This is a genomic window from Acinetobacter sp. YH12129 (assembly GCF_013418685.1).
GTDB classification, from domain to species: Bacteria; Pseudomonadota; Gammaproteobacteria; order Pseudomonadales; family Moraxellaceae; genus Acinetobacter; species Acinetobacter amyesii.
This window is the reverse complement of record NZ_VPBP01000009.1, coordinates 1-57671: the sequence shown is the minus strand read 5'-3', so window position 1 is coordinate 57671 and position 57671 is coordinate 1. Positions and strand designations below refer to the sequence as shown.

59 protein-coding genes, 1 tRNA gene and 2 pseudogenes (1 of these 62 running past the window's edge) are annotated in these 57671 nt (G+C 39.8%); 28 read left to right on the top strand and 34 right to left on the bottom strand.

What is annotated here, in order from left to right; all coding sequences use genetic code 11:
* The 8 genes from FTU65_RS06840 to FTU65_RS06815 form a co-directional block, all read left to right on the top strand.
* Positions 1-1626, top strand: the 3' portion of a protein-coding gene (locus tag FTU65_RS06840) for an esterase/lipase family protein (RefSeq protein WP_373683043.1). Its footprint begins 342 nt before the window's first position; the window shows 1626 of its 1968 coding nt (coding positions 343-1968); the start codon falls outside the window, past its left edge; it ends in the stop codon at positions 1624-1626.
* 250 nt (positions 1627-1876) lie between these two features.
* Positions 1877-2089: a hypothetical protein gene (locus FTU65_RS16285; protein WP_257222565.1), complete on the top strand. Its 213-nt coding sequence runs from the start codon at positions 1877-1879 to the stop codon at positions 2087-2089.
* A 117-nt stretch (positions 2090-2206) separates the two neighbouring features.
* A complete protein-coding gene (locus FTU65_RS16280) occupies positions 2207-2359 on the top strand; it encodes a hypothetical protein (protein WP_257222962.1) in 153 nt (50 codons plus the stop codon).
* A gap of 189 nt (positions 2360-2548) precedes the next feature.
* Positions 2549-2647, top strand: coding sequence for a hypothetical protein (locus FTU65_RS16275; protein ID WP_257222568.1), 99 nt, complete (start codon positions 2549-2551; stop codon positions 2645-2647).
* Between the two features lie 518 nt (positions 2648-3165).
* Positions 3166-5796, top strand: a complete 2631-nt coding sequence (mutS, locus tag FTU65_RS06830; RefSeq protein WP_180010141.1) for a DNA mismatch repair protein MutS — start codon at positions 3166-3168, stop codon at positions 5794-5796.
* 385 nt (positions 5797-6181) lie between these two features.
* On the top strand, positions 6182-6505 hold the full coding sequence (gene fdxA / locus FTU65_RS06825; RefSeq protein WP_004651686.1) for a ferredoxin FdxA: 324 nt from the start codon (positions 6182-6184) through the stop codon (positions 6503-6505).
* Between the two features lie 138 nt (positions 6506-6643).
* Positions 6644-7366, top strand: coding sequence for a D-Ala-D-Ala carboxypeptidase family metallohydrolase (locus FTU65_RS06820; protein ID WP_078188751.1), 723 nt, complete (start codon positions 6644-6646; stop codon positions 7364-7366).
* 131 nt (positions 7367-7497) lie between these two features.
* A complete protein-coding gene (locus FTU65_RS06815; RefSeq protein ID WP_078193558.1) occupies positions 7498-8163 on the top strand; it encodes an O-methyltransferase in 666 nt (221 codons plus the stop codon).
* Positions 8164-8374: 211 nt separating this feature from the next.
* Here FTU65_RS06815 and FTU65_RS06810 read toward each other — a convergent pair whose 3' ends face one another.
* From FTU65_RS06810 to FTU65_RS06760, 11 genes are all read right to left on the bottom strand, one after another.
* Positions 8375-9217, bottom strand: coding sequence for a universal stress protein (locus FTU65_RS06810; RefSeq protein ID WP_078193559.1), 843 nt, complete (start codon positions 9215-9217; stop codon positions 8375-8377).
* Between the two features lie 130 nt (positions 9218-9347).
* Positions 9348-9965, bottom strand: coding sequence for a DapH/DapD/GlmU-related protein (locus FTU65_RS06805; RefSeq protein WP_180003851.1), 618 nt, complete (start codon positions 9963-9965; stop codon positions 9348-9350).
* Positions 9958-10557, bottom strand: coding sequence for a YigZ family protein (locus FTU65_RS06800; RefSeq protein ID WP_180003849.1), 600 nt, complete (start codon positions 10555-10557; stop codon positions 9958-9960). The genes FTU65_RS06805 and FTU65_RS06800 overlap by 8 nt, the downstream gene beginning before the upstream one ends.
* Positions 10558-10659: 102 nt before the next feature.
* The gene (locus FTU65_RS06795) at positions 10660-11850 is read right to left on the bottom strand and encodes an HlyD family type I secretion periplasmic adaptor subunit (RefSeq protein ID WP_180003848.1); all 1191 of its coding nucleotides are present in this window, start codon (positions 11848-11850) and stop codon (positions 10660-10662) included.
* 3 nt (positions 11851-11853) lie between these two features.
* Positions 11854-13980, bottom strand: a complete 2127-nt coding sequence (locus FTU65_RS06790) for a type I secretion system permease/ATPase (RefSeq protein WP_180003846.1) — start codon at positions 13978-13980, stop codon at positions 11854-11856.
* Positions 13977-15500 carry a TolC family protein gene (locus tag FTU65_RS06785; RefSeq protein ID WP_180003893.1) on the bottom strand — a complete coding sequence of 508 codons (1524 nt, stop codon included), beginning with the start codon at positions 15498-15500 and terminating at the stop codon, positions 13977-13979. The genes FTU65_RS06790 and FTU65_RS06785 overlap by 4 nt, the downstream gene beginning before the upstream one ends.
* A gap of 166 nt (positions 15501-15666) precedes the next feature.
* Positions 15667-16410, bottom strand: coding sequence for an LPS export ABC transporter ATP-binding protein (gene lptB, locus FTU65_RS06780; protein WP_078188759.1), 744 nt, complete (start codon positions 16408-16410; stop codon positions 15667-15669).
* A complete protein-coding gene (gene lptA, locus FTU65_RS06775) occupies positions 16410-16976 on the bottom strand; it encodes a lipopolysaccharide transport periplasmic protein LptA (protein ID WP_180003844.1) in 567 nt (188 codons plus the stop codon). Before lptA ends, lptB begins: the two co-directional genes overlap by 1 nt.
* Entirely contained in the window at positions 16966-17508 is a 543-nt protein-coding gene (lptC, locus tag FTU65_RS06770) for an LPS export ABC transporter periplasmic protein LptC (protein ID WP_078188761.1), read from the bottom strand. Before lptC ends, lptA begins: the two co-directional genes overlap by 11 nt.
* Positions 17509-17543: 35 nt before the next feature.
* On the bottom strand, positions 17544-18083 hold the full coding sequence (locus FTU65_RS06765) for an HAD family hydrolase (protein WP_078188762.1): 540 nt from the start codon (positions 18081-18083) through the stop codon (positions 17544-17546).
* 4 nt (positions 18084-18087) lie between these two features.
* Positions 18088-19065, bottom strand: coding sequence for an SIS domain-containing protein (locus tag FTU65_RS06760; protein ID WP_168377848.1), 978 nt, complete (start codon positions 19063-19065; stop codon positions 18088-18090).
* A gap of 355 nt (positions 19066-19420) precedes the next feature.
* On the opposite strand from FTU65_RS06760, the gene cysS reads away from it, so the two are divergent.
* From cysS to FTU65_RS06745, 3 genes are all read left to right on the top strand, one after another.
* Positions 19421-20842: a cysteine--tRNA ligase gene (gene cysS, locus FTU65_RS06755; RefSeq protein ID WP_180010145.1), complete on the top strand. Its 1422-nt coding sequence runs from the start codon at positions 19421-19423 to the stop codon at positions 20840-20842.
* Between the two features lie 62 nt (positions 20843-20904).
* Positions 20905-20980: transfer RNA gene (locus FTU65_RS06750), tRNA-Gly, on the top strand.
* 587 nt (positions 20981-21567) lie between these two features.
* Positions 21568-23667, top strand: coding sequence for a TonB-dependent siderophore receptor (locus FTU65_RS06745; RefSeq protein WP_180065055.1), 2100 nt, complete (start codon positions 21568-21570; stop codon positions 23665-23667).
* A gap of 86 nt (positions 23668-23753) precedes the next feature.
* On the opposite strand, the gene FTU65_RS06740 is transcribed toward FTU65_RS06745, so the two are convergent.
* Complete coding sequence (locus FTU65_RS06740; RefSeq protein WP_078193570.1) at positions 23754-24029, bottom strand: hypothetical protein; 276 nt, start codon at positions 24027-24029, stop codon at positions 23754-23756.
* Positions 24030-24457: 428 nt separating this feature from the next.
* Here FTU65_RS06740 and FTU65_RS06735 point away from each other — a divergent pair, with 428 nt between their 5' ends.
* Positions 24458-25165: a glutamine amidotransferase gene (locus FTU65_RS06735; RefSeq protein ID WP_180010147.1), complete on the top strand. Its 708-nt coding sequence runs from the start codon at positions 24458-24460 to the stop codon at positions 25163-25165.
* A 66-nt stretch (positions 25166-25231) separates the two neighbouring features.
* The gene (locus tag FTU65_RS06730) at positions 25232-25861 is read left to right on the top strand and encodes a LysE family transporter (RefSeq protein WP_180010148.1); all 630 of its coding nucleotides are present in this window, start codon (positions 25232-25234) and stop codon (positions 25859-25861) included.
* 81 nt (positions 25862-25942) lie between these two features.
* Here the strand turns inward: FTU65_RS06730 and FTU65_RS06725 are convergent, their stop codons facing one another.
* Positions 25943-26539 carry a YceI family protein gene (locus FTU65_RS06725; protein WP_078188771.1) on the bottom strand — a complete coding sequence of 199 codons (597 nt, stop codon included), beginning with the start codon at positions 26537-26539 and terminating at the stop codon, positions 25943-25945.
* Between the two features lie 294 nt (positions 26540-26833).
* Between FTU65_RS06725 and FTU65_RS16270 the strand changes: the two genes are divergently transcribed.
* Positions 26834-27349, top strand: a complete 516-nt coding sequence (locus FTU65_RS16270; RefSeq protein ID WP_257222614.1) for a nuclear transport factor 2 family protein — start codon at positions 26834-26836, stop codon at positions 27347-27349.
* Positions 27350-27415: 66 nt separating this feature from the next.
* Here the strand turns inward: FTU65_RS16270 and FTU65_RS06715 are convergent, their stop codons facing one another.
* The 5 genes and pseudogenes from FTU65_RS06715 to FTU65_RS16540 all read right to left on the bottom strand — a co-directional run.
* On the bottom strand, positions 27416-27868 hold the full coding sequence (locus FTU65_RS06715; RefSeq protein ID WP_180010162.1) for an N-acetyltransferase: 453 nt from the start codon (positions 27866-27868) through the stop codon (positions 27416-27418).
* A gap of 178 nt (positions 27869-28046) precedes the next feature.
* On the bottom strand, positions 28047-28262 hold the full coding sequence (locus FTU65_RS06710; RefSeq protein WP_180010149.1) for a hypothetical protein: 216 nt from the start codon (positions 28260-28262) through the stop codon (positions 28047-28049).
* A gap of 182 nt (positions 28263-28444) precedes the next feature.
* The gene (gene tkt, locus FTU65_RS06705; protein ID WP_180010150.1) at positions 28445-30433 is read right to left on the bottom strand and encodes a transketolase; all 1989 of its coding nucleotides are present in this window, start codon (positions 30431-30433) and stop codon (positions 28445-28447) included.
* A gap of 459 nt (positions 30434-30892) precedes the next feature.
* Positions 30893-31207 carry a pilin gene (locus FTU65_RS16265; protein ID WP_257235079.1) on the bottom strand — a complete coding sequence of 105 codons (315 nt, stop codon included), beginning with the start codon at positions 31205-31207 and terminating at the stop codon, positions 30893-30895.
* A 14-nt stretch (positions 31208-31221) separates the two neighbouring features.
* Positions 31222-31318, bottom strand: a pseudogene (locus FTU65_RS16540) (prepilin-type N-terminal cleavage/methylation domain-containing protein); the annotation flags it as partial.
* 445 nt (positions 31319-31763) lie between these two features.
* Between FTU65_RS16540 and metK the strand changes: the two are divergent.
* From metK to FTU65_RS06675, 5 genes are all read left to right on the top strand, one after another.
* Positions 31764-32930, top strand: coding sequence for a methionine adenosyltransferase (gene metK, locus FTU65_RS06695; RefSeq protein WP_078188779.1), 1167 nt, complete (start codon positions 31764-31766; stop codon positions 32928-32930).
* A gap of 169 nt (positions 32931-33099) precedes the next feature.
* The gene (locus FTU65_RS06690) at positions 33100-33540 is read left to right on the top strand and encodes an SMI1/KNR4 family protein (protein ID WP_180010152.1); all 441 of its coding nucleotides are present in this window, start codon (positions 33100-33102) and stop codon (positions 33538-33540) included.
* Positions 33541-33691: 151 nt separating this feature from the next.
* Positions 33692-34003, top strand: a complete 312-nt coding sequence (locus tag FTU65_RS06685) for a hypothetical protein (protein ID WP_180010153.1) — start codon at positions 33692-33694, stop codon at positions 34001-34003.
* 146 nt (positions 34004-34149) lie between these two features.
* On the top strand, positions 34150-34851 hold the full coding sequence (locus FTU65_RS06680; RefSeq protein WP_180010154.1) for a VIT family protein: 702 nt from the start codon (positions 34150-34152) through the stop codon (positions 34849-34851).
* Between the two features lie 135 nt (positions 34852-34986).
* Entirely contained in the window at positions 34987-36198 is a 1212-nt protein-coding gene (locus FTU65_RS06675; protein ID WP_180010155.1) for a YeeE/YedE family protein, read from the top strand.
* A gap of 39 nt (positions 36199-36237) precedes the next feature.
* On the opposite strand, the gene FTU65_RS06670 is transcribed toward FTU65_RS06675, so the two are convergent.
* From FTU65_RS06670 to FTU65_RS06660, 3 genes are all read right to left on the bottom strand, one after another.
* On the bottom strand, positions 36238-36759 hold the full coding sequence (locus FTU65_RS06670; protein WP_180066527.1) for a hypothetical protein: 522 nt from the start codon (positions 36757-36759) through the stop codon (positions 36238-36240).
* Between the two features lie 65 nt (positions 36760-36824).
* Positions 36825-37604, bottom strand: coding sequence for a TIGR03915 family putative DNA repair protein (locus tag FTU65_RS06665; RefSeq protein ID WP_180065054.1), 780 nt, complete (start codon positions 37602-37604; stop codon positions 36825-36827).
* Between the two features lie 9 nt (positions 37605-37613).
* Positions 37614-38873 (bottom strand): putative DNA modification/repair radical SAM protein, encoded by a 1260-nt coding sequence (locus FTU65_RS06660; RefSeq protein WP_180065053.1) that lies wholly within the window; start codon positions 38871-38873, stop codon positions 37614-37616.
* Between the two features lie 214 nt (positions 38874-39087).
* Between FTU65_RS06660 and FTU65_RS06655 the strand changes: the two genes are divergently transcribed.
* Positions 39088-40131 carry a nitronate monooxygenase family protein gene (locus tag FTU65_RS06655; protein ID WP_180065052.1) on the top strand — a complete coding sequence of 348 codons (1044 nt, stop codon included), beginning with the start codon at positions 39088-39090 and terminating at the stop codon, positions 40129-40131.
* 218 nt (positions 40132-40349) lie between these two features.
* On the opposite strand, the gene dusB is transcribed toward FTU65_RS06655, so the two are convergent.
* Positions 40350-41396 (bottom strand): tRNA dihydrouridine synthase DusB, encoded by a 1047-nt coding sequence (gene dusB, locus FTU65_RS06650; protein WP_180065051.1) that lies wholly within the window; start codon positions 41394-41396, stop codon positions 40350-40352.
* Between the two features lie 101 nt (positions 41397-41497).
* Between dusB and FTU65_RS16255 the strand changes: the two are divergent.
* Positions 41498-41853, top strand: a pseudogene (locus tag FTU65_RS16255) (site-specific integrase); the annotation flags it as partial.
* A gap of 16 nt (positions 41854-41869) precedes the next feature.
* On the opposite strand, the gene FTU65_RS06645 reads toward FTU65_RS16255, so the two are convergent.
* A complete protein-coding gene (locus FTU65_RS06645) occupies positions 41870-42217 on the bottom strand; it encodes a hypothetical protein (RefSeq protein WP_168377460.1) in 348 nt (115 codons plus the stop codon).
* A gap of 564 nt (positions 42218-42781) precedes the next feature.
* Here FTU65_RS06645 and FTU65_RS06640 point away from each other — a divergent pair.
* Together FTU65_RS06640 and FTU65_RS06635 are read left to right on the top strand one after the other, a co-directional pair.
* Complete coding sequence (locus FTU65_RS06640; protein WP_180054490.1) at positions 42782-43156, top strand: hypothetical protein; 375 nt, start codon at positions 42782-42784, stop codon at positions 43154-43156.
* 309 nt (positions 43157-43465) lie between these two features.
* Positions 43466-43636: a hypothetical protein gene (locus FTU65_RS06635; protein WP_180054363.1), complete on the top strand. Its 171-nt coding sequence runs from the start codon at positions 43466-43468 to the stop codon at positions 43634-43636.
* Between the two features lie 92 nt (positions 43637-43728).
* On the opposite strand, the gene FTU65_RS06630 is transcribed toward FTU65_RS06635, so the two are convergent.
* Both FTU65_RS06630 and FTU65_RS06625 read right to left on the bottom strand, forming a co-directional pair.
* Positions 43729-43896, bottom strand: coding sequence for an acyl-CoA thioesterase (locus FTU65_RS06630; RefSeq protein ID WP_373683444.1), 168 nt, complete (start codon positions 43894-43896; stop codon positions 43729-43731).
* Between the two features lie 161 nt (positions 43897-44057).
* Positions 44058-44240 (bottom strand): hypothetical protein, encoded by a 183-nt coding sequence (locus tag FTU65_RS06625; protein WP_168377709.1) that lies wholly within the window; start codon positions 44238-44240, stop codon positions 44058-44060.
* 278 nt (positions 44241-44518) lie between these two features.
* Here FTU65_RS06625 and FTU65_RS06620 point away from each other — a divergent pair, with 278 nt between their 5' ends.
* The 3 genes from FTU65_RS06620 (at position 44519) to FTU65_RS06610 (ending at position 46700) form a co-directional block, all read left to right on the top strand.
* The gene (locus tag FTU65_RS06620; protein WP_180003816.1) at positions 44519-45724 is read left to right on the top strand and encodes a DUF1615 domain-containing protein; all 1206 of its coding nucleotides are present in this window, start codon (positions 44519-44521) and stop codon (positions 45722-45724) included.
* The gene (locus FTU65_RS06615; protein WP_180034749.1) at positions 45691-46320 is read left to right on the top strand and encodes an HAD-IB family hydrolase; all 630 of its coding nucleotides are present in this window, start codon (positions 45691-45693) and stop codon (positions 46318-46320) included. The genes FTU65_RS06620 and FTU65_RS06615 overlap by 34 nt, the downstream gene beginning before the upstream one ends.
* Before the next feature lie 176 nt (positions 46321-46496).
* On the top strand, positions 46497-46700 hold the full coding sequence (locus tag FTU65_RS06610) for a hypothetical protein (protein WP_180003812.1): 204 nt from the start codon (positions 46497-46499) through the stop codon (positions 46698-46700).
* 82 nt (positions 46701-46782) lie between these two features.
* On the opposite strand, the gene FTU65_RS06605 is transcribed toward FTU65_RS06610, so the two are convergent.
* Positions 46783-47877: an acyl-CoA desaturase gene (locus FTU65_RS06605; RefSeq protein ID WP_078193588.1), complete on the bottom strand. Its 1095-nt coding sequence runs from the start codon at positions 47875-47877 to the stop codon at positions 46783-46785.
* 12 nt (positions 47878-47889) lie between these two features.
* The gene (locus tag FTU65_RS06600; protein ID WP_180065050.1) at positions 47890-48957 is read right to left on the bottom strand and encodes a flavin reductase family protein; all 1068 of its coding nucleotides are present in this window, start codon (positions 48955-48957) and stop codon (positions 47890-47892) included.
* A 168-nt stretch (positions 48958-49125) separates the two neighbouring features.
* Between FTU65_RS06600 and fabR the strand changes: the two genes are divergently transcribed.
* Entirely contained in the window at positions 49126-49800 is a 675-nt protein-coding gene (fabR, locus tag FTU65_RS06595) for an HTH-type transcriptional repressor FabR (protein WP_372491111.1), read from the top strand.
* A gap of 62 nt (positions 49801-49862) precedes the next feature.
* On the opposite strand, the gene FTU65_RS06590 is transcribed toward fabR, so the two are convergent.
* Entirely contained in the window at positions 49863-50660 is a 798-nt protein-coding gene (locus tag FTU65_RS06590; protein WP_180065049.1) for an alpha/beta fold hydrolase, read from the bottom strand.
* 106 nt (positions 50661-50766) lie between these two features.
* Complete coding sequence (locus tag FTU65_RS06585; protein ID WP_168377714.1) at positions 50767-51030, bottom strand: PAAR domain-containing protein; 264 nt, start codon at positions 51028-51030, stop codon at positions 50767-50769.
* Positions 51031-51542: 512 nt separating this feature from the next.
* On the opposite strand from FTU65_RS06585, the gene FTU65_RS06580 reads away from it, so the two are divergent.
* The gene (locus FTU65_RS06580; protein WP_180065048.1) at positions 51543-51980 is read left to right on the top strand and encodes a hypothetical protein; all 438 of its coding nucleotides are present in this window, start codon (positions 51543-51545) and stop codon (positions 51978-51980) included.
* A 112-nt stretch (positions 51981-52092) separates the two neighbouring features.
* Here FTU65_RS06580 and rapA read toward each other — a convergent pair whose 3' ends face one another.
* The 5 genes from rapA to FTU65_RS06555 form a co-directional block, all read right to left on the bottom strand.
* The gene (gene rapA, locus FTU65_RS06575) at positions 52093-54930 is read right to left on the bottom strand and encodes an RNA polymerase-associated protein RapA (protein ID WP_180012337.1); all 2838 of its coding nucleotides are present in this window, start codon (positions 54928-54930) and stop codon (positions 52093-52095) included.
* A gap of 141 nt (positions 54931-55071) precedes the next feature.
* The gene (locus tag FTU65_RS06570; RefSeq protein WP_180003800.1) at positions 55072-55716 is read right to left on the bottom strand and encodes an RluA family pseudouridine synthase; all 645 of its coding nucleotides are present in this window, start codon (positions 55714-55716) and stop codon (positions 55072-55074) included.
* A 133-nt stretch (positions 55717-55849) separates the two neighbouring features.
* Positions 55850-56554 carry a phosphopantetheine-binding protein gene (locus FTU65_RS06565; RefSeq protein ID WP_180012335.1) on the bottom strand — a complete coding sequence of 235 codons (705 nt, stop codon included), beginning with the start codon at positions 56552-56554 and terminating at the stop codon, positions 55850-55852.
* 161 nt (positions 56555-56715) lie between these two features.
* Positions 56716-57048 (bottom strand): hypothetical protein, encoded by a 333-nt coding sequence (locus FTU65_RS06560; protein ID WP_180012333.1) that lies wholly within the window; start codon positions 57046-57048, stop codon positions 56716-56718.
* 127 nt (positions 57049-57175) lie between these two features.
* Positions 57176-57424: an Imm41 family immunity protein gene (locus FTU65_RS06555; RefSeq protein ID WP_180012332.1), complete on the bottom strand. Its 249-nt coding sequence runs from the start codon at positions 57422-57424 to the stop codon at positions 57176-57178.
* Positions 57425-57671: the final 247 nt, after the last annotated feature.

Sequence of the window (57671 nt, the reverse complement as noted above, 5' to 3'; positions counted from 1 at the left end):
CAAGACACTTATAACAAATGTTTAGATCAACAGCTGACGCTACTGGATAAAAGTATTCGCTATAGCTATGCCTATATGTTTAAAACCAAACGTGCGCCTGCTGACCGTATTTTTGATAACCGCCAAGTTCAAATCCGAGATTTCTATAATCAAGGGATTGCTAAACTGGTTAGCAGCTATGCACTACGTTATAAACCGCAAGAAGTCACCCAACAGATCAAAGTCGGACAAACCACCTATCATATTGACTTCAGCCATTACCCAGAACTCAAAAATCGTAAAATTGAACAATTGATGTCAACCTATAACCTCAACTTCTCAGGTTTACGTTCAATTACCCGCCGAGATGGTTTTGGTTCCGAATTCCTTGTGGTTTTACCCGAAGAACATACAGTTGAAACAGGCAAAGCCAAATACATTATCAACCCAATAGATTTTAAATATCCGTCTGGTTCAAACCCTAATATCCATCAAGCGCGCTATTTAGCTGCAACCTTAACAGCGGAACCTGTAAGCACCACAACTTCAGTTGATCAAATTTTAAATCAGCATGAGTTTCAAATTAAGGCTTACGACCCGTACAAATATGAACAGGTCAATATTGCCAATAAAAACTATGCCCTTGCAGCCAATTTTTCTGCACCTTATGGTCTTTGGTTAGCACAAAACAACTTGGGCAAGGCAGCGTATTTATCCCTGATTGACCGTGATGAAAAACTCACGATGCCACATTTATACATGCTTGAACCATATAATCCTGACAAAAAAGTCATCGTTTTGGTACATGGTCTTGCTAGTAGCCCTGAAGCATGGATTCGTCTCACCAACGATATTATGGGCGATTCAGTGCTACGTGAGCACTATCAAGTGTGGCAAGTGTTCTACTCAACCAACATGCCGATTATTGAAAGCCGCTTCCAAATTTATTCCATATTGACTCAAACTTTTAATAAAGTCGACGCCAATGCTGCAGCTAAAAAAGATGCGGTTTTAGTTGGTCATAGTATGGGCGGAATTATTGCACGACTACTGGTTAGCCAAGCCGATACCACACAATCTGCTTTGAAAATGATGAACTCACGTCAATTAAATCAGTACCGCAATATTCCAGTCGTGAAGCAGCGTATGGTAATTGACGATATTCCAAATTTCAGCCGTGCGATTTTCTTGGCTGCACCGCATCGTGGTACTGAATACGCAGATCGTTGGTTTACCAAAGCTGCTCGAAAAATCATTAAACTTCCGGGCGCTTTCTTATCAGCCATGGGTGATGTGTTAACTCAGGAAGAAGACCTGAAAGATTTATTCCGTGAAATCGACCACGGCTTAATCCAAAATGGACCAAGTGACTTAAGCCACCAATCCAAATTTATTGCGCTCACTGAAGATATTCAGCCACGTAAAGGTTTGAAGTTTCATTCAATTATGGGAAATAACACCAATAGCCAAGATAAAAATGTAATCTCGGATGATGTCGTGCCATACACCAGTGCGCATTTAGAGGGTGCTGTTTCAGAAAAGATCATTAAAGGTGGTCATTCGATTCAAGAAACCCCAGAAGCTGTACTTGAACTGCGCCGTATACTACGACTGCATTTGATTGAACTTGGCCTCTATAAACCATAATGCAATACAACATTTAATTCGATCTACATATTTTAAAACCGATCTCAGGATCGGTTTTTTTCATTTCTGCATTTACTTGAATATGCCATTATTCACATAATTATTATATAAGCCTTTATTTTTTAATCATTTTAAAACTCAAAATCACTTGTTAAATTTTATACAAATCTTATATTAGAGATAAATACGGGTTAAATATAGACAAAAAAGTTGTGCACATATCCTAAATTTTTTATGAGCATATCGAATTATGAAATTAAAAGGCTCAAAGTTACTTCATCGGGATGAAATAGAGAGTTTAATCAAAAATAGATTAAATAAAGTTTATTTTACGCCAAATTTAGAATCCATTTATCAGCCGCTCTACCGTGATGAAGCGGCGAAAGAATTTCGTTTTCGCGGGATCATTATTTTTCTCCTGTATGCCCTGTTATGTTCGGGGATTTATCAAGTGATTCCATAACGCAGTTTTGTAGATTCCTTTGTATATTTGGGTAGTGTTTATCATTCTGATTGCATGGGATTTTTCTTTTTTTCCGCATTAACCCCTTATTTTAATGTTTATACTTGTCTAGGCTCGATGTGCGCTGTTGCAATCATATTTATCATCTTTACTGTGATTGGTAATGATCACAATGATGCGCTATTACATGCAGCCATGAAGTATGCCTTGGTCATCATCTATGCCTTTGTTGGTATGCGTTTATATATTGCCATGGTTGCGGGTTGGTAGAACATGACCACTGACTGGGCTAGCAAACCGTTGTCCGTTATAAGGAGCTTTAGAACAGCTATGGCATTATGCCCTACGCCATCAACAGCCTTTAAGCATCATAGTGATCGATATCGAATTTTTGAAAATTAAAATGATCATTTAGGTCATCAGGCGGGTGACATCTGCCTGACCCAAATTGCAGAGGTTTTGTCTCAAATCACTAATCGAAATGGTGAGTTAGCTGCACACTATGGCAGCGAAGAGTTTTTACTCCTCTTTAGGGTGTTAACTGAAGCTGAAAATTGAACCTTTGGCAGCCGATTTATTACGCAGAATTTAATCACTCGAACTTCCACATCCAGCCAGCCATATGTCTAAATTTGTGAAGATTAGCATCGGTACGGAAACGATCATTCCATCCAAATCTTATCAAATTCAGAAATTTATATAGGCTGCCGATCGTGCACTTTACCTTGCAAAAGGTAGCTGTCGCAACCAATATCGATTAGCTCAGGCTGAAGCGCAGCTTGATGTTTGAGTCAGTTTATCGCTTTGTAAATGTATCCATTATTGAATTTACACACAGACTTTTTAGCGTTTATAAATAATATTTTGACTGCTTTTTTTACATGCAGACAAACCTTTTCTGGCATTTTCCTACCACTTTTTTTGCTAGAATCAGCAACACGATTTGTTAACGTACACCTGTGGTTTTGAATGAAGAGACAAAATAAATATAAGGACTTTTTCTAAATCCAATTTTCATCAAAACAGTGTTTTTCGTTTAGCAGCGCACAAATTTTTATTTTAAGGTATTTCGTTTCATGCAAGCTGATAATTCCAAAGTTGACCTTTCAACCCTGACCCCGATGATGCAACAGTACATGTCAGTCAAAATGCAAAATCCGCATTCACTGATGTTTTATCGGATGGGTGATTTTTATGAGCTCTTTTTTGAAGATGCGCATAAAGCAGCAAAACTCTTAGGAATTACACTGACACATCGTGGTAAAGCCAATGGTGAGCCTATTCCAATGGCAGGTGTCCCATACCATGCTGCTGAAGGCTATTTAGCCCGCCTTGTAAAAAAAGGTGAAACAGTGGTGATCTGCGAGCAAATTGGTGAGGTGACAGGCAAAGGGCCGGTTGAGCGCGGTATTGTCCGTATCATTACCCCAGGGACATTAACGGATGATGCACTGATTGCCTCTCATCAAAGTTCTAATTTAGTCGCAATCTGCTTACAACAAAATCAAATCGGGATTGCTTTACTGGACCTCAGTGCAGGTATTTTCAAAGTTCAGCAAATGGACTATCAACTGGAACAATTGGCAATCGAACTTTCTCGCTTAATGCCGAGCGAAATTTTGATTGATGAAGATCTTATTGACCCGAATATTGTTGAGCAAATTAAACGTCAATTAGACTGCCCTGTTACCAAGCGTCCAAACGTCGACTTCAATTTAAATAATGCGCAAAAAACCCTATGTGATCAATTTGCCGTAGCCACACTTTCAGGTTTTGGTATTGACCATTTGCCTTTGGCGAAAGCTGCCGCGGCGGCTTTGATTCACTATGCAAAAGTCACTCAAAAAACCGCTTTACCCCATATTCGCAGCATTCAACTCGAACAAAGTAGTGATTTCGTGGCGCTCGATCCCGTCACTCGTCGTAACTTAGAACTGATTGATCCTTTATTTGAACATGGCACTTCCCTGTTCCAACTGATCAATGATTGCCAAACTGCGATGGGTGGCCGTCTATTAAGTCGTACCTTAATGCAGCCTTTACGAGATACCGCTTTATTGGATGCACGTTTAGATGCATCACAAGCGATGCTGCAAGGCTATCATGAGTCTCCGATCCGCTTAGTTCTCAAAGAAATTGGTGATATTGAACGTGTGCTATCTCGTGTAGCTCTCGGCAGTGCTCGTCCACGAGACCTAGTTCAGTTACGTCAAACTTGTGCACAAATTCCCTATCTTCGACATGCACTTGAACCGATCATTCAGTCACACCAATCTAAGCTCATTGCTCAGTTAAATGATGAAATGGGTGATTTTCACGGCTTACATGAGCGTCTCATGTCTGCCATCGTAGAAAACCCGCCAGTGCTTTTACGTGATGGTAATGTGATTGCCGAGGGTTTCGACACTGAACTCGATGAACTGCGTAAAATTCGTGACCATGCAGGACAATTCCTCATCGATCTCGAAATCAAAGAGCGTGAACAAACCGGAATTTCAACCTTAAAAATTGGCTATAACCGTGTCAGTGGCTACTATATTGAACTCACTCGAGCGCAGGCTGAGCAAGCACCTGATCATTATATTCGCCGCCAAACCCTAAAAAATGCGGAACGCTACATTACCCCTGAGCTGAAATCTTTTGAAGATAAGGTGCTTTCGAGTGAGTCACGTGCATTAGCGCGCGAAAAAATGCTCTTTGAGCTATTACTTGATGAGTTACGTGCAGATATTGGCAACTTACAAATGATGAGCGCCGCTATAGCGCAAATAGATTTATTGGCCAATTTTGCCCATCAAGCTCGATTACGCAATTGGTCACGTCCTGAATATAGCCCTGAAGTTGGGATCAAAATCAAAGCCGGACGTCACCCTGTTGTGGAATCTCTGAGCAAATCGGCATTTACCCCAAATGATACCAGTTTGGACTTTAATCACCGTATGGCGATTATCACAGGGCCAAATATGGGCGGTAAATCGACCTTTATGCGCCAAACTGCCTTAATCAGCTTATTAGCCTACTGTGGTAGCTTTGTCCCTGCCCAATCTGCCGTATTAGGGCCGATCGATCGGATATTTACCCGTATCGGATCTGCAGACGACTTGTCTACTGGTAAATCAACCTTCATGGTGGAAATGACTGAAACCTCACAGATTCTACATCATGCGACCAATCAATCATTGGTACTGATGGATGAAGTCGGACGTGGTACGAGTACCTATGATGGCTTATCTTTGGCGTGGGCATGTGTGCTCGATCTCACCCGTCGCATTAAATGTTTATGCCTATTTGCAACGCATTATTTTGAGCTCACCGAGTTAGGCAAAGACGCCAATATAGATAACTATCATGTGACTGCTCGTGAGCTAAATGGCAACCTGATCTTACTGCATAAAGTTCAACAAGGCCCAGCGAGTCAAAGTCATGGTCTACAGGTGGCAAAGCTTGCAGGTATTCCTGCAGCTGTGATCAAAGAAGCGCAAAATCGCCTTCATATATTAGAAACTCAGCAAAAACAGCAACTCAATACGGCTGTACAAACCGATCTATTCTCGGCACTCGCAGAGCCTGAAGTCATTGAACGCGTAGTTGAAGTTGAAAAAACATCGCCCGTACTTGATGCCTTAGCAGATATTGATATCGATAACTTAAGTCCACGTGAAGCATTACAACAGCTTTACGCTTTAAAGGATTTACTTAAGATCTAAATTGAGCAGAAGCGATAGATGAGATATGCAAAGAACACCAATGAAGGTGTTCTTTGCATTGACACCATTCAAACGCGTAAATTAGTGAATGTTTGCTATCTACTACTGCGGCTATTCAGCAATAAATTGATAAAAAATTAATGTTCTAAAATGTTTCATGCTTAAAATGCACATAAAAATATTGTTCGATAAACAGATGTAATTTAATTAGTTTTTGAGTATGATTCTCATTCATTGTGAAATTTACATAAATTGTTCAGTTTTTAGTGATTTTAACAGCACTGCATATAATAATTATCAATAAAAGGAATTGTTAGTTACCCTATTTTTTGCCTAAAATACACCATTAGTTTATTAGAACCATATTTTTTAGGTAGCTGTCGCCATGACCTTTGTTGTCACTGAAAACTGTATTAAATGTAAATATCAAGACTGCGTAGAAGTTTGCCCTGTTGACTGTTTCTATGAAGGTCCAAACTTCCTTGTTATTAATCCAGATGAATGTATCGACTGTGCGCTATGTGAACCTGAGTGTCCAGCTAACGCGATTTTCTCTGAAGATGAGTTACCTGAAGGTCAAGAAGTATTTATCGAACTTAATACTGAACTTTCTCAAAAATGGCCGAACATCACTCAAATTGGTGATCAACCTGCCGACCGTGAAGAATGGAACGGTAAAGCTGATAAATTACAATATCTTGAAAAGTAATTTTACGCTTTCATGAAAAGATCAGCACATGCTGATCTTTTTTTATACTTAAAGCACACATTTCATTGCAAATTATTCAAATTTTCTCAATCAAATTGGATTAAAATAGAACGAGTTTATAAATAATTGATTTCTATAATGAAGCATTTACTCAAGGGATTATTGTCCGTTGCAATATTCCCTCTTGTTTTCATTGGTTGTACAACTACACCACAAAAACAAGGTCACACTATTACAACTCCCGACGGTAAACGTATTTACATACCTCAAGAAAAAGTGACGACCATCAGACAAGCCCCGCCTAAAGTGGTGCCTTATGCCTACAATTCGTGGGTCGCGTCTGTCGATAATTTACGTCGCGTTCGAGACTATGAAGTCTTTTTAGAGAAAAATGGTGTAGGCAATATCATTCCATCATTTGAGTTGATGCGTACTGCACGTGACTGGCAAAAATGTGGTCGCTCAGAATATATGGTACCTAACCGTGAATTATGGCAAAACCAAATTGCAACCTTACGTGTCTTTAAATATTTAGTAGCTGCCAATATCTTAACGGACTTTGAAGTGACATCGGTTTATCGTGATTTGCCTTTGAACCAGTGTGCCGGTGGTGCAAGTTCATCTCGTCACTTATACAACTCTGCGATTGATTTCCGTATTGGACCTGCGTACCCGCAGCCCGAAGACTATAGTTATATTGAAAACACCAAGTTCCGTTTATGCCAGTTTTGGTCACAACATGGGCAAAGTCTCAATATGGGTCTTGGTTTATATGCCAGCGGACAAATTCATATTGATACTCAAGGCTACCGTACTTGGGGGCCTGATCACTCAAGCCGCTCATCAATGTGTAATTACTAAAACATTACATCGTCATATCAAGACCTCTTCGGAGGTCTTTTTTGTGCATAAAATATGCAAATACAGAACAATAAATTGCGATGTTAGTGGAAAGGTTTAAAATGCTTGCATCAATCACGAGGTGCGACAACATGCAACAAATGTGGACAGACATTGATGCTTACATCGATTCACATTTAATTCCTGAAGATCCAATACTGACCCAAACACTTCAACATACAGATGAACGTGGCTTTCCTGATCATCTTGCTGTAGCGGCTAATCAAGGCATGCTGCTTCAAATGTTAATCCAAATGAACAAGTGTAAACGCGTTTTAGAACTTGGAACTTTTGCAGCCTATAGCACCATGTGGTTAGCACGTGCCTTACCTGAAGATGGTTACATTCTGACCATTGAAGGTCGTGATACACATGCTGCCCTCGGTCAAGAAAATATTGATAATGCAAAGCTTGCACAAACGATAGAACTGAAATGTGGTCGTGCGGCAGATATTTTACGTGCCCTTCCTGAAGATACCGAACCTTTTGACTTTATTTTTGTCGATGCAGACAAACAGAGCTACCCTGAATATTTAGAATTAAGCTTAAATTTATCTCATTCAGGTACAGTGATTGTTTTAGACAATGTGATTCGTGCAGGTGAGATTCTGAATGCTGAAAACCATAAACCAAGCATTGAAGGTATCCGAGATATGTTCAAAGCTATGCAAAATCATCCGAAAATTTTATCCTGCACGGCACTTCAAACTGTAGGTTGTAAAGGTCATGATGGTTTTGCGATTGCAATCGTTAAATAATCTAAATCGAGGTGTTTTTTAGCCACGTCGAATAAAGGTATAAAAAATAATCAATACAATATTTTATTTTAAAAACAATTACCTACAAATACTACACACAGAGTTATCCACAATTTTTGAGGATAACTCTGATTATTTTTAAATCAACAACTTATTATTTATTTACTCGTAATTGTCCGTCTATTAAATCAACTCTGTTCGTTTGCTCAACTTATTTTACAACCAACAATGGAACACTCGAATTTCTGAAAATACTGGTGGTGATACTGCCCAAGAAGAACTGATGGATTTTACTGTGGCTAAAAGCGCCAAGTACGATTAACTGAATGCCATGCTCTTGTTGATAGTCCAGAATATTTTCCGAAACATCGCCATAACGGTATTCCGTCACCACATCTAGACCGGCATTGGTTAAATAATTTTTTGGATCATCCAAGATTTGTGGGTGATCTCCAACATAAACCAAATGACATTGTAAGAGTTTGAGTAGATCACTTTGTGCCACACGCTTCATTAACTCAACGCATTTAGGCGAATATTCATAGGCAAAAATAAAGCGAGTCGGTGGTTTAAACGTTGGTCCTACGGTCATAACTGTACAACTTGCACCACGAATAAAGTTTTCAACATTACTACCCAGCGGCTTATTACGCTCTGCTGAACGTTCACCAACGCGACCAATTAAAACAATATCGTCATCTTGCAAAATATTAAAACTTTGCTCTAAGAAGTCACCCTTTTCCTGAATATGGGTGGTTTGAATCCCATGCTTATCTTGGATCATTTCAGAAATGTGTTTGAGCAAGTTATTACTATAATCTAACGCTAAATCACTTTGTTTTTGTTCTAACTCCGCGAGTTCTTTTAAGAGCATGGCATTACTTTCAAACCCAATCACGCCACTGATTTCACCTAAGTGATAACTTGCCGGATAGTAATCAAGTATTTGCAGTAAAACCAACTCGCGGTGAGTTTGTTTAGCAACCCAAGCAGCAGCATCAGCTAGTGCATTAATGCATGGAGAAGAGTCGATACAGGCGATAACTCGTTTCATGATTAGCCCTCGTTTTATTATTGCTTGGCTATAAAATGTTGTTTGTTATTTTTAACTTATCACAACTCTGTTTCACTGTGCATGCATTTGTGTAAGCATAAAAACGATTTATGACCTATTTGGCGATTATTTATTCGCGATATCGAATGAATTTTGCAGGATTTCCCGCAATTATTGCGCGCGCTTCAACATTTTTCGTCACCATACTGTTCATGCCGACTACAGCCTGCTCAGCAATGTGAATGCCATCCTTGATTCCAACATGCGCACCTAGCCAAACATCACGCTCTATCTCAATCCCTTGTGATCGTACAGCCTGCTGATAGATCGGTTGATTGACATCCATTCCATGATCAAAAGCGTATAAATGGCAATATGCCGCCATACGAACCTGATCGTGAATTTTGATGCCCACTCGCCCACCATCTAAAATACAGTGATGATTGATCGCCACTTCATTGCCTATTTCTATTGGGCCATGCAAAGTGCAATCCGCCGCAATAAAGCTGTTATCTCCAATAACAATCTTACGTCCTGGTTCGGCAAAAATATGAGCCAATGGCGATATAAAACAGTTTTCACCAATTTCAACGGTTTCCATCGATTTGAGATAGTCTTGATATTCCTGTTGCCAAGCTTCAGCCCAACCACGATTTTTCGGTTTGAGTGACCAATACAACCAAGGCATATAATTCAGACGATGCTTATGTTGCTCTCGATATTTCAATAATGGATCTATTTCATTCATCTTCAGCAGCCTCGACGATATGCAGTTGTTCGCGTCCGCGAGTTACATCTTGAATCTTTAACTGTAGCGGTTGGATTTGATGAATTTGTAATGATGCAAGTACATTTACGCCCTGCGCTGTATAGTCTTCCTGAAATTCAATTTGCTGCTGATTGAGTTCATATTGGAAAATTGCCCATTCATTAAACTGACAACTAAATTGCACTTTTTTCTTCTCAATAAGTTCAATTTTTTCAGCCTGCAACAGGCATTGACCTGCACAGCCACCATAGGCACGTACCAAGCCCCCAGTCCCGAGCTTAATTCCACCATACCAGCGATTAACCAAGACCAACACGTTGGTTAGGTCATTCCCTTCTATGGTTGCTAGAATGGGCCGACCTGCTGTGCCTGAAGGCTCACCATCATCATTAAAACGTACGGTATGTCCAATTTTCCATGCCCAACACTGATGTGTTGTTGAAATATCTTTATTGGCTTCGAGAAATTCTTTAACGGCTTGTTCATTTTCCACAGAAACTGCGATGGCTTGAAAACGACTTTTTTTTATGTCTTCTTCATATTCAAACTGTGCGGCAAGTGTAAATGGCATAACGTCTTTAGATCCTCTATCAGCGGATATTATAGCGTTTTTTGAAAGACTTACATCCACAAAAAAGCCCCCAATACTGGAGGCTTGCTTGGCACTGCGTTATTAACGTTCGCGAAGTGCTTCTTTTGCTTTATTGAATGGCTTAATTAAGTATTCAAGTACAGTTTTCGAGCCTGTGCGGATATCGACCGTTGCCACCATACCCGGTGTGATACTAAAACTTTTACCTTCTTTATTGCTTAATTTATCGCTATCTGTACGGATATAAACACGATAATAGAACTGATCTTGTTTCACTTCATCACGTAGCGTATCTGGTGAAATGACGGTCACTTTACCTTTTAACCCGCCATAGATCGAATAATCATAAGCCGTAATTTTAACTAAGGCTTCTTGACCCGGACGAATAAAAGCAATATCTCGCGGTGAAATACGTGCTTCAACCAAAAGTTGTTCATCCAAAGGTACAATGGTCATCAATTTACCATTTTGCGGAATCACACCGCCCAATGTCATCACATCAATTTCTTTGACCACACCACGAACTGGAGATTTAAACACGGTGCGACTCAGCGTATCCGATTTGCCTTTCACCACTTGTTGCTGTGATTCAATATCAGTATTGGCTTTCGACAATTCTTCCCGTGATTTCACCAAATATTGGTTACGGACATCATTTAACTGATTTTGTAAGTCATTTGCTGAACGTTTTAATCGAAGCACTTCAACTTCACTCGCTGCACCTTTGGCAACGAGCGGCTCAGTCATGGCCAATTCTTGTTGAACCAATACCAAAGCTTGTTTTAAGCCTGCAACGGATTCTTCCAAGTTTGCACGACGTGAACGATATAAAGCAGTCTCTTCATTCACTAAGGCAGGAATTTTTTGAACATCTTCAGGGAAGCTTAATGGCGTACCGTTTACTTCTGCACGTAAACGCGCTGCTGTTGCACGAGATGCCACAAGTAAAGACTCAGTTTCACCAACATTTGATGCGAAACGTGTTGGATCTAGTTGCGCAAGAACTTGTCCTTGTTCAACAATTTGACCTTCCTTCACATTCAACTTAGTTAAAATCCCCCCTTCAAGCGACTGAACAATTTGTTCTTTCGAAGATGGAATCACTTTACCTGTACCTGTAGAGACTTCCTCTAATTTGAATAACCAAGCCCAAACTAAAAGGATTGCCAAACCAATCGTAATAATCCAAATGATTAAACTCGATTTCGGTAATGGTGGCTCTTTAAAGCTAACTTTGGTCGAGCGTTGTATTTCTTGTTTATTTTCACTCATGATTTAAGCCCCAGCTACTTTTTTCTGAGCATTCTGATTCAGAATTTGATCACGTGGCCCATCCATGACAATTTTACCTTCGTTCACCACAATAATGCGGTCAACCAACTCAAGTACCGCACGACGGTGTGTTGCCACCACCATAGTTCGATTTTGTAAATAACCTTTTAAATGATCGATCAACTGCTTCTCAGATACGTCATCAATGGCCGCTGTAGGTTCATCAAGTAATAGAATATTTGGTTGACGAATCAATAAACGTGCAAGCAGCAAGGCTTGGCGTTGACCGCCAGAGAAGCCTACACCACCTTCTAAAATGATATGGTCTAGCCCTTCTTTTTTCTCTTGAACAAAGTGAATTGCACCCGTAATTTTCAGTACTTCAATCAATTGTTCATCCGTCGCCAACGGAGCACCCAAGGTCAAGTTTTCACGAATCGTACCGTAGAATAACTGTGCATTTTGGTTCAATAGCCCCATATCACGACGTACATCTGCAGGGTCTATTAAAGACAGTTCGATTCCATCTAATTTAACTTTTCCTTGTACAGGCGTTTGCATACCTGATAACAACTGAAGAAGCGTCGATTTACCAGCACCATTACGGCCTAAAATTGCGATCTTTTCTCCAGCCTTAATTTCCAGTTTTGGAATTAAAAGACTTGGACGTGGATCATCTTCACCATACTTAAATAAGACTCCATTGAGTTCATAATGACCGTTGATTGATGGTCGATGAATGAGGTGAGAATAATCCGGTTGATCGACAGGTTTCTTCATGAGTTCATCAAGACCTGCTTTCGCCACTTTAGCCTGTTGTAAACGACCTAATACCCCTGCCAGTGCAGAAATCGGTGCCAACATTCGAGAGGATAAAATCGAACAAGCCACCAATGCACCTGTGGTCATTTCACCTTTCATCACAGCAAAACAGCCGACGAGTACAACGATTGCAAATGTTAGACCCTGAATTTTTTGTGTCCATGCCGACATTAAGCCCACGATTTTACGTTGACGCATACTGACATCAGCAGACACTTCATTCATGTGGTTCCATTGGTTTTGGAAGCGTGATTCCGCACGAAGTAATTTGATATCTTCCATGCCTTGCACAGATTCAACCAATAAGGCATTACGAATCGAAGACTCGCGCATACCCATTTGTGCAAGTTTAGCCAATGGTTTTTGCGCCAAAATCCCTGGAATAATCATCAAAGGAACAACCAACAGCATGACCCAAAATAGATTGCCACCAATTAACCAGAAGATGAACAAGAATAGGAAGAAAAACGGTAAATCGGCAATCGCGGTAACAGTCGTCGAGGTGACCATCTCGCGCACACCTTCTAATTCACGAATCTGTGAAATAAAAGTACCTGTTGATTTTGAACGTTCACTATTTTTAATTCTTAATGCATGACCAAATACACGATCGGAAATTTTCAAATCAGCACGTTTACCAATAATATCCGATAAATAAATTCGTGAAACACGTAGTGCAAACTCAAATATCGCTGCAATTAACACCCCACCGGCAAGTACCCATAAAGTCGGTACAGATTGAGATGGAATGACGCGGTCGTACACGTTCATTGAGAACAAAATAGTGGCTAGGGCCAAAATATTCGCCATTAATGAAGCAAACATAATGTCGATGTAGCGTTTCCAGTCTTTTAAAACAATCGACCAGAACCAATTTTTTTCAAACGGCTTGATGTATTCATCAACACGTGCATCGGGTACAGATGACTCTGGACGCAGAATATAAATATTGCGAACGCCATGGCTCAATCGTTCAATAGAGAAGACTTGAGATAGGCCTTCATCTCCGCTCAATTGGACACTGGCATTACCGTCTACGTCGATGCGTTCTACCACACCCACTTCACCACTAATAAACTCAACCAATACCGGTAAGCGCCATGGATTAAGCAGATTTATGTCATATTTATTTTTTCGAACACTTAATCCAATTTGGCGTGCCATGACTGCAACCAGTTCATCGGCATTTTTGTGTTGATCCCAATCCAACTGCAACCGTATACGTTCTTCAGAGGGTTCAATTCGATAATGCTTTGCAATATTCAGAACCGCTTGTAGCCACGGTTGATAATTTATTGTATTACTCATGGCTGAACTTCAAACCCCTGAATAGATATATTATTAAGTTCATAAATATTTCGTGAACGTCCTGTCACTTGGATGTACTGCGCAAGTGCTGAGTAGATATCATATTGTGATGTCACAATTTCTTGTGCGGCACTATGTATGGCTTGCTCTGCATTCAGTAGATCGACAACCGTTCGAGTTCCTAATTTATATTGTTCTTGATACAGTTCTTTGGTTCTTACCGTTGTTTCACGACGCTGCACCAATATCGACATTTGACGCTTTTTATTTTCGATTTGTTCTCGAATCATTCGGACTTGATCAATCACATCCAAATATACTGTATTCACTTGTGCTTTAGCTGCTTCTTCAGCATAGCTTGCGGCACGTGTTTGCGCTGCAATTGCACCACCTTGGTAAAAATTACTGGTAGCTTCCAACATGATTGAATTATATAAACCATCATCTTCATCATTATTTGGATTACGGCCATTCACCGCCTGACTCAGACTGCCTTTGACATTTATTGTTGGATAAGCACTTAATTTTGACTGTTGCTTTTGCAATTTGGCAATTTCAACCCCAGCCTGTGCTTGCATCATGCTCGGAATCATCTTGAAGTCCGGATCCTCGTATAAAGCCGCTGCAGTTAAGATCCGATCGGGTATCACCCAATTGATCTGACTTACATCAAAACCTAACAAGGTACGAAGTCGCTGTTGGTACTGTCGAAGCTGAGTTTCTTGCACGATTAAATTTGATTCCGCAGCTTCTAAATTTGACTTGGCTTGAATAGGGTCTGCTTGACTACTGATCCCTGCGGTTGCACGTAGGTTGGCAATTTCAGCAATCCGACTCACACCGGCAATTTGTTGCTGCGCAATTTTAGCAACTTCTTGATATCGTTTAATGTTGATAATGGCATTTGCAACATCAAAAGAAACTTCATCTAAATTTACAAGCACATTGGCCTGCTCTTGTAACATTTTTGCTTCTTCTATACCGACAGCACTTTTGGTTTTACCAAAGTCATATAACATCTGCGTCGCATTTAAAGATACCAACTGACGTCCACGCTCGCCTTTAGTCAGATCTGCAGTGCTCAATCCACCTGAAATTTGGGGATAATATGCAGCATTCGCTAGGTCAATATTAGCGTTTTGCGATGCGACTGTAGCAATACTTTGTGTGATTTCTGGACGTCTTTGGACGGCGATATGTATCGCATCAATAAAACTTAGATTCTTCGCTACTGTGTTTGGATTATAGTTGCCTTGTTGCGTTCGACCATAAGCAACGGCGGGCATTTCTTGGACACGTGAGGTATCTAAATTATATTTACTGAGTTCGGTGATGTTAATTTTTTCGGCAGAAGGTTTAGGCTTATTAGGTAAAAAAATCTTATCTAATGTCTTTTGAATGGTACTTTGTGCAGTGCTAGTATCTGCTGCATACACTGAACCAATGGAAAAGGGTAATAATAATATACAAAAGAAATTGCACTTATTTTTACGCGGACGCCCAACTTTTGGACCATTCATCTTTCGTAATCGCATGATTTTTGCAGGTCGTATTTTTAGTTTAAAATATACTGAATTCTTGTTAATTTTTTAGATTAATCGCTCAGTTTTTGTCATTTCAGACAATAACATAAACCCGCTGAATGAAACTAGCGCCACTCAACGGGAAATTTCTTATTTTATTCAATTAAACAGTAAAATCATCACCAAGATAAACTTTACGTACCGTCTCATCTGCAAGGACTTCTTCTGGAGTACCTTCTGCAATCACTGAGCCTTCGCTCACGATATAGGCATGCTCACAAATCGCAAGGGTTTCTCGCACATTATGGTCGGTAATTAATACACCAATACCACGATCTTTCAATGTTCGGATAATGTCTTTGATATCACCCACTGAAATAGGATCGACCCCTGCAAAAGGTTCATCTAGCAACATAAATTTAGGGTCTGCAGCTAACGCGCGCGCGATTTCCGCACGGCGTCGCTCACCACCCGACACACTCATACCAAGAGAATCTTTGATGTGTGTGATTTTAAAGTCAGCAAGCAATTCCGTTAAACGTTGCTGACGTTGTTGCTTATTTAGATCTTTACGGGTTTCTAAAATCGACATGATATTTTCAGAAATGGTTAATTTTCTAAAAATAGATGCTTCTTGAGGTAGATAACCAATACCTTTACGTGCGCGCTCATGCATTGCCAAGTCAGACAAATCAAGATCATCTAAATGAATCTCACCTTTATCCATACGAACTAAGCCAACAACCATATAGAAGCTTGTGGTTTTACCTGCACCATTTGGACCAAGTAAACCCACAATTTGACCACTTTGCATGCTAAAGGACACATCCTTTACCACCCAACGCTTACTGTAGTTTTTGGCTAAATGCTTAATACATAAAGTTTGAACTTGCGAGGTCTGCTCCATTAATCACGTGCTCCTGGGAAGGACTTAGTGCTTGACGGCGGAATCACGATTTGTACACGACCTGAAGAAGATCCAGATTTATTTGGTGTACCTTCAGCAACGATATCGCCTTTATTCATACTGTATTTCAGGCTATTACCCCGAATACTTGCACCATCTTGTTGCAACAAAGCACCACCCGTCATGGTGATAATACCTGTTTCAGCATTGTAGACAATCTTCTGTGCTTGGCCTTTTGCATAGCCTTTGGTAGGATCAGTTTTTTGTTGGAAATGTGCTGGCCCACCCGTTGCTGTAATCGTACTGATCTCTTTTTTGCTGTTTAAATTCGCAACGATTGAGTTTGCCTGAAGCTTCATCGAACCCTGTTCAATGATGACATTACCGGTATACGTCGTAATCCCAGTTTTTTCATTAAATGTTGCACGATCGGCAACCAATGAAATCGGTTGATTACGATCTGAAGGCAAAGCAAAAGCTGCAACCGAACATATCGCCAGTGAACCGAGTAGCACTGTACGTTTTAGGAAAGTTTTTGCAGTTTTTCGATTAAAATTATGGTTCATACTTTCCTCGAATATTAAAAAATTCGTATTGACCGTCGTTTAAATTTGCTTTTAAACCTTGGCTGACAAATTCGGCTTGTGGTGAAATCACCGTTACAGTCTTGTCCGTTTCTATTTCACGCTGTTTTGGAAAAGCAGTTAGTTCCTCAGTACGAAACTCCATTTGCCCTTCACGCATCAATTTTGTTGCAACCACATTGTCACTCAGCACGACTTTTTGGTTATCGTCCATACCATTGGCTTGTTTGGCAAAAAACGTGGCATCGACAGCACCATCTTGATAGGTCGATGCTTTCAGATTGACCAAATGAGACGTTTGCTTTTGCAAATCCTGCTCAAGTCGATCGACTTGCGCACGAATATGCAATTTTCCCTGCTCATCAGTCTGCGTCAGGTTAATGTTTTCAGCTGAGTAAGTCATACTTTTCGAAGAGTCCGCCTGAAGCTTATTACCCTTTCCACCGAAATAATAAAAACCACCGCTTACTGCAGCAATGACCACAGCTGTCACGTATAAAACTTTAGTATCCATAAGCGGAGATTCAATCCAATGACTGCATCAATTTATTAATAAGGTGCACTTGCATATTTTTCAAGTAGTTCCTGGTATACACCTTTAGAAACTAAAAGCATATCGCAGATTTCACGAACAGCACCACGTCCACCCATCGCCTGCGTAACAAGATCTGCACGGCGACGTACTTCTAAATGTCCATTTGGTACGGTCACTTTCATCCCCGCAATAGCAAAGGCTGAAAGATCGGGCCAATCATCACCCATATATAGGCAATCTGAAGGATCAATACCAAACTGTGCACAGGCTTCAGTCAAGGCAACACCTTTGTCTTCACGTCCTTGAAAGACCAAATCGACACCTAAGTCAGACATGCGTTTTTCAACAATATTACTTTTACGGCCAGTAATAATGATGACTTTGATACCCGCTTTTTGCACCAACTTCATGCCCAAGCCATCTCGAATATCAAAGGATTTGATTTCATCGCCGCTATTGGTCAACGTTACAAATCCATCACTTAAAATTCCATCTACATCCAGTACTAGTGCTTCTATGTGACGCGCTTGTTCTAGCAATACATACGATGCCATTTTCTTAATTTACCCCAGCCTGAATCAAATCATGCATGCTGATAATCCCAATCACTTTATTGGCATCATCAACAACTACAAATTGTGTAATTTTCTTTTCGTTCATACGTTCTAAAGCATGTACCGCACGTTCTTCTTGTGAAATCGTCAAAGGATTTTTAATCATCACTTCTGAGACTTTCATATTCACATCAAAGCCTTGCTGTTTATCAATCAAACGACGTAAATCACCATCGGTAAAAATGCCCAATAAGGTATCGTTTTCATCGACGATCGTGGTGAGACCCAAACGTTTATTTGAAATTTCGTACAGGACTTTATTCATTGGTGTCTCTGGCGACACTTTGGGTAAGTCTTCACCTGTATGCATAAGATGTTTTACATGCAATAACAAACGCTTACCCAACGCTCCAGCAGGATGAGAACGTGCGAAATCATCTGAGGTAAAGCCACGTGCATCCAATAATGCAACTGCAAGGGCATCACCTAAGGCTAATGTTGCAGTGGTACTTGAAGTCGGCGCTAGACCCAAAGGGCATGCTTCTTGAATATTACCCAAGGTCAATGCGACATCAGCATTTTGTGGCATTGGGCCTTTATTGTCGCCACTCATGGTAATTAGAGGAATGCCCAAATGTTTGATCAATGGCATGAGCATCATAATTTCATCACTCTTACCTGAGTTTGAAATTGCAATGAGCACATCACCTTTTACCAACATGCCCAAATCACCATGTCCAGCTTCACCCGGATGCATGAAGAAAGATGGTGTACCTGTCGAGGCAAACGTAGCGGCCATTTTACGACCGATATGACCCGATTTGCCCATACCAGTAATCACTAAACGCCCTTTGCACTGTAAAATGATTTCGCAGGCTTGGCTAAAACGATCATCTATTTGCGTCGCTAATACTTGTAAAGCATGCTCTTCAATACGCAAAGTTTCTAATGCGACTTTCTGAAAATCGACTTGATTCGGCATATTTGGTGGATTCAAAGTTGTTATACCTTAAGCCGTGAGAGGTGCGCTCTCACTTTCAAAATAAAAAATTTTCACAATTTTATCATATCTATGCAAATAGCACGTTTCCAAATGTATAAGAATTCATGAATTATGCAGAAAAGATGCATTTCTTCATTTTTATCTTCCGGACAGATAAATTGAATTCAGCACTCGAATGAGATTCAGACTGAATCCAATTAACCTTCTACGCTATTTTTAGCAACGCAAAGACATCAAGCATTAAAAAATATCTGCTTTTTTGGGTTTTAACTTTATGAAAAAAAATGCTTAGGTTAAGATGAGCCATCTTTTGGTAGAAACAATTTGAAGACCTATGCAACCTTTTGTTCTATATAACTCAGAGCAACGTAAAAAAGTAGAATTCGTACCTCGCAAAGAAGGACATATCGATATGTATGTCTGTGGAATGACCGTGTATGACTACTGTCATATTGGTCATGCTCGAGTTATGGTTGCATTCGACTACATTATCCGTTTCCTGCGCAGTCAGGGCTGGAACGTTAAATACGTTCGCAACATTACCGATATTGACGACAAAATCATTGCCCGTGCCAATGAAAATGGCGAAAGCATTACTGCTTTAACCGATCGCTTTATCAAGGCCATGAACGAAGATGCTGCCAATTTAGGTTGTGCAGCACCTGATGAAGCACCACGTGCAACAGACTATATCGATCAAATGCAGAATATGATTGGTAACTTAGTCAACAAAGGTACAGCATATCCATCTGCAAATGGCGATGTTTATTTTGAAGTTGAAAAGTTTGCCAAATATGGTCGTCTTTCGGGTCGTAAACTTGACGATATGCAGGCTGGTGCTTCTGAACGCGTTGATGTAGAAGTAGAAAAGAAACATCCTTTTGACTTCGTGCTTTGGAAACATGCCAAAGAAAATGAACCTTCTTGGGCTTCGCCTTGGGGCAATGGCCGTCCGGGCTGGCATATTGAATGTTCAGCGATGTCGACCTGCTGCTTAGGCAACCATTTTGATATTCATGGTGGCGGTTCAGACTTAACTTTCCCGCATCATGAAAATGAAATTGCGCAATCTGAGGCATCTACTGGCGAACAGTATGTTAATTACTGGATGCACGTCGGCTTTATTAATGTCGATGGCGAAAAAATGTCGAAGTCTTTAGGTAACTTCTTCACTATTCGTGATGTGATGGATAAATTCCACCCTGAAGTGATTCGCTTCTTTATTGTGTCATCACATTACCGTAGCCCAGTAAACTTCTCTGACACTGCTTTAAAAGAAGCGAAAAATACCCTTTCCCGTTTCTATCATTCATTTAAAGCTTATCAGCAAGTCTATGGTGAAAAAACCGTAGAAACTTTGGATGATGATTTAGTTGAGAGCTTTAATGCCGCTATGCGTGATGATTTCAACACCGCAGAAGCAATTGCGGTATTGTTTGAAGTCAACAAAGAATTGAACCGTGCCGTAAAAGATGAAAATGCTGAACAAGCGGCTGTGTATTATTCGACATTGCGTCACTTAACCAATATTTTAGGTTTGGTTCAGCATAATGTTGATGAATTCTTAAAATCAGATATTGGTCAGGAAGCTCTAGGTCTCTCTGAAGAGCAAATTGAAGATTTAATTCAACAACGTAAAGATGCGAAAAAAGCCAAAGAATTTGCCAAAGCAGATGAAATTCGTCAATCTTTATTAGATCAAGGTGTTGTCCTTGAAGATACTCGTCAAGGTACTATTTGGCGCCGTGCTGATTAATTAAGCAAACAGAAGCATAGAGAGTTGACAGTTGTGTGAAATTCTCTATAATTCACCTCATTGCGGGAATAGCTCAGTTGGTAGAGCATAACCTTGCCAAGGTTGGGGTCGGGAGTTCGAGTCTCCTTTCCCGCTCCAGAATACGAAAAACCCTCATCGAAAGATGAGGGTTTTTTTATGTCTCAATTTTTCTTCAACGGCTTATTTTTAGATTTATTTACTCATGTTATGCACATAAAAGTAATTTCGCATTTAGGGATTGAATAAAGAGATTAGCCTTCGGCTGGAGGTACTCTTACGAAACGTTGTTTTTCATTCGGCAAAATGAGATGCGAAGCTTCGCAAGGAAACCATCTTGCGGTGCAATGCACCTCACCAACAAAACTCGTTCACTACCGTCAAATTATTCAACGTATCGCAAAAACATTTTTGATTAGAAGTCGTCCTGTCTCAAACAATTGCGCATGACATTACCGCGTATCTTTATTATTTGAAGCAAAGTACGCTTCTGATGTTACTGCGTCACCTCAGTTATTTATTATATTGTAGCGACGTTAATAGGCCTTAATTTTCCCCAACGAATAAGGCTTCCCCTATTGCCACACGACCTTTCACCTACCTGTTAAAAAATAATCTGATGAAATGCTCATCTCGCCAATTTTCCTCAATTTTTCTCCATAATTTTCCGTTATTCTTTGCCAAAATTACATTTGGACAACCAAATAATGCACGGCGCGCACACTACACTCAAACTGACCAGCTTAAGTTACGCATTACTTACGATCTCAACATCAATTTGGGCCGCAGATACTGTTCAAAATCCGCAAGAATCTGTAGCAGTTCAGCAAATGGAAGCTTTAACATTTGAAGTTCCGACAGCAAGCACTAAGCCCAAAGACCCAGATATCAGTGCTGTCGCAAAAACTATTATAAGCCGTGATGAAATGTTGAAATTTGGCGATCAGTCAATCAATGATGCGCTGCGTCGTGCTGCAGGATTTCAACTCCCTGGTGCTGGCGGTGGTCCACGTGGTGGTGCAGGTGCTGGCGGCATGCGTTTCCGTGGTGGTGGTGCACCCGTGTTCTTAATCAATGGTGAACCTGTACAAGGTGGTCCTCGTGGTGGCATGTCAGTTGTTGATAGCATTACGCCCGAAATGATCGAACGCCTTGAAATCACCAAACAACCGAGCGTCGCTCAAGGCTCGGTTGCTTCATCTGCAGTCATCAACATTATTTTAAAAGAACCATTGAATGGCACGCGTTTGAGTGGATCTGTACGTGCTGGTTATGGCCTAACCAAGTCAAATACACGTGAAGAAGAACGCACCAATTTAAACTTTCAAATGGATGGTCGTTCAGACCCTTGGATCTATAGTTTATCTGGGAGCCAAATGTGGAATGACTCAGATACGCTCACCCGTACACAAGATGCAACAGGAACGAAAACTCAAAAACGCATCACCAATCGTACGTCGCAAATGCTGACCCCACGTGTTGAATATCAACTTGATGATCAACAAAAATTGGTCGCTGAAATGTTTTATCGCAGCAATGAAAGCGAAGGCACAAGTGGCTCCCAAGTCCAAAAAGATAAAAATGACAGCATTCGACTCAACACACGATATGAGCGTAAAGACCAAGGAAATTCAGACAAAATTCGCTTATCAATCGAGCAGCAAAATGAAACGGAATTTACAGAGTATAGAGATTCCCAATCATATATTGATGAACAAATTAATGAATATGGTTTAGGCTACGACGGTGTCCGTAAGTTTGACTCAAAACGCCAAATAAAATTTGGTACTGATCTACGTAGCAATGAACTTGAAAGCAATATTGCAGAGACCTTAGATGAACAATTGTATGCTGCCTATGTTGAAGGAAGTTGGAAATATACGCCGCGCCAAACCTTAACTTTAGGTGTACGCCAAGAGTGGATTGATCGTTCAGGTTTAGTGGATTATCAAGAGCAGCATTTGAGTCCTGTATTAGCACACCGTTTAGACTTTAATGACCAATGGTCACTTCAAACCAATTTGAGTCAGGCTTTTAAAAACCCACGTAGCAATCAATTGATGCCGACTGTTTCAGTTTCTACAGATAGTGATGCAGGGACACTAAACAACCCTAACCGTGGGGGTAATCCTGACTTACGACCTGAAACCATCAATGCTTACGAAACAACCATAGGCTATAACACCCCTGCTGGCGGCGTAAATATCACTGCTTATTATCGAAAAATTAATAACTATATCGAAAAATCGATCCTGTTAGAAAATGCTACAGGCGGTCGTTGCGAAACAGGAAATACCGATTGCCGTTTTGTCGAACGCCCATATAACCAAGACAGTGCAACTACTTATGGTGTAGAAATTGCTGGACGTTATGCACTGAAGCAAACGGAGAATGGCCATTCATTTATGTTGAATGCTCAGCTTTCAACTGTACGTGCAAAGATTGAAGAAGCTGACGGCTCTGATCGTTTGGCGAGCGATGTTGCACCTTATACCGCTAGTGCAGGTTTATCTTATAACTATCAACCGTGGCGTATTGCAACAAGTGTGAACCTCAATTACACCCCTGAATATACACGTGCGCTGAGTAATGAACCGTACAATCGCACCAGCAATGAACGTGTTAACATGGATGTGAGTTTTACTAAACGCTTTGATCAAAATTGGTCTGCATCAGTCAATGCACGTAATATTCTCAGCTCAGATTATAAAGAAGTGTTAAAAGAACAAAGTTCTGGCGCGCTATACCAATCTCGTATCAATGAATCAATTCCAAGCTTTATGTTTACCTTAGAAAAGAAATTCTAAACCGTTTCTAAGAGACTTCTAAGAGATTTAAAATAAAAAACCGATACGGACAACGAATCGGTTTTTTATGCGTACACGACCGCAAACTAGCGCTCAATTGCCTTCAACATTTTCGCAATTTTGAGGGTATGTTCCTTCTGCCCTTTTTTCTCTAAGACCTTTTGCTCAACCCACCATAAATATTCAAAAATTTCTGATTCACTTGAATCCTCTTGAATTAATTTAAAAATATTGGGCAAATAATCATCATATTCATCACGCAAAGCAGGAATACGGCGAATCCCTAACGGGTCCCATTCCTTTAATAAAATTTTATGTATCGCATGCAAGAGACTGGCATCTCGATTATGTTTTGACTGCATACAAGTTCCCTGGCTTATATTTTTTTACTTTTAAAATCAGTTATCTAATTATGTGATGATATTAAAAGAAAAATGAACTGTTGTTTGTCGAAGATTTCATCATACGCATCTCTAAACGCTTTTCCATTGGTTTTTCATCTTTTTTTTATATTAAACCAAAGCTTTATCTAAATTTCATGCACTTTTTCTCATAAATTTTGCCAATAAACCCTTTCGAGAATCCCTTACTTCACAGTACAAAGGTTTTAAATGCTAAGTTCAACGATCGAACCTAATCACTCAAAGAAAAAACAATACGCTTCAGCCAATTTCTATATTTATCTCTATTTATCTCTTTTCGATTTTGTGAAAAATTTACAGTTTTCCTTTTTATTCTCCGAAAATTCAAGCTACATTCTATTTTGAAATCTTAATCCTGAAAAATTCCTATGAGTACTGCATTAAACGAAACCATCTACGTCATTCAACACCTTGCATTTGAAGATTTGGGTTCATTGGAAGATGTATTTTACCAACTGGGTTATCGGGTGAGATACTTCGAAGCTGGAGTCGATGACCTGAGTAAAGCTATTCAACATACAGGGCTTACCATCATTTTGGGTGGCCCGATCGGAGTCTATGAAACTGATGACTACCCATTCCTACAAAAAGAAATAGACTTACTTAAAGTACGTTTAGAGAGTAACTTACCGACTTTAGGCATTTGCTTAGGTGCTCAGCTTATTGCGTATGCATTGGGCGCTAAAGTTTATGCAGGTCATAGCAAAGAAATCGGTTGGAGTTCCCTAGCGCTTGAAGCCATTACTCACAATATTTTAGCGCCATTAGATCAAGTACCGGTACTGCATTGGCATGGCGATACCTTTGATTTACCTGCAAATGCACAGCTACTCGCCAGCTCGGCAATTTATCCAAATCAAGCGTTTAGCTATGGGCCCAATATTTTAGCCCTACAGTTTCATATTGAAGCAGAAGCACAGGCCATGGAAAAATGGCTGATTGGGCATACATGTGAATTACATAAAGCACAAATTAACATTCCAAATTTGCGCATGCAAAGCCAACAACAAGCACCTCATTTAGAACGTGTTGCTCCCCTTATTTTGCAACAATTTTTACAACAGCTTGAGCTTTAAAACAGCTATTAATTTAATGCTAAATGGCTTATAACGGTTGCACTTCAAAACGTATAAGCCATTAGAATGACTCCCTTACTCAGCATTGCGCTCATCCACTTTTTTGCTCTCATCAGCCCAGGCCCAGACTTCTTTTTTGTCACTCAAAGTGCTATTCGACAATCCAGATCACATGCATTATTTGCCGCATTAGGTATATCACTCAGTATTCTAGTTTGGTCAATTTGTGCAATAAGTGGCTTACATTTTCTATTTCAAAAAATGGCTTGGTTACAACAATGCCTCATGATTTTGGGTGGCCTATATCTTTTATATTTAGGCACTCAGTTATTAAAGTCTGCGTGGAGTAAAGACCTCGGCACAATAACAAAACCAACCGAGCAAGCTGTACAGAAAAAATCGCCTTTGACGCTATTATTCCAAGGTTTCTTGACCAATATGGCCAATCCTAAAGCATTGGTTTATTTCAGTAGTGTATTTTCCATTGGAATCAGTGCAAAGGTCAGTATTTTTGATCAAAGCTCTTTATTAGCTTTAGTCTTTATTGAAAGTTTGATTTGGTTTGCATTGGTTGCAGTCTTATTCTCAGCACCTAAAATGACGCATTACTATCAAAAATTTAGTAAAAAAATTGACGCAATTACCGGTGGAATCTTCATCAGTTTTGGCTGCCTATTACTGCTCAATCGCGATTAATCAAGCACCAATTAAATATCTGCCAAACATAAAAAAGCACCCAAATGGGTGCTTTCCTAACTTAGCTGAGGGAGCTAAATCTTATTTCGCTGCTGCCTTTGCTGTAGACACAGCCGCTTCAGTCGTAATATTTACCGTAATTTTGTCGCCTACATTCGGTACATATGCACCTACACCAAATGCTGAACGATCAAAAGAAGTCGTTGCATTGAAACCAATCGTTTCCGCCTTAGTCATTGGGTGAACGGCTTGCTTGTTCAATACAGCGTCCAATACCACTGGTTTAGTCACATTTTTAACTGTTAAATCACCCGTGATTTTGTATTTAGTTTTGCTGATCGCTTGAACTTTTGTGCTTTTAAACGTGATATTTGGATATTTTTCAGCATCAAAGAAATCAGCAGTTTTTAAATGATCATCTAATGCTTTGACATTGGTATTTAAGCTTGATAATGGAATCGTCACATTCACAGACGAATTTGCAGGTTTTGCATTATCGACATTAATTGTCCCTTGAATGTCACTAAAATTTGCAGAAGGCGTTGAGAAACCAAAATGATTCCAAGTAAATACTGTTGCTGTATGAGTAGGATCAATTTGATAGGCAACAGGTTTTGCCATAGAAATTGTTGTAACTGATGCTACCGCCAAACCGATTGTTAATGCTTTAAAGTTCATGTTTTTATCTCACTTTCGAATACCATTAAGTCTATAGATTTTTAGCCGTATTACAGCTTTAAAGATAAAACGTTTTGTTGCATGTTTAGAACGATAGTTTTGTAAAATCTGTAGCAGCATCTACAACCACTCTCAATTATTAAATTTTCCATATATTTCAAATAATTATTCTTTTCAAGCTACTCCCCGACGATTTATCCTAAATTTAGGAAACATTAACCTATCTGAGTCGTAGGTTTTCAAAACAAATCCACTTAAGATTTTTAGACATCATAAAAATCTGAGTACCCAAAAATGACAGAACAATCGCTGGCTATTGAAAAAGCCTTAAACACTAAAACTCCCAAAGATGTCGTTTTGGCATTTCTTATGAATACTTCAAAAGAACTCGTCGAAAATGCAACTCAGCTGCTGGTTGCAGAAGACGCGGCGTATGTTTCCTTAAACTTCAGCAACCCAGAACTTAAACAAATTGAGCCGTGGGCTGGGTCTGGCACAGGCAGAGCCATCTATATTTATACCTTTGCCAACGTCGGCACCTACTGGAACATCGACGACTTTCAAATCACCGATATGATCGCTGAAGATGAAACTGTAGCTGTATTTGGTCAATTCACCTACACCTCAGTCTATGCAAAAAATACTTTCACCTCGCCTTTTTCAATCAAAGCCAAAGTTCAAAACGGTTTAATCAGCTTTTTCCAATTTATGGAAGATACCTATGCCTCAGCATCATCGTTCCGCGTAGGTGGCGAATGGATCATTCAGCAAGAAGCAGACTCAGCTAAAAACTTTAAAGTTTCAGCTTAAATGCTCAGGCCCAGCAGCTCTTCACGCAAAAGCTACTGTTGATTTGGAATGGCCTTTTACATTGAGTTAATGACAGCGGTATTGGATAAATCCGGTTTTTCTCGCGATTTGATCATACAGCTTTTGTGCAGTTTCATTGTCCTGATGCGTGAGCCAATACACACGGTCACACTGCCGCTGATCACAATATTCTTTCACTTTGGCGATCAGCGCTTTGCCAATGCCCTGCCCGCGATAATCCTCAAGGGTATATAAGTCCTGCAAATAGGCATAAGGCTGCAATGTCCAGCAGCTCTCATGTTCAATGACATGCACGATCCCAACCACTTGATGATCAATCACAGCTGCAAAGCCATACATATGTTCGCAGTCAGCAGCATGTAACCTGTGCCACGTTCGCTTGGTCACTGCATCCGCCACCTGACTTTTATAAAATTCTAAATACAGCTCCCAAAGCGGCAGCCATTGGTTTTTTGATATTTCTGTTAAATTTTTAATCTGTATTTGCACGTTCGATATCTTTTTAAATGAGCACTGGATTTTTATAACTGAAATAAAGCTTTTTGTGTTGAAAACACTGTATTTAATGCGCTCTTTTTTAGTCTTGATAAGTCTTGGATGGACTTTTTCTTATCCGTTTTATAAATACGATAGGCAAATAAAAAGCCCGAACAATCGGACTTTTTAACCATTTAGCTTATAGCTTCTCAACCAAAATGCGGTCAACTTGCTTCAAGCCTGTATGCTTTTCATGGTTCTTACGGCGAATCTTAATCACTTTGTCTTCTTGCAAATCTTGCAGCATCAATTCTACTGCAACCATGGCTTCAAGCGCTAAGTCCGTGCCTATCCATTTCTGTTCACCAGCATCCATCAGTACAATTTCATCATTTATCTGATCGTAAAGGCTCATCGTTTCCTCACTTGGGGCAACATTGCACCCGTGGCTGAATACTGCATGAATGAATTAATTTTAAACCAATGCTTTAATTCATTCGTTACAAATCGTTATTTCACAATTAAAAATAAATTTAATCTCTGCAATAAAAAACGCCCCTTCTCTGGGGCGTCTTTATTAAGGTTAATCTTTATAAATTAAGCGGTAATTTCTTTCACAGCAGCAACAACAGCATCAACAGTAATACCAAAGTGTTGGTACAGGTCTTTTGCTGGAGCTGATTCACCGTAAGTCGTCATACCGATTACACGGCCATCAAGACCTACAAATTTCCACCAGTAGTCTACATGCGCAGCTTCAACCGCAACACGCGCACGGACCGCAGCAGGAAGAACCGCTTCACGGTAAGCAGCGTCTTGTTTTACGAATTCTTCAGCACATGGCATAGAAACAACACGTACACCTTCAAGCTGTGCATAAGCATCCATTGCCAATGAAACTTCTGAACCAGTCGCAATGATGATTGCTTTCAATTCGCCTTTTTCTTTTGCAAGTACATAACCGCCTTTCGCAACATCAGCAATTTGATCTGCTGTACGTGTTTGGAATGGCAAGTTTTGACGAGAGAAGATTAACGCTGTAGGGCCTTCTGAACGAAGCAGCGCAGATTTCCAAGAAATAGACGCTTCTACAGTGTCACATGGACGCCAAGTGTTTAGGTTTGGTGTACCACGTAAAGATGCAATTTGCTCTACAGGTTGGTGTGTAGGTCCATCTTCACCCAACCCGATCGAATCATGTGTATAAACATGGATCACACGTTGTTTCATCAATGCAGACATACGTACTGCATTACGCGCATATTCCATGAACATTAAGAATGTTGCTACATAAGGAACGAATCCGCCATGCAGCGCTACACCGTTAGCAATCGCAGTCATACCGAATTCACGTACGCCGTAATGAACGTAGTTACCGGCTGGGTTAGATTCAACGCCTTCTGCTCCTTTCCATAAAGTCAGGTTAGAGCCTGCAAGGTCAGCAGAACCACCTAGAATTTCTGGAAGCTGTGGTGCAAATGCTTGAATGGCATTTTGGCTAGCTTTACGAGTAGCGATTGTTTCAGCTTTAGCATTTACTTCAGCAATATAAGCATCCGCTTTTGCTGCGAAGTCAGGAGGAAGGTCACCAGAAAGACGACGTTTTAGTTCAGCTGCTTCTGCTGGATATTTAGCAGCATACGCAGCAAATGTGTCGTTCCAAGCAGATTCAGAAGCAGTACCTTTGGCTTTTGCATCCCAAGCTGCATAAACATCAGCAGGAATTTCAAATGGACCTTCTGCCCAGCCCAAAGCTTCACGAGTTAAAGCGATTTCATCATTACCAAGCGGCGCACCGTGGCAATCTTCTTTACCTTGTTTGTTTGGTGAACCTAAACCAATAATGGTTTTACAGATAATTAAGGTTGGTTTCGCAGTTTCAGCTTTTGCTTCAACAGTTGCCGCACGGATTGCGTCTGCATCATGGCCGTCAACTTTAAGTACTTGCCAGCCGTATGCAAGGAAACGCTGTTCTGTATCATCAGAGAACCAGCCTTCTACTTCACCGTCAATCGAGATGCCGTTGTCATCGTAGTAAACAACTAATTTACCTAGACCCAAAGTACCAGCCAATGAACATGCTTCGTGAGAAACACCTTCCATTAAACAGCCATCACCTAAGAAACAGTATGTGTTGTGATCTACAACTGTGATGTCTTCTTTGTTGAATTGAGCCGCTAAAGTTTTTTCAGCAAGTGCAAAACCTACAGCGTTTGCAATACCTTGACCCAATGGACCCGTAGTTGTTTCGATACCCGGTGCATAGCCCAATTCTGGGTGACCTGGAGTTTTAGAATGCAATTGACGGAAAGATTTTAAATCTTCAATAGACAGGTCATAACCTGTTAAGTGCAATAGCGCATATTGCAACATAGAGCCATGGCCGTTTGACAATACGAAACGGTCACGGTTTGCCCATTGTGGGTTTGCAGGGTTGTGGTTGAGGAATTCACGCCATACCACATCAGCAATATCTGCCATCCCCATTGGAGCACCTGGATGTCCTGAATTTGCTTTTTGCACAGCATCCATTGCCAATACACGAATTGCGTTTGCAATACGACGTTCGTTAAGCGGGGTTGTCATAGGTCAGAGTCCAAACAAATGGTTTAAAAGAGTAAGATGAATAAGAATTCAAAGATGCGCATATTGTCTTAAAAAAAGCGGAATGGGTAAAGCCTCAGGGGCAAATTTTCGCTAATTATTCCTGCACCACCTGTATTTTGGGCGCTTATTGCACAATTTCAAGCCTATGCATGTCGTTTATTTTGTATACAGTGACGCTTTTATATGGCGAATCAATGACAGCGCAATGCATATTTAGAGTTTAGTGGTGAAAGCAAACGCTTCGTAATTGATAAAAGTCCAATACATCGAATGGAAATCGTGAATATAAATAGCAGCCAAAGCCGATCCAGATAAATGACCATTTGAAATTTGATTTCATATAAATTACACCCTCTACGGTTTGGGTAACTCAAACAGCAAACTCATCCCTTTGAAATCAGCACTTATCCAATATACTCACGGTTTCACATTCAATATTTATATACCACGACATGTAGCAGGTAAATTTCGCTGCGAAATATCATCCGATTGACAATTCCAAGCACCATTTAAACCATCTGGAATACTAAAATAGATCTGCTTTGAGCGAAGAGCAAAATTGACATCTGTTGATTTAAACGTAAAAACCACTGAACACGTTCCTGCCACATCAGTAATTTCACTACTCGCAATATACTTGGTACTGATACTTTCATTTAGCGCTGTATTCAAATCTACACAGCTTTGTTCCGCTGAATAATTTTCAATCAGTTTTAATTTATAGGGTGAAATCATTGTTAATACTTCAGCCACTTGCGCCCGAGCAACATAGCCATTGTAAGATACAGTAGCAATTGCAGCCAAAATACCGATGATTGCCACAACGATCATAATTTCAATGAGTGTAAAACCAGACTGTTTCATTACGTTTCCCCCATTCAACGTAATGACAAATAGGCAATTTGCATACCAAGTCTCAAAAGCCCGCATTTATTGTGTTTTATTTTTCAAATTAAACGATTAATTGTCATGAACAGTCATATTCTGACAGTTCATGACATTCATCATTGATAAATCACAGGATACTGATTTGATTTTTTCTTATAATTGATTCACTTAAAAAAACAATTTAGGCAATTGAACGCCTAATCACATTGTTGCTTGTGCCAAAGCCCAATATCTCTGTTTTATCTCATCATAAAAAATTAAATTGAGAAATCCATAGCTCATATCAATTTTTTAGATGCCTATATCAATTAAAAAGTCATTGAAATGAATTAATTTCATCCAATTTGGTCATGTTGAGCTAGTCCTAAACGCATTCTCGATGTAACATATTGCGTCTTTAAATTTAACTGTGATAGGACTTATGCGCGAGTACGCTGTATTTACCTCGGAATCTGTAAGCGAAGGCCATCCGGATAAAATGGCTGACCAAATCAGTGATGCTATTTTGGATGCAATCTTAAAAGAAGACCCATATGCACGGGTTGCTTGTGAAACGCTTGTAAAAACGGGTGCGGTTGTACTTGCCGGTGAAATCACAACAACTGCAAATGTTGACTTTGAAGCGATTGTTCGTAATACCGTAAATGGTATCGGATACCACCATTCAGATCTTGGCTTTGATGGTTCAACTTGTGCCGTGATCAACATGATCGGTAAGCAATCACCTGAAATTGCTCAGGGTGTTGACCGTCAAAAACCAGAAGATCAAGGTGCGGGCGACCAAGGTTTAATGTTTGGATATGCAAGCCGTGAAACTGATGTGCTTATGCCAGCACCGATTTCATATGCGCATCGCTTAATGGAAAAACAAGCTGAACTACGTAAACAAGGCAAACTTGCTTGGTTACGTCCCGATGCAAAAAGCCAAGTAACATTTGCTTATGAAAATGGCATGCCAGTTCGCTTAGACGCAGTTGTACTTTCGACTCAGCACGATCCAAAAATTACTCAAGCTCAATTGAAAGAAGCGGTAATTGAAGAAATCGTGAAAAAAGTGATTCCTGCTGAAATGTTCCATGCAGACACTAAATTCCACATCAACCCAACAGGTATGTTCGTCATTGGCGGCCCTGTAGGTGACTGTGGTTTAACAGGCCGTAAAATCATTGTAGATACTTACGGTGGTATGGCTCGTCACGGTGGTGGCGCGTTCTCTGGTAAAGACCCATCAAAAGTTGACCGTTCTGCTGCTTATGCAGGTCGTTATGTTGCTAAAAACATTGTGGCTGCTGGTTTGGCTGACAAATGTGAAATTCAAGTGTCTTATGCGATTGGTGTTGCAGAACCAACATCTATCTCGATCAACACATTCAATACTGCAAAAGTATCTGAAGATTTGATTATTGCACTTGTACGTGAACACTTTGACTTACGTCCATACGGTATTACTCGTATGTTGAACTTAATCCAACCGATGTACCAACAAACTGCTGCGTATGGTCACTTTGGTCGTGAAGGTTCTGATACCGCATTTACATGGGAAAAAACTGACAAAGTGGAAGCGCTTAAAGCATCTGCTGGTCTTTAATCTTAATAGATTAATTTCTCAAAAAAGCCTGCATTGATTGCAGGCTTTTTTATGGCCCGTATGTCCATAACTAAAACATCTAGGATAAAAATAACGAGTGTAAAAAATATTGACTAAAATTTACGCCTAGCTTTTTCATAAAACACCAAAATAATTTAAGAACAACATCATGCCTTTTCCATTAGACTTAAAATTTATTACTGCAACTGAAGAACAATTAGGATTTAAGTTTCCAGAAAAATATAAAGCCAAAATGCAAATTGAAAATGGTGGCGAATTCGGCATTAGCTTTTCTAGCGCGGATGAATTTAAAGATGGTGATGATATCGAAGCTTGGTGGCTTTTTCCCTTCCAAGACACCAGCAATGTGAAAAGAATAAAACGTACAACGAATCATCTAGCCGCAGAACATCAATCCATAAGTAAAATTGAAGACTTCCCTGAAAACAGCATTGCTATTGCGCATAACGGCGATGGCGATTATTTATTGATGCGCACGGTAGACGATACGCAATTAGGGGAAGAAATATATTTATGGCGCCATGAAGACAGTGAATTTATCTATCTACTTGTGACTTCAATTAAAGAATTATTTAGTCAAAACCCTTAACGCCATAAGCAGATATAAAGCCTTTCAAACTACAAAATAAGCTGGATAAAATTACACTAAATCAACAATTTTTGATCGATTTTTGAATATTTTTTCAGCTAATATAAATTCAGCCCATGCTACGGGCATAACAAAAAAAGGAAAGATCAAAATGAATAAATTACTTGTTGCTTTAGGTTTGGCTGCAACTGTTGCACTTGTTGGCTGTAATAAAGACAAAGCGCCAGAAACAGGTGCAACAACTGGTGAACACCTAGAAAACGCTGCTGACCAAGCAGGCCATGACATTGCTGATGCAACTTCAGAAGCGGCAACTGCGACAGCTACTGCTGTAGATAATGCTGCAGAAAATGCTGAAGCTGCTGCACACAATGCAAAAGAAGCAGCTAAAGACGCGACTGCTGCAACTGCAGGTGCTGTTGAGCAAGGTGCAGCAAACGTGAAAGAAAAAGCTCAACAATAAGCATTTTTAAAAAAAAGCACCTTCGGGTGCTTTTTTTATATCTGTATTTTATTCAACTTACTGTTTCAATCTATTTTTAACTTGAAATTTAACTGATGTCAGGTCAATCTTATGAGGTCATATAAATAACAAACTTAGAGAAAATAATGTCTTACTCACATCATGCCGAAAAACATTTTATGGAACGTACGGGTTGGCTACGTGCATCTGTACTCGGTGCAAATGATGGCATTATCTCCGTCACTAGTTTAATTATGGGCATGGCTGCAAGTGGTGCTTCTAGCCATACCTTACTCATTACATGCATTGCAGGACTCATATCTGGTGCAACCTCTATGGCGGCGGGCGAATATATCTCTGTGAAATCTCAAGAAGACGTCGAAAAAGCAGATCTTCACATGGAGCATAAAGAACTACAAAAGAACCCTGAGCTAGAACTTAAAGAACTTACCCAAATTTATATTCAACGTGGTTTAGAGCCTACACTGGCCCATGAAGTCGCAGTCCAATTAACTGCACATGATGCACTTGAAGCCCACGCCCGAGATGAAATTGGAATCCATGACAATACAGCAGCAAAACCCGTTCAAGCAGCGCTATCATCGGCTTTAGCCTTTTCAATTGGTGCAATATTTCCGATGGTTGCGATCTTGATCAGTGCTGACATGCATATTGAAAAAACTGTTATGGCCGTTGGTGTGATTTCCCTAGCACTCCTTGGTGCATTAGCCAGTTATGCAGCAGGTACTTCTATGTTGAAAGGCAGTCTACGTGTTGCGCTTTGGGGCATTGCAGCCATGCTATTTTCTAGCTGGATTGGTTCTTTATTTAATGTAAATCCAGTTTAATGTTTCTTTTATCAGTTTTACAAATATATGAAATCAATTATACACAGTAATGGTTGTGTGATTTTTCAACAATATTTACTTTTACAATATATAAAAACCGTAAAATAAAGCTACATTTTTTAAGCTTTTTTCTCCATGTCTGTTATTGCTGCGCCAGCTAATCGATCCAATGTATCGATTTGGGTGGCTTTTGTTTTATTAATTTTAGGTACCATTGGTGCTTATCTGGTTGTGGGCGTTAACCAAGCATTGCTATTTTTAATTGGTGGTGCTTTGGGTATGACGCTTTATCATGCGTCTTTTGGTTTCACCTCGAGTTGGCGTGTCTTCATTAAAGAGCGTCGTGGTCGTGGCTTGCGTGCACAAATGATCATGTTGGCTTTGGCTGTATTACTCTTTTTCCCTGCCTTAGGTGCGGGCGAATTATTTGGCAACCCAGTCAAAGGTAACGTTAATCCTGTTTCAATGTCCGTGATGATCGGTGCCTTTATTTTTGGTATTGGTATGCAACTCGGCGGCGGTTGTGCATCAGGCACCCTGTACACTGTGGGCGCAGGTAGTGCACGCATGATTGTAACGCTGATCTTCTTCTGTACAGGTTCATTAATTGCAACTTCACATATTCAATGGTGGTTTGACCTTCCCCACTTTGAGCCGATTTCTTTAGTCAAAAGCTTTGGTGTAGTTCCTGCACTGGCATTAAACTTTGTGCTTTTTGCAATCATTGCAGCAGCAACAGTTTACTTTGAAAAGAAGCGCCATGGTCAGCTTGAAGTTGAACCACAAGCCATGCAACACGGCTGGAAACGTTTTCTACGTGGTCCATGGCCATTGGTTTGGGGCGGAATTATCCTGACTTTACTGAACTTTGCCACACTTGCACTTGCAGGCCGTCCTTGGGGCGTGACCTCTGCCTTAGCTGTTTGGGCAGCAAAATCAGCAAGTATCATGGGGATCGATGTTGCATCTTGGGCATATTGGCAGCAACCTGCAAATGCCAAAGCACTGACCGAATCATTATGGTTTGATATCACGTCGATGATGAATTTCGGCATCATGCTCGGTGCATTACTCGCAGCGAGCCTAGCAGGCAAATTTGCACCGAACTTTAATATCCCAAAACGCTCACTGCTAGCGGCTGTGATCGGTGGTTTGATGTTAGGTTATGGCGCACGTTTAGCATACGGCTGTAACATTGGTGCATATTTCAGCGGTATCGCTTCAGGTAGTTTACACGGTTGGTTATGGTTAGTATTTGCCTTCATTGGGAACGGTATTGGCGTCAAACTACGTCCAATCTTCTTCCCTGGTGAACGTCCACAACCGGAAAAACTAACAGGCTGCTAATTTCAGTAAATAAAAAGCCCCTCAAATGAGGGGCTTTTTTTAATCTGTCAGAGCTGCTTTTAGATTACAACCATATTGCATGGTTTCTTGTGCCTGTTTGTATGTGGTATAGCGGTTGATAATAAAATCATAAAATTGGTCTGCATTCGCAAATACCTGACTCAAATCTTCGTTTGCGGCATTTGGCAGTTTAACGTCTTTCACCAAGGCTAAGCTCACATGTCCGAGATGATACATTTCAGAAAAATAATGATTCATTACTTCGCAATAGGCAATTTTTGAGCTTTTTAAAGCGGTGTTGGCAACAAAATGCTGATTTAAAGTTTTTAAGTTATGAACATCTAAAGCGGATTGGTCTGAAAAAGCCAAACTTTCTACTTTTTTCAGTTGGCTAAAATCTATAGCTAGAGTTTGATTTAATTGTTCAAAGCGTCGTTGTAATCCAGCAGTATCAGCAACTTGATAACTTTTTGGATCGAATGTTTTCTTTTCTTGTTCATTTGCAGAACACGCCGTTAATGCCATTGTCGTCAAAATGGTCGTAACAAGAAATAATTTCATCAAAGTCTCACTTAAACAATCAAAAGCGCAATCATTATGCCCGAAATTCTTCAAATGATTTGAAATTAAATCGCTTTCTCATTCATATAACGCCAATAACGACGTGGCACATACTGCACATGTAATTTCATATTACGTCGGGCTTCAATATTGACACTTCTAAAATAATCTTTCCAAAGCTGATCATACAAAACCTCATCATCATCCAGTTCGATATTAAAGGATTGACTATGGCCTGATTGTATTTGCCTATCTATGGTTGTGGCATCCATATCCACTTGATGCACCAGTTTTAAATCATAATAAATGCCATAATTGCGTTTTTCATCGTAAATCAGCCAACGTTGATCTTGATAGCGTGATTTGAAATGCCGTTCGATCAAAGGCAATACATTAAAGTCAGGTGAGACTAAACTGATAAACAAGCCATCCTGACATTTTTTAAAGCGCACAAAAGCTTCCATTCGGTGCTTTTCACGCCCCACTTGCTTCGCCCACTGACTCATCCCTAATACATCAGCATGACCATAGTTTTTAGACACATCACGCTGTTGCTGGAACACATAAATCGCAAAATTAAAACAATGTTGAAAAGCCTGCTGCTGCTCGGATAAAAACGCATAATAAAACTGCTTCAAAGCACTTTCAGATGCTTTAAGCTTTAATCCTTGCCATACCCGCTGTGCTTGTTCATCGTGACTAGCCACATCAATGACATCGGCGAAAAGACCCGCCTGTACTTGCCCATCCGTACAAATCTGTACATCAAATTGCTTAAATTGAAAGGCCCGAAAAATACAGCTTAGCAATCCTGTCATCGTGCCATCAAAGACATAAATACTCACGACTGTATCCTAAAAACCTAAGTTCAATTGTGGAGAAACTTGCTGCGTATATTTCGACTGACCACTTTGCAAGATCTGCTGACGTATTTGATGTGGCTGTTGATCTCGAATAAATTTGGGAGAATCTTCACAACGTATAAAATGTTGTGCTCTGTTGTAGGAAATACCCATACGTTTTAATTGGTCGATATGGATTTTCCCAAAACGTCGTGCTTGAACAATTTTTTTAGCAGAACGTACACCAATACCCGGCACTCGCAAGATCATCTGATATTCTGCACGGCTGATATCCACGGGAAATTGCTCTGGATGACGCAGTGCCCACGCTAATTTTGGATCAATATCCAATTCTAAATTTGGATGCTCTTCATCGACCAACTCTGTCGCTTCAAACCCATAAAAACGCATCAACCAGTCACTTTGATACAACCGATTTTCTCGTAATAACGGTGGCGCAGAACCCACAGCTGGCAGCGCACGCTCCTCTTCATTTATTGGAATATAACCTGAGTAATACACACGCTTGAGCTTAAACTCTTTGTAATGACGGTCTGCCATCAGTATCACATCACGGTCAGACTCTTGATGTGCGCCCACCACCATTTGCGTCGTTTGTCCTGCGGGTACAAACTTAGGCACTGTACGTATTATTTTTCGTTCATCTTTAAATTGAATCAAACGGTCTCGGACGATACCTAAGTCTTTTTGAACTTCGACATGGCTTTTTTCAGGTGCAAATTTTTTTAACCCATCTTCTGTCGGCATTTCCAAATTAATACTCATACGGTCGACATATAAACCTGCTTCGGTAATGATTTCCTGAGATGCCCCCGGAATGGTCTTCAGATGAATATAACCATTGAAATTTTCTTCTAAACGCAGCTTTTTCACCACTTGCAACATGCGCTCCATGGTGTAATCTGCTGATTTAAAAATTCCCGAACTTAAAAATAGCCCCTCAATATAGTTCCGACGATAAAAATTCATGGTCAAATCGACCACTTCCTGTACCGTAAATGCTGCGCGCTTTATATCGTTACTCCGACGGGACACACAATATGCACAGTCAAAAATACAGACATTGGAAAATAGAATTTTTAACAATGATACGCAGCGGCCATCTTCGGTATAGCTATGGCAAATACCGTTTCCAGTGTTACCCAGACCTTTGTCTTTATTTTGGCGCTTGCTACCACTCGAAGAACATGAGACATCATATTTAGCAGCATCGGCTAAAATTTGCAGTTTTTCACGGATACGTTCAGACATGGGAGAGTTTTAAAATTTAAAGTGAACACAGCATTATTTTAAAAGGATCAACCTCAAAAGTCGGGTCATACATCATTACTACGACACGAGGTGTCGCTTAATTTTTAAGTACAGCATTTTGTAGGCTCAAGACCATTTTGATAAGAAATAACGAATATTATTTGCTTAATTTCACTCGCTTGGGCAAAGTATTTAGAGTGATTGGAGTATGCACATGACTTTATTAGAAAAACTTGGCATCAAACACCCTATATTTCTTGCCCCAATGGCAGGTGTTTCTACACCTGAACTTGCTGCAGAAGTGTCAAATCAAGGTGGACTTGGTTCACTGGGTTTAGGTTCAAGCAGTGTTGAGAATGCACGTCAGCAAATATTACAAACTCAAGAACTTACTGACCAACCCTTTCAGGTCAATTTTTTTTGTCATGACACAGTAGAACTCGATGAACAAGTTGCTGCCAAATGGATCATGCAATTTAAATCACGCTTTGCTCAATATAATGCAGAAGCTCCAGAAGCACTGAACTGTATTTATCCAAGCTTTAAAGATAATGACCATTTTCTAAACCTCTTACTGGAAACGCGCCCTAAAGCGGTAAGCTTCCATTTTGGTATTCCACATCCACATCAAATCCAAGCCTTGAAACAAGCGGGTATTTTGACTCTAGTTTCTGCAACCAACTTAGCAGAAGCTAAACTGATCGAAGCTGCAGGCATTGATATCGTGATTGCTCAAGGTATTGAAGCTGGTGGTCACCGCGGCATTTTCAATGAAAACTTTGATAGCAGCGTTAAGACTCGTGATTTGGTTCAGCTCTTGAAACGCCATATTCAATGTCCAGTCGTTGCGGCTGGTGGTATTATGAATGGACATCAGGCCTATCAAATTATGGAGTTGGGTGCAGATGCTGTTCAATTGGGCACTGCTTTTGTGCAATGCAAAACATCAAATGCAAATGAAGCTTATCGCAAAGCATTATTTGATGCACCCATCACGCAGATTACATCAAGTATTTCAGGCCGGCCTGCACGTGGCATTATCAATAACTGGCACACAGATATTGACACACCAACACGCCCGACCGTTCCGGCTTACCCATATAGCTATGATTTAGGCAAACAATTACATGCCGCTGCTAGCAAGCATGGTGTACATGAATATGGTGCTTTTTGGGCGGGAACCAACGTCTCTCAAATACGTGAATTGGAAGCACCTGACTTGATCAATCAATTGATTTTAGAAATGCGCTTTAACTAAGACCTCGCTCAACGCGACATTCAAACATGAATGCCTATAAAAAGCCCTCAACATTGAGGGCTTTTTATGTGCAATTTAGGCTGTCATCGATGCACAATTCAAGAATTGCTTCAGATCATGTGAATCAAGTTAGTTAAATCTATTTCAAATAAATCCAGCTAATTTTAATCGACCTACTTTGTATCACATTGCACAGATCCATTTCGATTGGCTTTAAGTTATTTGGTTTCAAGCAAATTGACCTGATCAACTTGAACATCACTCATGATCTGACCATAATCAAGTAAGTGATTAAAATAGTTCTCGACGACTTTATATTGATCTGCTGTAGATTCAACTTTATACATATTTTGGCGGAACTCATTACTAGAGCGTAAACCCTTTGTGTACCAAGCAATATGTTTACGTGAAATTCGACAACCTGAATATTCACCATAAAAACCATATAATTCAGACAAATGTCCGAGCAATACGTCACGAACTTCCATAATACTTGGCGCAGCCATATGCTCACCTGTCGTCAGGTAATGTCCAATTTCACGGAATATCCATGGGCGACCTTGAGCTGCGCGACCAATCATGACTGCATCGGCACCAGTATAATCCAGTACATATTTGGCTTTTTCAGGTGTATCAATATCACCATTGGCAATCACAGGAATATTGATCAACGATTTCACATCTTTAATTAAGCTATAACGCGCCGTATTCAGATACATATCTTCACGTGTACGACCATGAAGTGCCAATGCAGCAATGCCAGCTTCTTCGGCGCGTTTCGCAACGCGCATAATGTTTTCATGACCATTGAGATAGCCCAAACGGGTTTTTAAGGTCACTGGCACATCAACTGCATCAACCACAGCATCTAAAATGCGAGCCACCAAGTCTTCATCTTTGAGCAGCGCGGAACCTGCCAATTTATTACAGACTTTCTTCGCCGGACATCCCATATTAATGTCGACAATTTGCGCACCATTTGCCACTTGATAGCGAGCAGCTTCAGCCAGTTCAGCTGGATCTGACCCTGCAATTTGAGCAGAAATAGGCGCTATTTCACCATCAAAATTGGCACGATAAAGACTCTTTTTACTCATGCGTAGCGTCTTATCTGCCGTCATCATTTCACTGACAGCATGACCTGCGCCAAAGTATTTGCAAAGTGTACGAAATGGGCGATCTGTAACCCCTGCCATAGGTGCCACCCACAGTTTTCTCTCGATGGGACGATCGAATAATTCTTGAATGACATTGTTTTTACTCAAAATCTTTAACCTCGTTTAACTTCGTTTAGTCGCTCCGTATTGACTTTTAATGCTCTTTAGTTGCACCTATTTGCATCACGAAATTTCAATGTTGCAAATTCATAGGTACAGTCACTAAGCGACAAACAAAAGACGGTACAACTCGGTATAGAGCTCAAGTCCGCGTACAACTTCAAGGCTACCCAGAATTCAAGCAATCCAAAACATTTAGCTAAAAGTCTTTGGCTGATGAGTGGATTAAACGCGCAGAGGCAGAAATTGAATTGCACCCTGAAAAAATGTTGAACCCTGAGGTGCAACTTAAGCAAAAACACTCAGAGAATTCATATTTCAGTATTTGGATGAGGCGGACAGTTTTGCTAGGACAAAAACAGGAGCACTACAGCATATCGCTAGTTTAGATATTTCTGAAAAGAATATCTATTATTTAACGCGACAAGACTTTTCTGATTACGCCGCTTCTTATAAAAGTATTAATCTTTCTGAACACCAACATTATCTGCATCAAATTCTAATGACATTTTCTCATATAGCTTGCTTTCAGCTGCATCTAAGCGAGCTTTTGCGGCAGCTAATGGTTTCCGGTAATAAAGATAGCTTTTCATATCTTTATCACAGCTATCCAGTTTTTCCTCACAATCACTATCATTCCTTTTGGCTTCTCTAGACTCTCTGATTATTCTGTTGTAATTATTTTTGGCTTCGTACCATTTAAATTCAATTACATTATGAGCATTTGATGGTTCATCTTTAGCATAGCAGTTCACTGATGCTAGGAAGCAAATTGTTATTCCGTTAATAATTTTGGTTAGATAATGCACTTTTGATGCTCGTTAAATTGGATGTTATTGTAAATAGTAACGTAATCTAACCCACCTGCCATAGGTGCCACCCACAGTTTTCTCTCGATGGGACGATCGAATAATTCTTGAATGACAGGATGTTGACTCAATGTTTTAACCTCTAGCTATATTTAGCAAATGATACCCGAACCACATTCGAAATCTTCGAATCCACTTTTAACAATGCTAAATTCAAATGTATGTTCGCAAAATCTGTTGAGCGTAAAAACGTTTCATGGCAATGATTATGCAATTGAATGATGACAATGAATATCAACATTGCTCAACGATTGAATTGAGGAATTTGAAGCTTCGGAATTGGACGGCAAATTTGCAATGCGATATTTTAGTAATTCCAAACAAAAATTTCTACGCTTTTGCTTAAGAGTCGTTGAAACTTATGCATCATCCATGTAGTTAACACACTATCGATTCAACATCAGACTTTCTGCGTATCTGCCCGTACAGGTGTTACTATAGAGGGATACTGCTAAAATCATTGAAAACTTAAATCTATAAATTCACACGAGTGAGTTGAACTTTATGAAAAAATTGAAAATTCTCTCTTTTATATTTTTCGCTACCATATTGACTGCCTGCCAACAACCCAATGACGATGCGGCTGCAGCTGAAAGCCAAAACGCTGATTTAACAACGGAACAAGCGACTCAACAATTTGAGCAGTCAGATGCGCAAATCAGTCAATACCTTGATGTTTTAGATGCCCCAAGAATATCGATCAAGGAAAAAACCCAAGTCTTATGTCATGACTACCCTCATGAATATAAAACCAACTATATGCCTGCCATGCTCAAACTCGCAGCCCAAGATTATACTCAAGATAAAATGTTAAATGATTTGAAGATTGCACAGGACTATTACAAAGTAAAACTCAAAATTGAATGCCCTGCTGAATAATCTCCTTTTCATCATGGCGTCATATTTCAGCGATAAATTGTAATTAAGCGAAAAGTGGGTAAGTTTCGCTGTAATAACAACGTAAAATATACTTCCCGATTTATTCGGGTTTTTCTTTTTAAAGCTTTCAAATAATAAATGGCAATTGAATGGCACATTTTATTTTGTGATGGATTTCAAGCCATTGATTTATTGTGATAAATTTTCGTCAAAGTTCACAATCTAGCCACATAACACCCATTTTAATTACACTTTTCTCATGATTAATACATTAAGTTGTTTTTCCAAAAATAGACTGAAGATTGAATCATGAAAACTTTAAATAAAGCACTTTTTGCTGCACTTATCTCGACGGCGGCTGCAACTACATTTGCTGCTGAAGAACAAAAAGTTGAAGCTGCTGCATCTGAAGCTCAAACAACTGAAGTTGCTCAAGACGCAACTGAAGCGGCACCTGCTTCTGAAGCTGTTGCAAAATAATTGAGCAAAAATTTAAAAGCCCACAGATAGTGGGTTTTTAAATTCACAGGCATTTTTAAGTCTTTCGCAGCTTTCAATGAATTTGACTTCAATTATTTAAAATATAAACGTTGAATTTGACGTGCCCGCCGGTTTAAACCCAATACTTTTTTTCTTTGTAAAATGTCTTCTTCACTAAATCCCAAGTGCTGGATTAATTCAGACATAGCTAAATCTGCATGTTCGATCAACACGGCATCTTGTTCAGTTGACCAAATCACGTTTGATACCTTTAATTTGTGCTGGCGTTTTAAATTTCTCATTTGCACAGTATAAAATACTTTAGACACATCAACAAAAAGCCCACCCGATGTGAGCTTTTTGCACAGACTGAGTATTCATCATCTATTGGATTGAAAAATAGATTTACTGAACGATGATGTTAAAGATTTTCATCCTTCGTGATCATCACTGAGGTTAAAATTGGAACAGCAAAACAAGGTAGTAAGAGTAAGATCCAATATTCCACCATCGGTTTAGCCACAACAAAGTTAATAATGATTGCCCCCAATACCATAACTAACGCAATCAAACCCAAGAAACGACTGAAAAATTTAGCTGGCATAATAATCCCCCTTAAAAAATTTATGGATTTCAGCTAGTATATACCTGCATTTTTTATAATCTGTTGAAAATGATATTGGAATATTCATCTATTTAGCTCAAAAAGCATTCTTTTTCCAATCATCCTGACAGAACTGCTTGTTTTTACACGCGTAGATCTCCATAAATAGATTGACAGTCCCCTATGAGGCATATACATATTTATTCATTACTTATGTATTTTGCATAGTATACTGCACCTGCTTTGTCGCCCCCATATGGCTGAGTTTATTGGAAAATATGAACAAAACTTTTTCGACCACATTATGCTTTAAATCCCTTTCTGTACTGGCTTTATCCATTGGCTTGGCTGCCTGTGGTAATGGTTCATGGTGGAGCAAAGATGAACCCACTATGGAAGCGGAACAGATCAAAAAAGCCATTCCACCTCGCGTGAATGAACGTCTGTCATGGGCCAATGATATCTACGACATTAGTGATCAGCTCGGTATTCCAACCACGAAAGAAAATGTTTGTACGATTGTTGCTGTAGTCGATCAAGAGTCCAATTTTGTTGCCGACCCGCATGTGCCGGGACTCGGTGAAAAAGCCGTCAAAGAAGTTCAAGATCGTCTTGAAGAAAAGTTTAAAGATAAATTGGGTGATGGCATCGGTGGTACAGTCGCTGGCTATTTCCAAGATGTGTTAAAAAATCAACCGAGTCCAGAAGATAACTATCTGAGCCAAATGCGCCGTGTACAAACTGAACGTGAACTAGACGAGTTATATCGTGAAATTTTTGACTATATGTCTAAACATTATCACGTGAGTGCTTTGACGGGCGCAGCGAAACTGGTTGGACAAGATATTGGTGAAAAGCTCAACCCCATTACCACTTTAGGTTCGATGCAGGTCCATATAGGCTATGCCAAAGACCATAAGCGCCAAGGTGGAAATATTGCGGCACTACGTACAGATATGTATAGCCAATATGGCGGTTTGTATTATGGTATCCACCGTTTAATGATGTATCCAGCTGAATATGACAAACCGATTTATCGTTTTGCAGATTATAACTCGGGTCGTTATTCGAGTCGTAATGCGGCATTCCAAAGCATGTTGAATGACTTAACCCCTGCTGAGCTCGGCTTAGATGGTGACCTCTTACTTTATAATAAAGATGGTTCTCCACGTTCAGCAAAAAGCCAGTCTGAAACCGCACTGATTGCCGTTTTTGCAGAAAACAATGTGATTGCGACTCCACGTCAAATTCGTTCAGATCTTAAAAAAGAAAAAGATCAGGACTTTGAAGATACTTTGACGTATAAAGCGGTCAAAAAGTTGTACCAAGAAAAGACTGGTAAAGAACCGTTTTATGCCATGATGCCTGAAGTCGTAATTTCTGGGCCGAAATTAAGCCGTGATTACAATACCAATTGGTTTGCCACACGAGTCGATGGACGTTATCAAACATGCATGCGCCGCATCAAAAACCTAAAACTTTAGCCTTATTTGATTTTGACGGAACCCTGTGTAATAAAGACAGTTTTACTGGGTTCATCTTCTATTCCCTGCCTAAAAGGCATATCGTGCGCCAAGGGATTAAAATTCTCCCTTGGATTCAAGGCTATTATCTCAAGCTATATCCTGCACATGCAATGCGTCCTCGCCTATATGCCGCAATGTTTAGCCAAGCCAATCATGAGCACATTTTAAATCAAGCAGCGCAATATGCTGAACATTTGATGGCAGAACTCAATCCTTCACTGTATGAACAATTACAGCAACACCAAAAACGCGGTCATGAAGTCGTTTTAGTTTCGGCCTCCGTTGATTTATATCTTAAACCTGTGGCTGAAAAGCTCGGGGTCAAACTGATCTGTACTGAAACTGCAACCAATAACCAAAAACTGACTGGTTTATATGAAACCTTAGACTGTAGTGGTGAGCAAAAGAAAATTCGCGTTTTGGAGCAATTTAACCTTCAAGACTACGAGTATGTTTATGCCTATGGAAATAGCGATGAAGACCTCGCTATGTTCGAATTGGCCACCCACCATTTCATGAATGGACAGGATAAGCGCCTACCGGAACTCGACTAAAGTCGAGTGATTTAGTTTGTTTTATTAATCAAAGTTAACAATCACAATCTTAAATTTAAGTCGCTCTAATATATGACTAAATTTTGAAAATTCTGCTTTTATTTTGACTTTATAGTGTGCTATTTTTCTCATTAATTAGAAATAATGCGGTCAAATATTAAAAGCGGGAAAAGAATATGAATCAATTCAATCCACCGAAATATGTCAAAGGCCTCCATATTAAATTTGGCGAAAATCCATTTGTACTCCTTGCTCAATTTGCCTTCTCAGCCACTCGCCAGATGTGGACGAAAGAAGAAATTGAATTGGTCATTCGTATGGCTAAAAAAGGAAATTATATGAATTTGATTAAGATCCTCAAATTACATATCAAAAATTGAAATAAATATTTTCCCCAAAGTTAATATAAAAAAGCCATGCAATTGCATGGCTTTTTTTCCCGTAAATTTAGTGTAGCGTTTATTACTTTTTAAATGGAAACGCATATTTCACAATACGTTTTAGTACACTGCCGTACTGTTTCACTAAACTTGCGTTGTTATAGTTCAAACCATATTTTTCACAGACCGCCTGCACTTTTGGCGCCATTTTACGATAACGACGTGCAGGAACGTCAGGGTATAAATGGTGTTCGATCTGATGGCTTAAATGCCCTGTCAAAATGTGAAATGCTTCTGAACCAGTAAGGTTTGAAGAACCACGGATTTGACGCATGTACCAATGTCCACGGCTTTCATTTTCAAGTACTTTTTTCGGGAAAACTTCAACATCTTTGGTGAAGTGACCACAGAAAATAATGCTAAACGTCCAAATATTACGAAGACCATTCGCAACGAGGTTCCCTGTGAGCACAGGTAATGCTGCAGGCCCTGCAATAAGCGGGAAAAACACATAGTCTTTAAATAATTGCTTGCCGATTTTGGCTTGCATTGGCTTCCATTCTTCTTTGGTCTGCTGTTTTGTTTTGCGACCTTTAAAGTATTTACCCAATTCAAGGTTTTGAATGGCAACACCCCATTGGAACAATAAGCAAAATGGAATGCTATAAATCGGTTGTAATAGATAGCCCGGCTTCCAACGCTGTTCTGGGAATAAACGAACGAGACCATAACCAATATCATCATCCATACCTTTAATGTTGGTATAGGTATGATGTTTAAAATTGTGAGTTTGGCGCCAGTTATCTGCAGTACCCACGATATCCCATTCATAAGTCTGACCATTGAATTTAGGGTCATTCATCCAGTCATATTGACCATGCATGACATTATGACCTAATTCCATGTTTTCCATGATTTTGGCAAAACCTAAAAGACCTGTGCCTAAAATCCACGCTGGCGGAAACCAACCTGCAAACAATAATGCACGACCCGCCATAGATGAATATCGAATAGTCGAATATACACGGCGAATGTATTTCGCATCCTTTTCACCTAAGTCATCTAAAACTTCTTGCTTAATTGCGTCAAGCTCACGCGCAAGTTCATCTAATTGCGATTGGGTTAACTCACGGTTTTTAGGATTTTTAAAATATTCAATTTTTACAGGCATGTTCATATTTTTTCTACCTTATAAATCAATAACGAGATCTGACTGTGCTGAGTTCACACAAATTTTGAGTAAATTACCCGGTTCTGTATTTTGGCTACCATTGACCATATTTTTAGTCGAACCTTCAACTTTGTTGCAGGCACATTTATTACAAATGCCCATACGGCAACCGTGATTTGGTTTGATATTTTGCTGTTCAAGACTGGCTAGAATTGATTGGCCTTTTGGAATACTGACGGTTTTATTAGATTGTGTAAGTGTGACATTCACAAAGCCAATGTCATCCGTTGCGATTGGGCTCATGCTAAATGCTTCACTCATAAAGCATTGTGCACGACCAAATAATGCTTCGGCCTGAGTGACGAAACCTGATGGACCACATGCAAACACTGTACTGTACTCAATGTTGTTAATTTGAGCAGCGTGAGAGGCATTTAATCGTGGATCGGCAACATCTTCTTGGGTAAAGAAAATTTGAAATTTAAAGTTTGGATATTGATTTGCCAAAGCTTCGAAGCGCAATTTGAATGCGGCATCATCGTGATACTTAACCCAATACATTAACTGAATTGGTTGCTCCGCAATTTGCTTAGTTTTGCTCATCGCTTTCAACAAACTCAACATTGGCGTAATACCACTACCCGCAGCCAATAGTAGCAACGGTGTAGAATTTGACACCAAAGTCATATCACCAAAAGGCTGACCAAATTCTAAGATGTCACCAACTTGTGCTTGTTCTACCAGCCAAGTACTCACAATACCCGTATTCACTTTTTTTACACTTAGCAATACGTGTTGATCATCTAGCTGAGTCAAACTATATGTACGTTCGTAACGGATACCATTTACGCGAGCAAAAACAGGATGATGCTGACCAGCTTCGCCAATTTTAAATAAACGGTTCACCTGTATGGTTAGGCTGACCATCTCATTTGCTGCATTTTCTTTTTGTACAATTTTGCCGAGAGCCTGATTACCAGACCATAACGGATTAAATTTCTGCAACCAGAAATTTACCGTATTGACGTCTACAACACTGTCTTTAAGTGCGTTTAAAGGCTTTTTCGCTTTTTCGAGTACATGCATAATCAAATACAACTCATGGGAGGTTTTTAATTATTATACACATGTATATATATTTGTATATACGCTTGTGCATTTAATCGACATTTTCACAAAAGCTATTAGCAGACGCTATAATATGTTAATGTTTTTAATCTATTAAAAAATATGACTCAGTCTGCACAGACGAATATGGTTAACATGTACCAGGAAGAATTACATTCTGAAGCTGAAACTCCACTTGCAGTTCGCACTGTAGGTCGTAAAGCAACGATTACCAAGGAAGAACTGTTTCAGGCAGCGCTTAATTTAATTGGTCCACAAAAAAGTATTTCATCACTGAGTTTGCGTGAAGTTGCACGTGAAGCTGGCATTGCTCCAAATAGTTTTTATCGTCACTTCAAAGATATTGATGAATTAGCCATTGAGTTGATTGATCGAGCTGGTGGTGTGTTACGTCAAATTTTGCATGAAGCACGCCTTCAGGCATCACGCCAAAGCAGTATTATTCGTAGTTCAGTTGAAGTATTTATTCAGCAGCTAGATGCCGATGAAGGCAACTTAAGCCTTTTACTTCGTGAAGGCTATACTGGTTCGCATTCCTATAAAAATGCAGTTGAGCGTCAACTTAACTATTTCCAACAAGAATTAAGAGAAGATTTAATCGTCCTAGAACGTTTAAATCAAAGCAAGTTGGCTCATCCTGACATCGTGGCACGTGGTATTACCCAATTGGTGTTTAACATGGGTGCAAAAGTCATTGATCTACCGACAGAACAACGCAAAGAAGTTGCCGAACAAACCATGATTATGATTCGTATGATCCTGGAAGGTGCTCGCCATTTAGACGAAGCACAGATTCGCTAAAAATTAACGGTCAAAAAAAGGAGACGTTCAGGTCTCCTTTTTTATGAGCAAAATTTATTTTTCTAATGCTGTAAGTACTGCATGACGTGTAGCGCTGTCTGTTTCGGCTGCTCAAGTGGAAACATGTGCCCACCTTCAACTACACTATAATCTATACCATAGGTTTTCTTCATTCCGTCAGGCAAACCTAGTTTATAAAAATGGCTGTTATCTGCGGTGATAAGGTGTACAGGCATTTGAGGGGCTTTACGTGGAGTACGCCACCACCATGCAGGTACTGTACGGAAGATTTGCGCTTCCACGGCTTTTGGAATGCTGAGGGTCACGCCACCGCGTTTTTCATCAGCTTGAATGCCTTGTGCAAAGTAATCTTCAAAACACTGCGCATCAAAACTTTTAAATAAACGATTATTCCGTAGTGCCGTATAGGCTTCATCCAAATTTGACCAATGATCATTGCGCTTCAGCGTAATTGCTGCAGGGGTAATTTTATCGACAGCTTTGAGTTTTAATTTTTGCATACCTTCAAAAATGGCAGACTTAGGACCGATTACGAAAGGTGGATCCATAATAATCAGTTGTGAAAACAAATCTGGACGTTTATAAGCCGCCATCAGGGTGACTAAAGAGCCAAAAGAATGCCCAAGCCCAATCACTTTTTGTTTTGGGAATTGGTGCTCGATATCTGCTATGACTTGATCGACCAAATATCGCCAGTCTTTGGTGATGGGATAGCGCTCATCCATACCAATCAGCGGAATCGCCTTCACATCAAATTGCGGTGCAAAGTAGGATAAAAACTTTCGATAACTTGCAGCAGGAATACCATTGGCATGGGTAAAATGGATCGCGCTTTTCATCTAAAACTCATCCAATCAACTGATGATGCCACATCATAAAGAGATCAATACGATTTAAACAGGACTCAATAAGTTTATCTAGATGACCTCAAAGTCAGTTTGCAGATTATTTTTGTGAACCGACCATTGATTGATTCGGTAAAAATGTTGCGCCACAACTGGTTTTATCTCCAGCAACCACAACACCTCGCCCCTTTACCGTTGTACTTTGATCTGCCGCGATCGCAGCCACAGTCGAATTACATTTCGGGCAATAATGTTTCATGCCGTTTAAATGCACCGCAATACCATTAATCACAAATGAAGGTTCACATTCTGAAACCACACCACCGTGTGACGTTTTACTACCTAAGGTAATTAAAGATTTCATATTTTTATTTTCTTCTAACGAACTGCTGAAATTTAAAGCATTTTAACGGAACTACCCACAACTCGCTAGCATCGACGTATAAATTTAATCAAGCCAAAACTTTACTTAACTAAAGCATTAAAACACGACATTAAGGCAGTTCGTGAACAATCATTTGATTATGATGCTATCGCTATATGTCCTAATACATTTAATCATTTCACTTTCATAATTCAATTGATATCAACAACGACAGTTTATGTCGCAACGCCGATTCTTTTACTAATCAAAACATGTATATTGGGTCTAGCAATGAGCATGAAGCGTAGCAGCCTATTTTACAATTTCAGTATTTAACTGAGCTACGAATCAAAAAATGTTGCATTTCTACGCCATGATTAACTTTAGAACGTTCATAGACTGAACACATTATCCAAAACCATTTTTAGAAAATTTTAGATTCGAAACGTAGCACCTTTTCATTTTATAACGCAGATATATAAAGCATAACCATTCTATTTTCAGGAGGTTTTATGATTTTAATAAATGACTTCGATTTAACCCAACCGCAAAAAGTCATCGTGTTAGACCATACACTAGATGACTCAACCCTGTTAACTGAAGTACTCGCTTTGTGTAAGACCGCAGACCCAGAGCTCATCGTGGCGGAAAGCAAAGAGGCTGATTTAGTCTTACGTTTATTACCTGAAATACATGCTTATTGTGGTGCCATTGCCTTAAAACAGCCGCTATGCATTGACATCAATTTTGATTTACTTACTGCTCATTATGCAACACGCAGCCAAGCAGACCGATGTACGATCCAAATTCAGTTAGCAAAAAATCATCCTGACTATACAAAGCTTGATGGCATATTTTATATGTTGGATGAACATGAAGATTTTGATCAAGCTGTAGAATTGCTGAAGAATAGTTACTTTTTTTATGCCGATGTCGACAATTTAGATTAAAAATAAACAATACAAAACTTTGATTTAGCGTAAATCTGTCGTGATTAATTTTACAGTTATAATTTTAGCCATGAAAAAAAGCACCCGAAGGTGCTTTTTTGAGAATTTAAAATTATGGCTTAACCACTACCATAATTTGAATTGCTTCTGGTGTAACCGCCAGACCATCAAGCAGTGTTAAACCTTCTTTTTGCAGTTTTTGTAAACGTGCAATTTCATCTTCACGAATACTTGGGTTGAACTGCTTCAAATAAGTCAAGCGGTCAATTTCATATTGCCATTTGCTACCATAGATTTCTTTGGCTTGTTGTTTAAAGCCCGGTAATGCGCCACGTGCAATTTCCAGCGCTTGCGTATAACGCTGTTCAATAACATCACGACGCGCCTTAACCACTTGGCGGCAACTGTTACCATCAAGATGATGTAAATAAGGACGTAAAATTTCAGGTGCAATTTTTTGCGATAAATCCTGACCTTTTTCGCTCAGTAATACACGAACCAACTGTTGAGGCAAACTTGACGGCAAATTCAATGCTTTCGGTGCAACGACATCGACTTTAAACCACACTTCCATTAACACAGAACCTTGTGGTAAAGCTGCTGATTTCAATACAGCAACGTTGGTACTACCAAAACTTTGTGTATTAATCATTTCCATCACACTTTCAGTGAATGGATGCTCAAGTGTTAAATATTGAGCATCTTCACGGATCTGTGCTTGGTCACGATAGAACGTCGCCGTCATGCCTTCTTCGTCCAAAGTCAGACCTTGAACTTGCATTTGATCCGTTGGCTTGATGATCACAGTACCGTTACTTTGCTCATCAAAATCAATGTTTGTAGACGCCATGAAGCGCTTCATAAACATTGGCAAGGTTGTATTGTCGTCGTAGTCTTCAAGTGCAGTCACAATTTCTTGTGCCACGATTGGACGGCAAGAGTTGTACTCAAGTAAACGGTCACGACCTTCTTGAAGTTCAGCTTCAAGTGCTTCACGTTGTACACTCACCGCTTCGAGCAAATCTTCAAACTCTTGGCCTTTATCTGCCAATAAACAATCTTTCAGATTGACGATAAAGTTTTCTTGTAAGGTTTGTGCAGTCGGCGAGATATTACAGAAAATATTTAATGCTTCGTTATACCAACGGAACATACGCTCTTGCGCAGTGCCAACCAGATAAGGCACATGAATTTGAATACGATTTTCTTGACCAATACGGTCTAAACGACCAATACGTTGTTCAAGTACGTCTGGGTTTGCAGGCAAGTCAAACAAAACTAAGTCCGATGCAAACTGGAAGTTACGACCTTCAGAACCAATTTCTGAACATAGTAAAATTTGCGCACCGTATGACTCTTCCGCAAAATAAGCTGCTGCTTGGTCACGCTCTAATAGGCTCATGCCTTCATGGAACATCGCTGTGCGAATACCCGCATGCAAACGAAGTACATTTTCTAAAGACTCAACGACTGGACCACTACGTGCAATCAATAACACTTTTTTGTGTTTTAGGTCTGTACGCAGACGTTCCATCAACCACATCACACGTGGGTCGGTTTCCATCCACGAGCCATCAAGCTGCGCTTCTTCAGGCCACATTTGTTCACGTAGCTTGCCATCTTTAGACCAGTTTTCAGGTGCAGGTAATGGCGCAGGCTGACAGTCACGACCTGGGAAGCCTTGAATCGCTTCACGTGTATTACGGAATAAAATACGACCAGTACCATGACGGTCTAACAACTCGTGAATGGCACGAAAGCGTTGTTCTGGCTCGTCAGTAATTCGATGACCTAATAGGCTTTCAATCGCTGCCAAATGCCCTTCTTCGAGTGGCAGATCAGACATCAGCACTTCAGCAATTTTAGCTGTTTGGTGATACTGATCTTCTTCATCCAAGAAACGATCAAGCGAACTAAAACGTTGTGGATCAAGTAAACGTAAACGTGCAAAGTGACTTTCCACACCTAATTGTTCAGGCGTTGCGGTTAATAACAAGACACCCGGTGTTTTTTCAGCAAGTTCTTCAACAAGGTCATAACGGTCATTGCCGCCTTCTTCTTCTGACCACATTAAATGATGGGCTTCATCGACTACAAGCAAATCAAAACCAGCTTCAAGGGCTTGTTCACGCAAGTCATCATGGTCGATCATCAAATCGACACTGGCAATGATGCATTGTTCAGTTAAAAATGGGTTGAGGTCTGGATCGTGCTCTTTAATCGATGCTGTACGTGTCAGATCAAATAATGAGAACTCAAGATTGAAACGACGACGCATTTCAATCATCCATTGATATTGCAATGAATCAGGTACTAAGACCAAGATACGTTCTGAACGACCCGTTTTGAGTTGCTGATGAATGATCAGACCGGCTTCGATGGTTTTACCTAAACCGACTTCGTCAGCAAGTAATACACGTGGGGCAAAACGCTTACCCACTTCATGCGCAATATACAGTTGGTGTGGAATGAGACCCACACGTGAACCCACTAGGCCACGTAAAGGGCTAGACTTCATATTGGCTTGAAGAAGCAATGCTTCGATACGCAGGTCATACCATTCTTTATAGTCTACTTGGCTTGCAAGTAAACGGTCTAATGGTTTTGCTAACTGAATACTTGCACCAATACGTGTTTCATTCAGTGCTTTACGTTCTTCTGTACCGTCGGCCAGTTTACGTACCGCGTTATAACGAACCACACCACCACGGTCTTCAAGCGATTCGACAATCCAAATTTGACCTTCTTGGTCTTGGACTTCGTCATTTACATTGAAAACAATACGAGATAAAGGTGCATTGTGACGGGCATAGACACGAGTTTCATCACTTTTCGGGAATAAAATGCTGACCGATCGCTCATCAACATCAATAAGAACACCTAAACCCAGTTCCGTTTCTGTATCTGATAACCAACGTTGACCAATAGCAAACTGCTGCAATTTTTCCACCTTTTTCTCAAGTTCGGTCTGAAAATATTATGCTCAAACTGTGAACGTTATTTGAGCAAAAATCTAGACCATAAAGCAATATATTTTGACATAAAGCCCACTAAATAGTGAGCAGAATTCTTAGGGATTTAAATGATTTTCCTAAAATGGTACAGGACAGTGAAATTCCACTGTTTGCTCAGTTTCAGGATGGTTAAAACTCAAGCGCTCAGCATGTAAACATAAGCGCGGCATCAGCTGCTGTTGCTCAGGTGTTGCATACAAAGTATCACCTACAATAGGATGACCTAAATATTGCATATGAACGCGAAGCTGATGTGATCGACCGGTAATAGGAGTTAAAACTACACGTGTTACGGCTTGCCCCTGAATCTCAAAATGTTCAGTGGCTTTCCAATGCGTAAGCGCAGGCTTATTGTGTGCAGGATCGGCAATATGCAGTGGCGGATGTTCTGGGTCATATATGACCGGTACATCGACAGTACCTTCACCTTCGAGCGTACCCGCAACCAATGCCTGATATGTTTTTGAAGTTTGACGTTCTTGGAACTGGCGTGAAATTCGATTTTGCCCTTGACGGGTTAATGCAAAAACCAAAATACCTGAGGTATCACGATCCAAACGATGGATGAGCAAGGTATTCGGTTCAATTTTTAATAATCGATTGATAACACAGTCTTGTAAATCTGCTGTTTTTCCCGGAACTGTGAGTAAACCTGCTGGTTTATGGATCACCATAAAGTCAGTATCACGATGTATCAGGTGTTCGGTTAGAAAATTACTCAAAGTTCAATCCAGTTCTGATCTCGAAAAACAAGGCGGCAATAATAAAAAGCTTAGCCAACAATTACAATGCACAAAGCTATATTTCCCGACGTATTTTCCGATTTAGAACAAAAATAATTCCAATTGGCTTTGTTTAATCTGTATTGAGCAATTTTTCTAGCAATGCTTTTAAACTTGCACCATCTAAAAAGTCTTCATAACGGATGTTTGCACCATTGGCACGCCACAACCCAATTAAGCTGACCATGGCAATGGAATCGAGCCCATAACTGCGTAAATCGATTAAGGGATCTATTTCCAATGCGTCCATATCTAGCTGCTCTGCAATAGCCAATAATATGCCTTTGGCTGACAAAACGAATTCAGTTGGTGCTGACAGATTCCAAAGCCGCATCAAATTATAACTACTCATATGATGTATACCTTGGCCTGACATGGAGTCCACCCACTGAATATGCTGTTCCTGATTACTCAGCACAATTGCGTCATCAACGATACAGATTTGCTCTGTTACGCTATATAGATGCGGCAAGATCTGTTTCAGCATAGGTGTGATTTGCCCTGCAAAGATGAGCTGCGGGTGTGTTGTTGCATATTCACCAAGCTGCTGCATGCCTTGAAGTAAATCATCACCATATAAATCGACAATAGGAATCTCTAAGGCTTTGGCTTTATTGGTCAGCTGGATCAAATTTTCCATCAACTGCGTATCTTGTATGCCCTGCTGCATGCGTAGATTTTGTAAACCATCCAGCACCAATACAGACTGTGTTGATGACAACTGCCATTTTGATAGAGAAGGTGCAAATTGGATTTTCTTGGGCATGGGATAAAGCATACAGACTCGGTACATAACTCAAGTTGGAACAATTGATATGCTAACGCAGAATCATATCTGAAGGTGACTTTCGGCTACTGATGATTTACTTTTTGGTCAACTTTAAACTTATATATTTTTTTAATTCTATTAAGTTTATTAGATAAACCTAAGTTTTGGTTTTATTCAAATTGGGATAAAAAATAATCTTGTAAATATTCAAGTGACTTACCCTCATACAGCAAAGAAAAATCACCATCGTGCTCTTCTAAACTTGAGCTGCCATCAATAACACCCAATACATTACTAATTGAATCAATCATTACTTGTCGTAAGATTGAAAAAAAAATTCTCTTATGTTCGTCTGGCAAATTATTAAAAAAACTTATTGCATCAATAAAATAAGGATCTTTTATTTCTGATGGTGAGTAGTCTGTGAACAATCCTTTATAAATTTCTAGGTTTTCGTTAATAATTCCTTTTTTGAGCAGATGAGCTAATTCTTTTGAGTCCATAGCTTTCCCTTTATTTTAGTTTCGTATAACAGCCATTTTGTTAAATAGAGGGTATCAGTAAAGGGTTAACCTCTTCAAAAATATTTTGTTCAGGCATTTTTTGGGAGAAATAACCTTCAAATACTAATTAAACTCTTTCTCTCAGTTCATAAAGTTTGTGACGTTTTAATTTTTTGATTTTAAAGCAATCATTCTTATCCAAATGATAGCTAATTTTGCCCATAATTATGCTAAAAATTCTAAATATTTCCCAATGCAATTTTTCAGATGAGTTTTTTTCAAGTTCATAAATACTGCACTCTAAAAGCCAATATTCCTCAATATCCCATAATTGTTCTTCATGGAGTTTTCCTAAAAATGAATCATCATCAAACAAGTCATTGTGGGAAAATTACGTAGGATAGTTTTTTCTGCATCCATAAGGATTATTCTTTAAATAACTTAAAATTAACATAATACACGTTAGATCTCTTTCATAAATCAAAAAACGATCTTCTTTTTGGTTAATATTTGCACTCCGGATTTCTTAGCATTCGTGCATAATCTGCGGATGAAATACATCGATTCAAACAAGCTTTCTGATCCTCAGTTCAAGCGATACACAGGCATCTCATGGTCAACTT

Bases quoted from the DNA above. Each gene is read 5' to 3' on its own strand.
- FTU65_RS06790 (WP_180003846.1), bottom strand. From the start codon at position 13,980: ATGAGTAATACAATAAATTATCAACCGTGGCTACAAGCGGTTCTGAAT.
- metK (WP_078188779.1), top strand. From the start codon at position 31,764: ATGCGCGAGTACGCTGTATTTACCTCGGAATCTGTAAGCGAAGGCCAT.
- FTU65_RS06800 (WP_180003849.1), bottom strand. From the start codon at position 10,557: ATGCCATTTACACTTGCCGCACAGTTTGAATATGAAGAAGACATAAAA.
- FTU65_RS06610 (WP_180003812.1), top strand. From the start codon at position 46,497: ATGAATCAATTCAATCCACCGAAATATGTCAAAGGCCTCCATATTAAA.
- fdxA (WP_004651686.1), top strand. From the start codon at position 6,182: ATGACCTTTGTTGTCACTGAAAACTGTATTAAATGTAAATATCAAGAC.
- FTU65_RS06675 (WP_180010155.1), top strand. From the start codon at position 34,987: ATGTCTGTTATTGCTGCGCCAGCTAATCGATCCAATGTATCGATTTGG.
- FTU65_RS06795 (WP_180003848.1), bottom strand. From the start codon at position 11,850: ATGAGTGAAAATAAACAAGAAATACAACGCTCGACCAAAGTTAGCTTT.
- FTU65_RS06635 (WP_180054363.1), top strand. From the start codon at position 43,466: ATGAAAACTTTAAATAAAGCACTTTTTGCTGCACTTATCTCGACGGCG.
- FTU65_RS06735 (WP_180010147.1), top strand. From the start codon at position 24,458: ATGAGTACTGCATTAAACGAAACCATCTACGTCATTCAACACCTTGCA.
- FTU65_RS16280 (WP_257222962.1), top strand. From the start codon at position 2,207: ATGTGCGCTGTTGCAATCATATTTATCATCTTTACTGTGATTGGTAAT.
- FTU65_RS06615 (WP_180034749.1), top strand. From the start codon at position 45,691: ATGCATGCGCCGCATCAAAAACCTAAAACTTTAGCCTTATTTGATTTT.
- FTU65_RS06690 (WP_180010152.1), top strand. From the start codon at position 33,100: ATGCCTTTTCCATTAGACTTAAAATTTATTACTGCAACTGAAGAACAA.
- FTU65_RS06655 (WP_180065052.1), top strand. From the start codon at position 39,088: ATGACTTTATTAGAAAAACTTGGCATCAAACACCCTATATTTCTTGCC.
- FTU65_RS06740 (WP_078193570.1), bottom strand. From the start codon at position 24,029: ATGCAGTCAAAACATAATCGAGATGCCAGTCTCTTGCATGCGATACAT.
- FTU65_RS06565 (WP_180012335.1), bottom strand. From the start codon at position 56,554: ATGCTTTATCCCATGCCCAAGAAAATCCAATTTGCACCTTCTCTATCA.
- FTU65_RS06785 (WP_180003893.1), bottom strand. From the start codon at position 15,500: ATGAATGGTCCAAAAGTTGGGCGTCCGCGTAAAAATAAGTGCAATTTC.
- FTU65_RS06620 (WP_180003816.1), top strand. From the start codon at position 44,519: ATGAACAAAACTTTTTCGACCACATTATGCTTTAAATCCCTTTCTGTA.
- FTU65_RS06600 (WP_180065050.1), bottom strand. From the start codon at position 48,957: ATGCATGTACTCGAAAAAGCGAAAAAGCCTTTAAACGCACTTAAAGAC.
- FTU65_RS06730 (WP_180010148.1), top strand. From the start codon at position 25,232: ATGACTCCCTTACTCAGCATTGCGCTCATCCACTTTTTTGCTCTCATC.
- FTU65_RS06765 (WP_078188762.1), bottom strand. From the start codon at position 18,083: ATGGCATCGTATGTATTGCTAGAACAAGCGCGTCACATAGAAGCACTA.
- FTU65_RS06680 (WP_180010154.1), top strand. From the start codon at position 34,150: ATGTCTTACTCACATCATGCCGAAAAACATTTTATGGAACGTACGGGT.
- FTU65_RS06640 (WP_180054490.1), top strand. From the start codon at position 42,782: ATGAAAAAATTGAAAATTCTCTCTTTTATATTTTTCGCTACCATATTG.
- FTU65_RS06710 (WP_180010149.1), bottom strand. From the start codon at position 28,262: ATGAGCCTTTACGATCAGATAAATGATGAAATTGTACTGATGGATGCT.
- FTU65_RS06660 (WP_180065053.1), bottom strand. From the start codon at position 38,873: ATGTCTGAACGTATCCGTGAAAAACTGCAAATTTTAGCCGATGCTGCT.
- FTU65_RS06760 (WP_168377848.1), bottom strand. From the start codon at position 19,065: ATGCCGAATCAAGTCGATTTTCAGAAAGTCGCATTAGAAACTTTGCGT.
- FTU65_RS06580 (WP_180065048.1), top strand. From the start codon at position 51,543: ATGATTTTAATAAATGACTTCGATTTAACCCAACCGCAAAAAGTCATC.
- FTU65_RS06685 (WP_180010153.1), top strand. From the start codon at position 33,692: ATGAATAAATTACTTGTTGCTTTAGGTTTGGCTGCAACTGTTGCACTT.
- FTU65_RS06605 (WP_078193588.1), bottom strand. From the start codon at position 47,877: ATGAACATGCCTGTAAAAATTGAATATTTTAAAAATCCTAAAAACCGT.
- FTU65_RS06820 (WP_078188751.1), top strand. From the start codon at position 6,644: ATGAAGCATTTACTCAAGGGATTATTGTCCGTTGCAATATTCCCTCTT.
- lptB (WP_078188759.1), bottom strand. From the start codon at position 16,410: ATGGAGCAGACCTCGCAAGTTCAAACTTTATGTATTAAGCATTTAGCC.
- FTU65_RS06725 (WP_078188771.1), bottom strand. From the start codon at position 26,539: ATGAACTTTAAAGCATTAACAATCGGTTTGGCGGTAGCATCAGTTACA.
- lptC (WP_078188761.1), bottom strand. From the start codon at position 17,508: ATGGATACTAAAGTTTTATACGTGACAGCTGTGGTCATTGCTGCAGTA.
- FTU65_RS16270 (WP_257222614.1), top strand. From the start codon at position 26,834: ATGACAGAACAATCGCTGGCTATTGAAAAAGCCTTAAACACTAAAACT.
- FTU65_RS06670 (WP_180066527.1), bottom strand. From the start codon at position 36,759: ATGAAATTATTTCTTGTTACGACCATTTTGACGACAATGGCATTAACG.
- lptA (WP_180003844.1), bottom strand. From the start codon at position 16,976: ATGAACCATAATTTTAATCGAAAAACTGCAAAAACTTTCCTAAAACGT.
- FTU65_RS06625 (WP_168377709.1), bottom strand. From the start codon at position 44,240: ATGCCAGCTAAATTTTTCAGTCGTTTCTTGGGTTTGATTGCGTTAGTT.
- mutS (WP_180010141.1), top strand. From the start codon at position 3,166: ATGCAAGCTGATAATTCCAAAGTTGACCTTTCAACCCTGACCCCGATG.
- FTU65_RS06585 (WP_168377714.1), bottom strand. From the start codon at position 51,030: ATGAAATCTTTAATTACCTTAGGTAGTAAAACGTCACACGGTGGTGTG.
- FTU65_RS06745 (WP_180065055.1), top strand. From the start codon at position 21,568: ATGCACGGCGCGCACACTACACTCAAACTGACCAGCTTAAGTTACGCA.
- FTU65_RS16285 (WP_257222565.1), top strand. From the start codon at position 1,877: ATGAAATTAAAAGGCTCAAAGTTACTTCATCGGGATGAAATAGAGAGT.
- cysS (WP_180010145.1), top strand. From the start codon at position 19,421: ATGCAACCTTTTGTTCTATATAACTCAGAGCAACGTAAAAAAGTAGAA.
- FTU65_RS06560 (WP_180012333.1), bottom strand. From the start codon at position 57,048: ATGGACTCAAAAGAATTAGCTCATCTGCTCAAAAAAGGAATTATTAAC.
- tkt (WP_180010150.1), bottom strand. From the start codon at position 30,433: ATGACAACCCCGCTTAACGAACGTCGTATTGCAAACGCAATTCGTGTA.
- FTU65_RS06590 (WP_180065049.1), bottom strand. From the start codon at position 50,660: ATGAAAAGCGCGATCCATTTTACCCATGCCAATGGTATTCCTGCTGCA.
- FTU65_RS06810 (WP_078193559.1), bottom strand. From the start codon at position 9,217: ATGAAACGAGTTATCGCCTGTATCGACTCTTCTCCATGCATTAATGCA.
- FTU65_RS06805 (WP_180003851.1), bottom strand. From the start codon at position 9,965: ATGAATGAAATAGATCCATTATTGAAATATCGAGAGCAACATAAGCAT.
- FTU65_RS06815 (WP_078193558.1), top strand. From the start codon at position 7,498: ATGCAACAAATGTGGACAGACATTGATGCTTACATCGATTCACATTTA.
- fabR (WP_372491111.1), top strand. From the start codon at position 49,126: ATGGTTAACATGTACCAGGAAGAATTACATTCTGAAGCTGAAACTCCA.